General features: G+C 57.9%; 33 protein-coding genes (1 of these 33 only partly in view). 18 read left to right on the plus strand and 15 right to left on the minus strand.

Annotated elements, in window-relative coordinates; all coding sequences use genetic code 11:
* Positions 1–145: 145 nt before the first annotated feature.
* Together M5R41_18805 and M5R41_18810 are read left to right on the plus strand one after the other, a co-directional pair.
* On the plus strand, positions 146–958 hold the full coding sequence (locus M5R41_18805; GenBank protein ID MCZ7558442.1) for a hypothetical protein: 813 nt from the start codon (positions 146–148) through the stop codon (positions 956–958).
* A 517-nt stretch (positions 959–1475) separates the two neighbouring features.
* Complete coding sequence (locus M5R41_18810; protein ID MCZ7558443.1) at positions 1476–1979, plus strand: zinc ribbon domain-containing protein; 504 nt, start codon at positions 1476–1478, stop codon at positions 1977–1979.
* A gap of 118 nt (positions 1980–2097) precedes the next feature.
* On the opposite strand, the gene M5R41_18815 is transcribed toward M5R41_18810, so the two are convergent.
* A complete protein-coding gene (locus M5R41_18815) occupies positions 2098–2724 on the minus strand; it encodes a hypothetical protein (protein ID MCZ7558444.1) in 627 nt (208 codons plus the stop codon).
* A gap of 588 nt (positions 2725–3312) precedes the next feature.
* On the opposite strand from M5R41_18815, the gene M5R41_18820 reads away from it, so the two are divergent.
* From M5R41_18820 to M5R41_18830, 3 genes are all read left to right on the plus strand, one after another.
* Positions 3313–6294: a VWA domain-containing protein gene (locus M5R41_18820; protein MCZ7558445.1), complete on the plus strand. Its 2982-nt coding sequence runs from the start codon at positions 3313–3315 to the stop codon at positions 6292–6294.
* Between the two features lie 150 nt (positions 6295–6444).
* Entirely contained in the window at positions 6445–7398 is a 954-nt protein-coding gene (locus M5R41_18825) for a hypothetical protein (GenBank protein MCZ7558446.1), read from the plus strand.
* A gap of 111 nt (positions 7399–7509) precedes the next feature.
* The gene (locus M5R41_18830) at positions 7510–9609 is read left to right on the plus strand and encodes a S8 family serine peptidase (protein MCZ7558447.1); all 2100 of its coding nucleotides are present in this window, start codon (positions 7510–7512) and stop codon (positions 9607–9609) included.
* Positions 9610–9831: 222 nt separating this feature from the next.
* Here M5R41_18830 and M5R41_18835 read toward each other — a convergent pair whose 3' ends face one another.
* Positions 9832–10989: an aminopeptidase gene (locus M5R41_18835; GenBank protein ID MCZ7558448.1), complete on the minus strand. Its 1158-nt coding sequence runs from the start codon at positions 10987–10989 to the stop codon at positions 9832–9834.
* 296 nt (positions 10990–11285) lie between these two features.
* Positions 11286–12686: an anti-phage deoxyguanosine triphosphatase gene (locus tag M5R41_18840; GenBank protein ID MCZ7558449.1), complete on the minus strand. Its 1401-nt coding sequence runs from the start codon at positions 12684–12686 to the stop codon at positions 11286–11288.
* A gap of 346 nt (positions 12687–13032) precedes the next feature.
* On the opposite strand from M5R41_18840, the gene M5R41_18845 reads away from it, so the two are divergent.
* The 6 genes from M5R41_18845 (at position 13033) to M5R41_18870 (ending at position 22859) form a co-directional block, all read left to right on the plus strand.
* Positions 13033–15576: a putative LPS assembly protein LptD gene (locus M5R41_18845; protein ID MCZ7558450.1), complete on the plus strand. Its 2544-nt coding sequence runs from the start codon at positions 13033–13035 to the stop codon at positions 15574–15576.
* A 231-nt stretch (positions 15577–15807) separates the two neighbouring features.
* Entirely contained in the window at positions 15808–17880 is a 2073-nt protein-coding gene (locus tag M5R41_18850; protein ID MCZ7558451.1) for a DUF3857 domain-containing protein, read from the plus strand.
* A gap of 11 nt (positions 17881–17891) precedes the next feature.
* On the plus strand, positions 17892–19733 hold the full coding sequence (locus M5R41_18855; GenBank protein MCZ7558452.1) for a DUF3857 domain-containing protein: 1842 nt from the start codon (positions 17892–17894) through the stop codon (positions 19731–19733).
* A gap of 813 nt (positions 19734–20546) precedes the next feature.
* On the plus strand, positions 20547–20981 hold the full coding sequence (locus M5R41_18860; GenBank protein ID MCZ7558453.1) for a thioesterase family protein: 435 nt from the start codon (positions 20547–20549) through the stop codon (positions 20979–20981).
* A gap of 1 nt (position 20982) precedes the next feature.
* The gene (locus tag M5R41_18865; GenBank protein ID MCZ7558454.1) at positions 20983–21825 is read left to right on the plus strand and encodes a hypothetical protein; all 843 of its coding nucleotides are present in this window, start codon (positions 20983–20985) and stop codon (positions 21823–21825) included.
* Positions 21826–21836: 11 nt separating this feature from the next.
* Complete coding sequence (locus M5R41_18870) at positions 21837–22859, plus strand: glycosyltransferase (protein MCZ7558455.1); 1023 nt, start codon at positions 21837–21839, stop codon at positions 22857–22859.
* Positions 22860–24242: 1383 nt separating this feature from the next.
* On the opposite strand, the gene M5R41_18875 is transcribed toward M5R41_18870, so the two are convergent.
* From M5R41_18875 to M5R41_18885, 3 genes are all read right to left on the minus strand, one after another.
* Positions 24243–25124, minus strand: coding sequence for an IS3 family transposase (locus M5R41_18875; protein MCZ7558456.1), 882 nt, complete (start codon positions 25122–25124; stop codon positions 24243–24245).
* A complete protein-coding gene (locus tag M5R41_18880) occupies positions 25099–25434 on the minus strand; it encodes a transposase (GenBank protein ID MCZ7558457.1) in 336 nt (111 codons plus the stop codon). Before M5R41_18880 ends, M5R41_18875 begins: the two co-directional genes overlap by 26 nt.
* Positions 25435–25682: 248 nt before the next feature.
* The gene (locus M5R41_18885) at positions 25683–28115 is read right to left on the minus strand and encodes a TonB-dependent receptor family protein (protein MCZ7558458.1); all 2433 of its coding nucleotides are present in this window, start codon (positions 28113–28115) and stop codon (positions 25683–25685) included.
* 347 nt (positions 28116–28462) lie between these two features.
* Here M5R41_18885 and M5R41_18890 point away from each other — a divergent pair, with 347 nt between their 5' ends.
* The 5 genes from M5R41_18890 (at position 28463) to M5R41_18910 (ending at position 40964) form a co-directional block, all read left to right on the plus strand.
* Positions 28463–33301 carry a T9SS type A sorting domain-containing protein gene (locus M5R41_18890; protein ID MCZ7558459.1) on the plus strand — a complete coding sequence of 1613 codons (4839 nt, stop codon included), beginning with the start codon at positions 28463–28465 and terminating at the stop codon, positions 33299–33301.
* Between the two features lie 85 nt (positions 33302–33386).
* On the plus strand, positions 33387–38249 hold the full coding sequence (locus M5R41_18895) for a T9SS type A sorting domain-containing protein (GenBank protein ID MCZ7558460.1): 4863 nt from the start codon (positions 33387–33389) through the stop codon (positions 38247–38249).
* 124 nt (positions 38250–38373) lie between these two features.
* Positions 38374–39102 (plus strand): hypothetical protein, encoded by a 729-nt coding sequence (locus tag M5R41_18900; protein ID MCZ7558461.1) that lies wholly within the window; start codon positions 38374–38376, stop codon positions 39100–39102.
* Positions 39099–39809, plus strand: coding sequence for a hypothetical protein (locus tag M5R41_18905; protein ID MCZ7558462.1), 711 nt, complete (start codon positions 39099–39101; stop codon positions 39807–39809). Before M5R41_18900 ends, M5R41_18905 begins: the two co-directional genes overlap by 4 nt.
* A 231-nt stretch (positions 39810–40040) precedes the next feature.
* On the plus strand, positions 40041–40964 hold the full coding sequence (locus M5R41_18910; GenBank protein MCZ7558463.1) for an alpha/beta hydrolase: 924 nt from the start codon (positions 40041–40043) through the stop codon (positions 40962–40964).
* A 235-nt stretch (positions 40965–41199) separates the two neighbouring features.
* On the opposite strand, the gene M5R41_18915 is transcribed toward M5R41_18910, so the two are convergent.
* The 4 genes from M5R41_18915 to M5R41_18930 form a co-directional block, all read right to left on the minus strand.
* On the minus strand, positions 41200–42594 hold the full coding sequence (locus M5R41_18915) for a DUF5723 family protein (protein MCZ7558464.1): 1395 nt from the start codon (positions 42592–42594) through the stop codon (positions 41200–41202).
* Positions 42595–42615: 21 nt separating this feature from the next.
* Entirely contained in the window at positions 42616–44673 is a 2058-nt protein-coding gene (locus tag M5R41_18920; protein ID MCZ7558465.1) for a hypothetical protein, read from the minus strand.
* Positions 44674–44715: 42 nt separating this feature from the next.
* Positions 44716–47343, minus strand: a complete 2628-nt coding sequence (locus M5R41_18925; GenBank protein ID MCZ7558466.1) for a heparinase II/III family protein — start codon at positions 47341–47343, stop codon at positions 44716–44718.
* 308 nt (positions 47344–47651) lie between these two features.
* Entirely contained in the window at positions 47652–48617 is a 966-nt protein-coding gene (locus M5R41_18930; protein ID MCZ7558467.1) for a T9SS type A sorting domain-containing protein, read from the minus strand.
* 426 nt (positions 48618–49043) lie between these two features.
* Here M5R41_18930 and M5R41_18935 point away from each other — a divergent pair, with 426 nt between their 5' ends.
* Positions 49044–49544, plus strand: a complete 501-nt coding sequence (locus M5R41_18935; protein MCZ7558468.1) for a TlpA family protein disulfide reductase — start codon at positions 49044–49046, stop codon at positions 49542–49544.
* 79 nt (positions 49545–49623) lie between these two features.
* The gene (locus M5R41_18940; GenBank protein ID MCZ7558469.1) at positions 49624–50217 is read left to right on the plus strand and encodes an NAD(P)H-dependent oxidoreductase; all 594 of its coding nucleotides are present in this window, start codon (positions 49624–49626) and stop codon (positions 50215–50217) included.
* A gap of 41 nt (positions 50218–50258) precedes the next feature.
* Here the strand turns inward: M5R41_18940 and M5R41_18945 are convergent, their stop codons facing one another.
* The 5 genes from M5R41_18945 to M5R41_18965 form a co-directional block, all read right to left on the minus strand.
* Positions 50259–53747: a hypothetical protein gene (locus tag M5R41_18945; GenBank protein ID MCZ7558470.1), complete on the minus strand. Its 3489-nt coding sequence runs from the start codon at positions 53745–53747 to the stop codon at positions 50259–50261.
* A gap of 80 nt (positions 53748–53827) precedes the next feature.
* On the minus strand, positions 53828–54619 hold the full coding sequence (locus M5R41_18950) for a 1-acyl-sn-glycerol-3-phosphate acyltransferase (GenBank protein ID MCZ7558471.1): 792 nt from the start codon (positions 54617–54619) through the stop codon (positions 53828–53830).
* A gap of 228 nt (positions 54620–54847) precedes the next feature.
* Positions 54848–55996, minus strand: coding sequence for an acyl-CoA dehydrogenase family protein (locus tag M5R41_18955; protein ID MCZ7558472.1), 1149 nt, complete (start codon positions 55994–55996; stop codon positions 54848–54850).
* A gap of 82 nt (positions 55997–56078) precedes the next feature.
* Complete coding sequence (locus M5R41_18960; protein MCZ7558473.1) at positions 56079–56963, minus strand: SDR family oxidoreductase; 885 nt, start codon at positions 56961–56963, stop codon at positions 56079–56081.
* 528 nt (positions 56964–57491) lie between these two features.
* Positions 57492–57671 carry the 3' portion of a hypothetical protein gene (locus M5R41_18965; protein ID MCZ7558474.1) on the minus strand. Its footprint extends 159 nt past the window's final position, so the window shows 180 of its 339 coding nt (coding positions 160–339); its start codon lies beyond the right edge, outside the window; its stop codon occupies positions 57492–57494.

Here is a 57671-nt window from a genome sequence, read left to right on the forward strand (position 1 = left end):
ATTCAGCAGGAGGTCGGCGGGCAGCAGGGAGGACAGTGTCTGTTCCTACGCGGTGAAGGATTGAGTGACGAATTTCCGCCTTGAATCCGGACCGGGGGGCTGCATATCTTATCATTCGTGTTTTTCACCGCTTAGGGAGCATCAAGTGAAACGACTCAAAGAACTCAGTACCCGCCGCGTGCGGGAATACGACTATTCGAAGCTGTCGAAGCATCTCGTTGTGTTCAAGACCAGGAAGAATGCCGAGATTCTCGGAACGACGAAAGACGGAATCACCACGCTCAGCGACGCCGGACGCGCCTTTCTGGATGTGCTCGGTCAAGCGCTGCAGAATTTTCCGTGCATCCGTATTCACGGCATGACCGTTCGTCCCTCCGAAGTGGAACTATCGCTGGAGATCACCGAAATCCGGATGCTCCGGGAAGCGCCTCCGGAAGGTAGTGATGAGTGGGTGTATTTTCGTCGCGTGATGACGCTTCCGATGTTCATGGGGTATTTGAAGATGAACAGCGGTCATCGCATAAACACACTGTTCGGCAAGAAAGGTGGCGAGGTATGGGCTCGGCGCTACGCATCGTGCGTTCTGGAGGACGAGGACGAATTGGCACGCGTGCACGCGGAGTTGCAGGAGGAGTGGAGCCGCGTGGTGGTGGACCCTCCGCAGCTGAAAACCAAGGAGAAACGGTTCTGCACCTTCACCGAGGTTCTGGCATCGGAATTTGGCGGTGCGGGCGCGCTGTCCGTACATGGCCGCAAAGGGCGCGCGGTATCGGGTCAGCTCGCCGGGGCAATGCTTCTCGGGCGCGTGCTGTTGCTGACGGGCGCGCGGAAGGATGAGGCGGTACGCACTGCGTCGAAGAAGGGCGTCGCGCGAGGAGGAGGCGCCGGCGGGATGGCGGCCGGACAGGGATCGGTAGTCCGGAGTCTGGGTCCTGCCCGGATATTTCTTTCCGAATAGTCCGGATCGAAGGAGCGGGTTTCCATTACGAAATTGGGCGGAGGACACTTCGGAGCGATAAACGTCACGCGAAGAGGGTAAGATATTCGTTTTTATCCGGAAATGGGGCTTCCTGGAGGAGCGTGGAGGGACGGATGGGTGTGGGGTTAACCGGTTTATGGTAAGCTAAATGGATTGGAGCGGTTCTGTAGGGGTGCTCCCCTGGTTTTGGCGGGTGAGTGGGCGATACATGAATCGCCCAAATCCGCTTTCGGCCGCACCCTCGTGGCGATACATGAATCGCCCAATTATGGTCCCCGTCGCGCTACTGCGGCGATACATGAATCGCCCAGTTCGATCCCGGCCGAGCCAGTGTGGGTGATGCACGTATCCCCCAATTCAGCCACAACCCCTCCCCCTGTGACACATACACGCTCTTGTCCTTTCCTAAAAACCCTGCCTGTGATTTGCGCACTTCCGGCTCTTGCACGATGGCAGCCGGACGTATATTTTTTCTCAGAACCATGTGGACAGCATCATGCCGATATATGAATTTTTCTGCGCCGATTGCAATACCATTTTTAACTTTTTCTCGCGCCGCGTGAATACCTCAAGCACACCCACGTGCCCGCGATGTGATCGCGATACGCTGTCGCGGCGCGTGTCGCGTTTCGCCGTGGTCTCGGGCGGCACACAGGGGGGGGAAGAGGGCGCCGGGCTCGACGATCTTCCGCTCGACGAGAATCAACTGATGCGGGCCATGTCCGCTCTGGAGGGCGATATGGGGCGCATCGATGAGTCCGATCCCCGGGCGCTCGCACAGCTCATGCGCAAATTCAGCTCGGCTGCAGGCATGGAATATGGCGAGAAAATGGAAGACATGCTGCGCCGCCTGGAACAGGGCGAGGATCCGGATGCTCTCGAAGCTGAAATGGGTGAAATGGGCGAGGACGGTGACATCATGGACTTTATTCGCGCAAAAAAGTCCGTCTCCGGGAATAAACCTCCTCCGAAAGTGGACGATACGCTGTATGAAATGTGAGTGCTCTCTTCGGAGAGTAGAAAGTCATTTCAGAGACTGCACATTCCGCTCATCCTCGGGGGGCCAGTGGCTGCGAAATGACGTAGGTGCACCGGGGCATGCGAGAGTGACAACTCGTTCAGCGGAAATCACCGAGAATCACTGTCAGATTCCCTGAAAGCGCGCCGCGATCCTTCGTTCTGGTGCCATGTAGCGAAACGCCAAGGCAACACCAGTGCCGCATGCGCATGGTAACGCCGAGATCGAGGGCTGCGCCAAAGCTTTTGTAGGATGCGACCTCATAGTAGTCCTCGCGGATCGATTTGCTTGAGGAATATCTCCACCACAGGAATTGGTGTGAGCTCGATTCCGTGCGCATGCTGCTGCGGATGAATTTCCCCAGCCGCTTCTCCAGGATGATCGCGGCGCCGGCGGCTGCGTGAAAATGAGTGTTTTCATCACCCAACCGGATACGGTACAGCAGGGCGAATTCCGTGTACGTTTCCTTTTCAAGGCTGACCTGATACGGAATTCCGGGCGCTTTTGCGAGATGGCGGTATTCCGCCATCGCAGCATGCATGCCTGAGCCGAGTGACAGTCCGAACGTCGGACCGGCTCCACGCGTGCTCGCGGCGATCCCTGCTGTGAGTTCCGCTGTGCCGGCACTCGTGGATGTTTCGGGAGCGCTGTCCATCTGTGCGAAACAAGGTGAACAGTACATCAAGCCTGCGACAAGCAGCGCGATAGAGATGAGTTTCGTTTTCATGATAACCTATCCTTTTCCATTTCGCTCTGCTACATGGTACACCGAAGCGTGCCCGCAATTGTCAGGACTATGTCAAAGATTCGTCGGGATACGACGGCAGGAGCGAGTTGTAGCAGTTGTTGCTGACTGGCTGTAACTATCAGAACTGATCAGGCCATGGGCTGCATGACGCCCTCCAAACGGATAGAAAGGGACGCGTATTGTCGCTGGATACATCCCTGAAGGTTTGGTTTATAATGGGTGAGCACGTCTGCTTCCTGTCGCTTCAGGACTTCGGCAACTGTCGGGTTCGGCAGATCACGGACTTATCCCCGGGGTGCCTTTTCAACCCTCCATTGTGGCGCGTAGTGATACGAGCCCTCGGGTTAGGATGATGCGGCGATTCGCATCGCAGCGGCCTCGTCGCTGAACTGTCGAATCTCTCTGCATCCAGGAGGAGCGTTGTCGAGCCGCCGGATGTATGTCATGAAACAGTGTATTGTCACGAAAAGATTTATCCGCATATATTGTCTGTTGCTGTAACTTTTCCCCCGCTGATGTGTTCTTCTGAGTGGTACTTCGACTCACGCACCTTTCATCTCACCACCGATGTCCATGCAAAATTGTCACAGGTCCCTCATCCTGATATTCTGTTGTATCGGGCTGTTTCTGCAGTGCCACGTCTGTGAGGCGCAGATTTCCCTCGATTTCAAACGCATCAATCTCCTCTGGCCGACGGTGGAATTGTATTTCTCGCTTCGGTCCTCCGACGGGAAGGTTGTGCATCCTCTGCGGGAGCAGTTGCGTGTCACCGAAAACGACTTCGAGGTACCGGAGCTCACGTTGCATCCTCCGCATCCCACACCCTGTCCCATGTCCGTGGCTCTTGTGCTGGATGCGAGTGGTTCGATGCAGGGCGCCGGAAACGAAGGCGCGAAGGCCGGCGCCAAGGCCTTTGTCCGTCGCATGGATGGTACTCGTGACGAGGCGGCCCTCGTAGAATTCTCGACCAATCCACGCTTGAAACTCGGAATGACAAGCGATACTGCGCAGCTCGTAGACTCGATCAACACCCTCCCGGCTTGGGGAGGCACAACTATTTGGGATGGTATCTGGATGGGCATTGAGCAGGTCGTACAATCCGGAGTCAATGATTGTCGGGCGGTGGTGGCGTTGACCGACGGCGGGGATGGTTCGTCGTCGCATTATCCAGGCGATATCATTCCATTTGCCAATCGGGAACATATCAGAGTCTTTACGATCGGACTTGGAAGCAGCATCAATACCACCGAGCTTGAATTAATTGCAATGCTTACTGGTGGAAGGTTTTTTCATACTTCGCATCCATCGGCTCTTCCTGCGATATACGATAGCATTGCGACCATCATCAAAGACAAGGGTTTCGGTGAGAGGATGATCACCTACAACGCGAGCTGCATGGACGGGACGCTGCGGAGGGTGGATCTCACGATGATTGCTGAACGCGGCGACAGCCTGCGTAAAACGAAATCCTATCGCGCACCGCTGGATCCCTCCACTGCTCGTGTCATGCCGTTACACCTGCGCGCTGGTGACGTCCAAGGTGGACACAGCTTGCTGGTAAGCCTCAGGACTGATGGTCTGTTTGACCCGCTCATCCCGCTGCATCCAAGATTTGTACTCCCGACCGGTGAGCCGGGCCTGCGCTTCGATAGCGTGTGGGTGCCATCCGGTTCGCCCTTCGAGAGCGGCAGTCTCGTCAGTACTGTCTATCCCGATAGTGTGGTATTACACTTCGATGGGCCGTTGCGCGTTATGGGTACGGGGCCGTTACTCCACGTACTGTATGAGACGACGGAAGCATCGGATACGGTGTCGGGTCGCTTGTATCTTCACGCAACGTCCTCCGGCAGCGGTTGTGCGCGTTTTACCTGCGACTCTGCGGCCTACAACATTCTGCCCGAAGGACCCTCGGTAGTGCTCAATGCGCGGGATGTTCCGGAATGTGTTTGGGATCAGAGTGCGCAGCGCTATGAACCACCGACCGTGGAACTGCGATACCTGGCAGAGAACCATGGACTCGCCGCTGCGGAGCAACCAGAGTACACGCTCTATGGCTACGAGACCGCTTTGCTCCTGCTCAATCCGGTATCGAGCATGCAGCCGGGTTCCGAGACGCGTATTGAGGCAGGGAGAGCGCAATCCGTCAGCTGGTTGGTGGAACCAGCACGCCGTGCACGCACGGACACGATACGCCTTGGTATGGTCGCGGCGTTTGCGAACCATGCCGTGGCGGTAGCAGAGTCGAAAATCATCATCCATTCCTCACTTGCGAACCTTGAATGCTCGCTTGGAATTCCCGATGTGCTGATGGATTCCGTACGGAGGCGATTCGAAACGCTTCCGGTCACGCTCACAGTGCACAACCACGGCGGCGCGGCAAGCGACAGCATCTATGCCGAGATCGAATTGTCGGGAGGGCTGCAACTGGAACGGGAAGATCCCGCTCAGACGTCACGCAGATTGCTGACACCGGCCGTGCTTGCCCCGGGTGCCGAGGGACACGCCGCCTGGAGGTTACAATTGCCGGCTTCGAAGGAAGGGGAGGTTTCGTCTGTCGCCGTTCGTCTGCTCGACGCGGGGCAGGAGCCGGGTTATTGCAGTGCGAGTATCGCAGTTCCCCCGCTCGATACGAATCGGGTGATCGGCGTAGACATACAGGGCAGGACATTACTCTGCCCGGGAGACAGCGCGACGCTGGTGGCGGAACCCGGTTTTTCGGAGTATGTCTGGAGCAACAGTCGTACGGGGCCTATTTTAACCGTGTCGCAGGCGGGGCAGTACCACGTCGAGGCGGTGGATAATGCCGGCACGCGACGGAAAAGTGACGTCCTGTTCATCTCCGAGGCATATCTTCCAACGGTGAACGTCTATGCAACGAACTACACACCTTGTGTCGGAGACACCGTACGGCTGTACACTTCCTGGCCAATGACGTCCTATCTTTGGAGTACCGGCGACACGACGCAAAGCATATTTGTGACGGCTTCGGCCACGTATGATGTCATCATGCTCACCAGGGACGGATGCACTGCTACCGCTTCGCGCGCCATGACCTTCGCTCCCTATCCGGAACTTCCAATCATTTCCCGGAGCTTCGACACGCTGTACACAGAGGTGGTTGCGCTGAACCACGACTGGTACCGAAATGGTAACAAGATATCCTCGGGGAAGCCATTTCACGTAGCGCGTTCCGCGGGAAGATACTCCGTCGTTGCTTCGAATGGCGGAAAATGCACCGCTACTTCGAATGAATTCGATGTCTCCGTCCTCGCCACGGACAATGCGGCCTCTGCCCCAAGGCTTGAAATGAATCTGTACCCCGATCCCGTCGATGCGCAGCTGGAAGTGCACATCGTTGCAGAAATCGGCGATCATGTGTCGGTGTCCCTGGTTGATTTGCTCGGCCGCTCAACGGTACTTTCGGATGTCGTGATGTCGCAGGATCGCCACACCTTGTGTCTTCCCGTTGCACACGTGCCACCCGGGGTGTACATGCTGCTGCTGCGCGGTGAGGGTGGGCAGATTGTGCGCCGGTTCAGGAAGCTGTAATCCGCCACGCTCGGTCGTTCCTGCTGCGAAAGAGGCGACGACGGGTGGGTGATGCTGAATACGTTTCCGGGGAGGTTTGAAACCGTCATCCTTTGGGCGCCGTTCCCCGAACATGTATTTTATCCGAAGTACATTTTCCGGAGCAGCACCATGCCACGTTATTTCACACATTTCTGGTCCGATGAACTCTGCGGCGCGCATTATCGCGAAGGCCTCAGCGGCGTCCCCGTCGAATTCACTGCCGGAAGCGGTTTCCTGCGAAAGGAAGTGACTACCGGTGACGAGATATACCTGATCAGCGTGTATGACGGTCAGTTCCTCCTGCTCGGGAAAATGACCGTGGGGCGTGTCATCACTTCGCGGGAGGAGGCGATCCTGGATCTGGGGCCGGAGATCGAAGACGCGCGCGAGTATGTCATCGCCGCCGAAGCCTCGTCAACGCCGCTGCAGTTCACGAGACAGATTGCGTGGGAAACTGTCGGGGAATTGCGATTCATCGGCCTGGACGGACGCACGAAACCGCTCAAACTTGCCGACCATGAAGAAGCGGACGCTTCCGCACTCACCGGTGTACGTGAGCTGACGCCGGCCTCCGCAGCGCTGTTGGATGAAGCGTTGGCGGAACCGTTCGAGGATCTTCCCGGCAATATTGGTGAAATGGAAAGCGAGGAAATAGATGACGACGATTTGAAAATACTCGAAGCCGGGCTGCCGGACGCCGCAAAGCGGGAAGAGCTTCACGCAGCCGCCGTCCGTGTAGCGGTGAAGCAGTTCGAAGCTTCCGGCTGGCAGGTACGGGTGAATGATAGGCCGGGCCCACGTGTCTACGATTTGCACTGCTCCCAGGACGGGCATGATCTGTTTCTTGCGGTCATCGGTGTCGAGGGCAGCGAGATGGTGTTCACGTTCCGTGAATTGCAGTACATCGCAGCCGAGGAAGAGAGCCATTACGCCATATGCGTCGTGACAAAGGCGCTGTCCAAACGTCCGGAACTCGTCACCTACACAGGGGACGATTTGGAGGACTTGTTCGACGCCCGTCCGCTGCTGTGGATGTTCCGACCCCGGAAGAACGGAGATTTCGGCCAGGAGGATTTTGATTGAATGGGGACATCAGGTGGAATAAAATAATTTTCGGGTTATTTTTTTATTGCATTTCATTCGCAAAACTCTGACATTAGTACATTCATTTACCATCCAAGTCCCGGAGGAACCATGAATGTACGGCAATACATACTGCTGGCAGCCTTGCTTGTGTTGACTGCCTGTGGAGACGAGCCCTCGACACCCATTTCTGAAGCGGAAGCCCCATCTCAGAGGAGTGCTGTGCTCGACGACAACGAATCCACGATCGACGTGCGTGATCGCTACGTGGTTGTGTTCAAGGAATCCGTGCGCGACGTGGATCGCGCTGTGGACGAAATGACGCGCGGAAACGGCGCTACGGTGCATTTCCGTTATCGTCATGCTCTGAAGGGTTTCAATGCGACCATCCCTCCGCAAGCCGTGGAGGCATTGAAGAAAAATCCGAATGTGGATTATATCGAGCCCGACGGTATTGCACGAAAGACGCAGCAGAGCAACCCCCCGAGCTGGGGTCTCGACCGCATCGATCAGCGCAATCTCCCGCTCAATCAGACTTACAACTATCAGAACAACGGTAGCGGCGTCCGTGTGTACATCCTCGACACCGGTATCCGCTTCAATCACCAGGAATACAACGGACGCGCGTTTTCCGGCTGGGATTTCATTCAGAACGATCCCGACGCGTCGGATTGCGACGGCCATGGCACACACGTCGCCGGCACCGTAGGTGGTACGTCCGTCGGAGTCGCGAAGGGTGTTACGCTGATCGCGGTGCGCGTGCTCGATTGCAATGGCTCCGGTAGCTGGGGACAAGTGATCGCCGGTATCGATTGGGTCACGGCAAATCATATCAAGCCCGCGGTGGCAAATATGTCGCTTGGTGGCGGTTATTACGCTCCCATCAACACCGCTGTGGCGAATTCCATCGCCGCCGGCGTTGTGTACGCCGTCTCGGCAGGCAACAGCAATGCGAACGCCTGCAATTATTCACCCGCCAGCACCCCTGCGGCCCTCACGATAGGTTCCACGACAAGCGGCGATGTGCGATCATCATTTTCGAATTACGGAAGCTGCGTGGACATTTTCGCCCCCGGCTCCTCGATTTATTCCTCCACTATGACGAGCACGAGCAGTTATCAGTCCTCGAGCGGTACGTCCATGGCTTCGCCGCATGTGGCCGGAGTCGCCGCGCTGTATCTGAGTGCTCATCCGACCGCGACACCGGCCCAGGTGGAAACGGCGATTAAATCCAACGCCACTACGGGCGTGCTCAGCAGCATCGGGTCGGGCTCGCCCAATTCACTGCTCTACAGTTTGATCGCAGCTCCGGCCGGTCCCGTCCCCAACGCGCCGAGCAACCTGACAGTGGGTAGTCCAACGACCAGTTCACTCACACTCAACTGGTCGGACAACTCGTCCGACGAAACCGGCTTCCGCATCGAACGCGCTTCGAGCAGCAACGGGCCATGGAGCTTTGTCGCAAATGTTGGCCAGAATCAAACCAGCTATCAGAACACCGGCCTGGCATCCTCGACCACCTACTGGTATCGCGTGTTTGCGTTCAACGCCAATGGCAATTCGAGCGCCAGCAACACGGCGAGCGGCACCACCGCTTCCCCTCCGCCGCCACCCAACCCACCGTCAAACCTGGTGGTGGTCAGTCCGACGAGCAGTTCCCTGACACTTAATTGGTCTGACAATTCCGGCGATGAAAGCGGCTTCCGCATCGAACGCGCTTCGAGCAGCAACGGGCCATGGAGCTTCGTCGCCAATGTCGGTCAGAATGTGACGAATTATCAGAATACCGGTCTGGCATCCTCTACTACGTACTGGTATCGGGTATTCGCCTTCAACGCCAATGGCACGTCAGCCGCGAGCAATACCGCCAGCGGTACCACAGCTTCGGCGCCGACTGTCGCGGTGCATGTTGACGGGCTGAGTGGCTCAACATCAAGCAATAAAGGCGGATGGAACGCGTCTCTCACAGTGACGGTCAAGAATGCCAACGGCGTCCCCACGCAGGGCGTGACGGTGAGCGTGAGCTGGGGCAATGGCTCCGGCAGCGCGGTCACGAACAGCTCGGGTCAGGCGACCATCACCACCGGACGCAACAAAAATAATGTCTCATCAGTCACGATGTCGGTGACCAATCTCTCAGGGACGGGCTTTACGTATGACAGCGCGGCGAACAATCCCAATCCGCCGTCGCTGATCATCAATAAGCCGTAAGAGAGCTCGCGGAACACAAAACACGACTCTGCTTCAACCGCCCCGGGTATGCTTACATGCTCGGGGCGGTTGCCTGTATACGGGAAGACGCTGCGCCTATTATCCGAAAAACCTGTCACCGCGCTTTGGTGAATCCCGACGCCCGATCACATGAGACCAGCGAGGGACGAAGATCTGCTCTGCATCGCCTGCTCCGGAATAGTCCGCGCAGACCACCGTTGTCTATAGCTTCAGTTTCGCTCTGATATCGGCGGGAATAGCGTCTTTGTGCAGCATGATGGAGGTGGTTTTGTAACGCACATAGGCCTCGGATGCGTGGAAGTATCCACCATAGGGATTATTCTTTTCACCCCAGGAATTCTTCACATAGAAATACCGCCCGCCATTGACATCGCGGGACAAGCCGATGATGTGCATGCCGTGATCATCCTGCGTAGTGTAATTGTCGAAGCCCTCCTGACGGAACTGTTGCGTGATGACTTTTTCTTTCACCGGCGCGATAAAGACGCTGTCGGTTTCGCCTTTGCTCATGTCTTCCCACGCTTTATCCGGTACAATCGCCATGCCTTTTTTGTGATTGAATCCTTTTTCGCTGACATCGCTCGCCCAGGCGATGGTGAAGCCGTGCTCGATGGCATGGGTCATGGTGCGCAGCATGTCGTCCAGCGGGATGTTGTACACCAGCCCATACGACCAGTTGTCGGGGACCTCCAGCGCGAATTGCGTATAGAAGGGATGGTGAGTGAATGAGGAAAGCAGGATGTAATCCTCTGTTTTTATGCCCAACGCCTGATCGGCGTAGTTTCGCGGAGTCCAGCGCTTGCCCTGCCACTCGAATTCCTTCGGTTCGGGTCCCAGATAGCCGTCGAGTATGCCGGCGACAGATCGTTTCCATGCGGGTGTAAGTTTCCCGTTCGGGGCTTTGATCAAGGCATCCACGACGGCCCGCAGGACAGCATCCAATTCATTATGGACGTGCAGCGCTTCACCGTAGGAAAGTCCGGGGTAGACCTGGTCGGGGACTATGCCGATATCTCTGATGACATCCGCCACATCGTTGAACGCGCCGCCCGGTGCAAACGCCAGATTGCCGTGCATACGCACGAATTTTTCCGCTTTCCGCTGGTAGATATTGCGGACAATAAACATCTCCGACAGGTCGACCGGGCCTTTGCCCATGCGCAGCAGCTCCGATTCGAGCAGAGACAGTGCGGAAAAACTCCAGCACGTGGACGTGCGGTTCTGGTTTTTTACCGGGGTGGCGCCCAGTTCCTTCACCATGGTGAATTGATAGCCGGAAGTCGTGGAATCGTTGTTTCGCGCCCAGGTAACGGACGTGAGCAACAGTATCGCGAGAATGGATATGCGCAGAGGATTCATACGTCGGTTATACTTTTGGATGATGAAAAAATGGCCCGGTGTGTTGCGCGGGCAGTCCGCGTAAACAATCTACATTCGGACGTCTATATCAGACAAATACCGAACGCAGCCGCGGCGGGTGATGCAGCGGGAGCGGTATTCCATCGAGGTTGGAGTGACTTTTACACCGGCTGTCAATGCGTCATGAACACACGTTTCACATCACCTGAACGATCAATTCGCGGAGACGGGCCGTCGAATGCTTCAGCACGCGCTTCCCGCTCTGGATGATCAGAAGCTTCGGGGAAACAACAGCGTCACAGTCTGTCGAACACCGATCCGCTGCCGGGCTGGAAAAGACGGTTGTACATTCGCTCCGCATAATTGTCGGTCATCCCGGAAATGAAGTCCGCCAATACACGGACGCGCTGCGCTTCCGTGTCCGCTTCGCGTAAAAGATACCCATGCTTGCCGGAGAGCAACTCGGGTGAATCAATAAAGGCATCGAACATTTTCCGGATGATGATGCCGCCGCGATACTCAAGACTCTGGACCGCGGGTCCGTTGATGACAAGATCATAGACCGAGCGCTTGAGGGCTTCGAGAGCGAGGCGATGGTCGTGCGGCAGGGTCGCCCTCCACCGCAGGCGGGGATGTTCGAAGCGCGTATCGTGGGTCAACTCTGCCGCACCGATGAGCCGGCCGATCAGTGCCGATGCCGCCTGCTTTTTCTCATGCACTGCGTCTCGTCGGGATGCGCCGCCGCCACGTCCCATCGCAATGATGAGCGAGGCGTAGGATTTCTGCATCTCGGGATCCTGAAACTTCTCTTTCGGCAAGTAGGAAAGAATCGCTTCCGGTTCGATCAGGCGGGAAAAGAAAGCGTCCTCCACGTCGTGTGTGCCATAGGCGATATCATCGGCGAGTTCGACGACACTTGCTTCGAGCGTACTGTTGCGTGTGCGGGCGTGACGTGCTTCGCGATACTCTATTTCGGAAAGGCGCTCACGGTCACCTGATGAAAACGGAGACAGTATCCAATCCAGCAACTCCTGTTCCTCGTTATGAATACATTTTGGCGGTGCCCAGGGCTTGAATGGCGGACAGGCCGCATTGTCCGGATAGGCGAGGGGATTGACGAGATCGGCATAGATGCGCGGATACTTCAGAATGGCCTGAAGAACCGTTCGGGTGAGGTTCAAACCATGGTGTTCGCCATGGACTTCAAGGTCATCGCTGTTGAGTAAGCGAAGCGTTTGTCCGTTTCCTTCGAAGCCATTATCCCCGAGCCGTGTCCACACACAATAATTCAGAGCTTCTTCACCGCGGTGACCGAAGGGTGGGTGACCGAGATCGTGCGCGAGGCATGCGGCTTCTATGAGACTGGTGTCAATAACGCCGCCAAGTTCCTCAAACTCCGGCTTCACACTTGCCAGCGGGAAACCCGGCCATATCTGTCGATTGAGCACAGCGGTGAGCCCGCGCCCGATATTTGCGACCTCGAGCGAGTGCGTGAGACGCGTGCGGAGAAAAGCGGATTCATTGAGCGAAAAGATCTGCGTCTTCGATTGCAGGCGACGGAAGGAGAAACTGTGGATGATGCGGGCTCGGTCGCGTTCAAACGGATCGCGATGGTCGCCGGCTTTATGATGGTCGCCACCCGGACGTTCCGTGTCCGCTGCGGTGTACAATGGCGAGATATGGTAGAGTGGATGCATGATAGGTTTGGGTCGATGATATTCAACAAAGTACGAAAATTCATGTGCATGCGCGCGCGGCGGGCGGATTAGCGGTACGCAGAGGGAAGGCCGGCGTCAATCCGGGAAATCGAGAGAAATGATTGTACCTTCACGGTTGCACGTGTACGGCCCATCGGTACTGCTCGTGCGCTTCAAGGCACTTCCTGACCCATTTTCCCGCGCAGCGCATTTTCGTACTTTGCTTCATTGCCGTATACCGGACCGGCGGATACACCGCGCACCTCCGTACGATTCTCATGCTGCTGTGAAACAACGACTCCACCTTATCTTTGCGCTCCTCCTGCTCCTGTCCGCAGCCTCACGGATGAACGCGCAAACGGATGAACCCGCACCGCCGGCAGACTCCACTGTCGTACCCGCCGCAGCTCCAGTCGACTCGCTTTTCCGCACCGACGATTCGGTGTACGTTTTTCCCACAAAGGACGCGGCGGATACCATCGTCTCCTACAAGGCGCGCGATTCGGTGGTGTACATACTCGATGACAAACTCATGGATATGTACGCGGAGGCCGACATCAACTACGGCAGTACCGCAATCTCCGCCGCGCGTATCCGCATCAGTTGGGACAAGTCCACCATTCATGCTACCGGAATCAGCGACAGCGCAACGCAGGAAATCAAGGGTGCTCCGATACTGAAGGAAGGGGGAGAAACGTACAACGGCGAGGAAATGACCTACAATTTCCGCTCGAAACAGGGGTTGATTCTGAAGGGCGAAACCGCGATCGAGGACGGATTCTATCTCGGTGAGCGCATCAAACGCTCACCGGACAACGAGTACTTCGTAGGCATGGGGCGTTACACAACCTGTGATAATCCCTCCCATCGCCATTATTATTTCGGCTCGCAGCAGATGAAAGTCATCCCGGACGATGTCGTGGTCGCGCGTCCCATCACGCTGTTTATCGAAGATATTCCCCTGTTCTGGTTCCCCTTCGCTGTCATCCCCAACACCAAAGGCCGTACTTCCGGTATTCTCGTGCCCGCCTTCGGAGAGGACGGACGGCGTGGGCGCTATCTGACGAAAGGCGGCTATTATCTCTCCATCAGCGATTACTGGGATCTCGCGCTTACCGGAGACTGGTATTCCAAGGGCGGGTATTTGCTCAAGGCGGATGTGCGCTACGCTTTGCGCTATAATTTCACGGGGTCGGTGAGCGCGAGCTATGGTCGGCAGACCTTCAACATCGGCAATGTGTTCGTCCCCGACGACGAACCCGGTACGGACTGGAGTCTTCTGCTCAATCATAATCAGGACATTTCGCCGCTCTCGCGCCTTTCGATGAATCTCAATCTCCGAACCCAGGGATATTTCGATCGATACAGCAACGATCTCAACGAACTTCTGACGCAATCGGTGTATTCTTCCGCGCAGTATTCCACCTCCTGGGAGGGAACGAATCGCAGCCTGTCCATAGGCATGCAGCGCGACCAGAATACCACTACCGGAACGTCCACCATGACGCTTCCGGACATCACCTTTAATCAGTCCCAGGTATATCCGTTCCGTTCGGAGGAGGGAAGCGGCCAGGAGTGGTATGAACTCATAGGCTTTAATTACACAGGCCGGGCGGTGAATCGCATCGAGATCAAGGACTACACGGTGGATAGAGATACGATTCGCGGCAGGTTCGATCGCCGTGGCGTGGATCATAGCGTCTCTCTGATCGCGTCACCGAAGTTCGGGTATGTGACGCTCTCACCGAATTTTCGCTATCAGGAACGATGGTACGACCACCGCACCGAACGAAGTTACACACCCGGTGATTCATTGGTCCGCGGCCGCGATGTGGAGGGTTTCTTTGCGTTGCGCACGTTCTCGGCCAGTGTGTCGGCCAGTACCAAATTGTACGGGATGTTCGAGCCGAATATGTTCGGCATCCTCGGTATACGGCATACGTTGCAGCCCTCGGTGAGCTATCAGTACAATCCGGATTTCTCCAGCAGTTGGTGGGGATATCATCAGGTGTACAGGGACAGCACGGGACGTGAAGTGTTTTACGATCCCTACTCCGGCTATGATTACCGGCCCGGCGAGGTCTTCGGCGGAGTCGGCGGGGGAGAATCGCAGTCCGTCGGCATGAGTCTGAGCAATATTTTCGAGATGAAACTGCAACCGCGCGCCGACGATACCACGCAGACCCCCCGGAAATTCCAGCTCTTCACACTGAATGCCGATACGCGGTACAATTGGGTGGCGGACAGTCTCAAACTTTCGGACATCAACTTGTCGTTCAGAACCAGCATTCAGAATGTGCTCGATCTGTACGGAGGCGCGACACTTTCACCCTATGTCTTTGAGCGCAGACGGACGGAATTCGATGGCGAAGGAAGGGAGACCATCATTCCGGGCAGGAAAGTGAATCGCTTTCTCATCGATGAGGATGGAGGACTCGTACGGCTTACGAATTTTTCGCTGAATTTGTCCACGACGCTGTCCAACGAAATGTTCAAAGATGCCAATGCGGCCGCGGAGGATTCGACGAGAAAAAAGGATGATGATGTCTACAGCTTCAGCATACCCTGGAATCTCTCCCTTGGTGTGGATTATAACATCGACATGTTCGATCCCGACAATGTTTTTCGGAGAGCGGGACTTCGCGCGGGATTGTCCTTCAGCTTTACACCGAGCTGGCATGTGTCCATGAATACGTTCTACGATGTGGTGAACAAGGAACTCGGGACGCCGGAAATCAATGTGCGTAAGGATTTGCATTGCTGGGAAATGAGCTTCAATTGGCGTCCGGCCGGGTACTACAGAAGTTTCTATTTCGTCCTGCGCCTGAAAGCCCCTATGCTGCAGGATATCAAGCTCGAAAAACGCGGCAGCGATCGCGGCGTATTTTAGAACACAGAACGCAGAATACGCAGAAAAGACAGAACACGCAGAAAGAAGGCGCAAACCTTTCATATTCCATCTGCGTCTCTACCGCCTCCTGAGCATAGTCGAAGGGGCCTCTCCGCGTTACTTTCTTGCGTTCATTGCGTTAATTTCCCCTCCCCTGAATTTCCGGCAAAATTCGTATACTATAAGATGGGCCTATTAGACCACGCAATGACACAGCACGATGGTACCTGTATGACACATTGTTTCAGAATCGCACTCTTTATTTTGCTCGCGCTGCTGCTTCCCGGGATGCTTGCGGCACAGAATGATCCGAACAAAGACCGCCTCCGCGCCTCTGAAGGGGACTGGTACGGAAAGGCCGATATGCTTGTCGTGTACGACAGCATGTCGGTGGACGTACAGGAAAGCGGTTTGAGCTACGTTACCATGCACAAACTCGTGCGTGTGCTCACAGCCAAAGGAGCGCTCTCGCTGCGCAACGTGATCTATGATTATGATCCGCTCTCGGCCGATGTGGAGGTGCGTCTGGTGAGAATCTACCGTGCGGATGGCAGCGTCGAAACCGTCGGGAAAGATCGTGTGCACGACTACCCCGCGCCGGCACGCGCCATTTACTGGGGTGCCCGGCAGAAATTGGTGGATGTCGGACGGCTCGAACCCGGTGACGCGGTGGAGACCGTCGCGTTTCGCAAGGGATTCACCTACGCGCTTCTGGGTGATGGCTCCGACGATGACAGCCGTTTCATCCCGCCGATGAAAGGTCATTACTATGACATCGTGGAGTTTTGGTCATCAGTGCCAGTGACGGAAAAAGTGTATCGCATTTTCACTCCTGCGGACAAACCGTTGCAGTATGAAGTGTATAACGGCGAACTCACTTCGTATGTGCATTTTCATCCGCAGCATACGCATCGCGTCAAAGTGGCGGTGAATCCCGCCGGGAAGCAAGCGGCGACGACGGAAGATGCGTTGCATCCGACTGCCGGAATGGTCACGAAACCGGGGAAAATCACCTATGGCTGGTACAAGCGGCATATCCTGCCGCTGAAAACCGAGCCCGACATGGTTGCGGCGTCGGATGTCGCTCCCAAACTGTTGCTCTCCACGTCGCCGGACTGGTACGCCAAAGCCGTCTGGTTCCACGGGGTGAACGAGGATTTCGGCAGTTTTGCTGTCACCCCCGAGGTGCAGAAAATGACGGATAATTTGCTAAAGGGCGTGACCAACGAGCATGAAAAGATCTCCATTCTGAATCATTGGGTTGCAGAGGAAATCCGTTACTCCGGCATCTCCATGGGCGAAGGGGAGGGCTACACGCTGCACACCGGCGAAATGACCTTTTCCGACCGCTGCGGCGTGTGCAAGGACAAGGCCGGAATGCTCGTGACCATGTTGCGTGCAGCCGGCTTCGAATCCTATCCGGCAATGACCATGGCGGGCTCGCGCATCGACCGCATACCCGCCGATCAGTTCAATCACAGCGTCACGACGGTGAAACTCAGTACCGGCGAATGGATGCTGCTCGATCCGACCTGGATCCCGGGCGCGCGCGAGATGTGGTCCAGCGCCGAACAACAGCAGGAATATCTGCTCGGCATACCCGGCGGTGCGGACGTCATGTCCACACCGGTCTCACCGGCGGACAATCACTACTGGAACGCTACCAATACGGCCACCTTGCTCGCCGATGGCACGCTCGAAGGCACCATCGTCATCGAAGCGGAAGGGCAGAGCGACGCCATGCTGCGTCGGGCGTTCAGCCGCAGCTATCGCTCATCCTGGGAAGATAATTTCGTCTCGCAGTTCCTGAAAAAATTTCCGACCGCCGAGGCGAAGGTCACCGAAATGACCACTGTGGAGGATTTGTCCAAACCCTTCGCTATCCGCATGAACTACCGCATTCCCGGCTACGCAATTGTTGATGGCAAACGCCTTCTGCTCACGCCGCTCCTCGCCGACAGCCCTTTCGACGACGGCTTCAACGCCGGCGAGCTGTCCATCAACACCTCCCTGGAGACGCGTAAGTACGGTTTCCGCGCGCGTTGTTCGAAGCTCGTGCAGCTGCACGAAGTGATAACGCTGCCATCGGGGTACAGTACAGAAACGCTGCCCCAGACGGTGGAGAAGGGTGGAGCACCGGCGTCGTTCTCCTCGGTGTTTTCCAAGGAAGGCAATTCCATTCGAATGAAGGCGACGCATCGTCTTGAAAAACGCGTCTACGAAGCCGCCGACTGGCCCGATTTCCGCGCCGCGCTGCTCGCGCGCAAGGATCTCGCGAATACATCCATCACCCTTACGCGATAGGAGGAGCGACCATGAAACAGACAAGCATCACCATCGCCGCTCTGACCGCATTCGCACTCATCGTGTATGTGCGTCCTGTGCTCGCGCAGGACAATGCCGACGCCGAGTATCTCTCCATGGAGCACAGCTATGAATTGCTCGAGGACGGAAGCACGGTATACAGCTACAGCCATTCCCAGAAGTATCATACCAATTACGCCTTTACCCGCGCGTACGGTGAGTCCTTCATCATCTATGATCCCGCATGGCAGAAACTTACGGTCACCAAATCCGAGACCACCATGCGCGACGGCAAGAAGGTGTCCTCACCCTTCAACGCCTACAACGAAGTTCTTCCTGCGTACGCCGCCAACGCCGCGCCGTATCTGCATTTGCGGGAGATGGTGGTGACTCATGCCGGACTCGAGGCGGGCTGTACGGTGGATTTCAGCTATACCCTTGCCACGAAGAAGGGTTTCATACCCGGACTGTCCGGCAAGGTGCTTTTCGGAGCCCGTAGTCCGATACGTTCCCTCACCGTCAATGTGATTGTTCCCTCCGGCACGCAGCTCAGGCACGCGATGCTCCGTACCGATATCGCGCCGGAAAAGAAAAGCGAGGCGGGGAAGGACGTGTACACATGGAAAACATCAAATCTCCCGCTCTTCGATGTAGAAGCGTCTCAGCCTCCCATGGATGAGGTGCTGCCCCTTCTTCATTTCTCGTCGGCATCGTTCAACGACCTGACCAACCACATCGTATCGGATGGCAAGATGCTGCACGCATCCGTCGCAATGAACGCTCTCGTGGTGAAGCAGACGGAAAAGTCCTCTACACCGAGCGAAAAAGCACTGGCGCTGCGCAGTTGGGTTGCGGACCATGTCGCCCGCATGGCCGCTCCGCTGGCCGACATCGGCGCGCGTCCGCTGAGCGCCGCGACGACCTTCGACAAGCGCGTCGGTTCCGATCTCGATCGCGCCGTACTCCTCGCCGCGCTGTGCCGCGCGGCGAAACTCGATGCGGATGTTGTTCTGGGTTCGACCGATGCGTTCGTCGCCGTGCCTTCGGCGTACGCATTACCGCGCGCCCTGGTCATCATCCGGGATGCGTCGCTGGTTCAGGGTATCATGTTACTCGATCCGTCCAGAGCTCCGTCGGGACCAGCCGCGACCATGGCGGGTTTGGCCGCGTATCTGCCGGTATCCGCAAAGGGTGGTGAGCCGGTGCTGATGTCCCGCGCCGCCATAGCAACGCGGGTCAGCGTTACATCGGACTGGACGCTGGACAAGGACATGAAGGTACAAGGCAGAAGTCTGGTGGAAGCGGCTGGGCTGCGAAGCCATGTCTTCGACCCCACAGGAATGCAGAATGCGGTGAAAAAGGCACTGGCCTCCGCCGCGCAAGGCCTTACCGTAACCCCCTCCGAAGCGAAATCCGGCTCCGATTTCACGACATCCTGTGATGCGGAGGTCAGCGGAGAAACCGCCCTGAGCGCCGTGAACGGCATCGTTCGCTTCGCTGTACCGGTGGCACCGGGCGGCATCACGGATTTCGCATACATTCCTGCGGATCCGAAGCGGTCTACCCCTGTGCAGCTTCCCGCCGCGATGACGGAGGAATGTCGCATGACCCTGCATCTGCCAAAGGGCGTGACCTTGCTCGGCGGCGGCGGCAAGATCGAACTTCAGAACACCGTCGGCACTGTCTCGAGCGTCATCAAAGGCGATAGCCACGACATCGAAATCGCCCGTCGCATCACCTTCAACACCGATCGCGTCGCTCCCGCACAATTCGAAGATCTCAAAGCGTTGCTCAGCGCCTGGCGCGATCCGAAGCACACGACGCTGCTGCTGCGGGTGGGGGGGGAGAAGTGAGGAGTGAAGAGTGAAGAGTGAAGGGGTCGTGAAAAGGTGAAAAGGAGAAAAGGTGAAAAGGTGAAGAGTGCAATGCGGAGAATAGAGATGCCAACAGACACCGTCACCCTGAGCGCAGCACCCGCAGCAGAGTGTGGGGTGTGAGGTATGCACTTCCACGGGTGCGCAGTCGAAGGGCGGTGTTCGTCCCACTCCGTGGTCGTTGGTCGGGAACACACCATGTCATGAGCGGCGCAACGGCGCAGGAAAGGCTCGGATCAAAGGGCAAATGCGCTACTCGGCATTCCGCTGTCTCGGAATAGGGCTATGCCGTTCCCTAAGCGAAATCGAAGGCGCACCGATCCATTGCATGGATGGTATGATTCAGGTTTCATGCAACTTGACGTGCCTGAATCATCATGTTTGAAAAAGATACTGAATAAAACCTCCTCCTCCCCCCTCTCTTCCAAAAGAGGGGGCGAGGGGTCGCAGATCGTAGGTCGTAGACTCGCCGCGGCGAGGTGCGTTGATCGAGACCGCGCTATGGCTACGGCAAACTGGTGGGTTTATGAAACACGTCGGACTCAAGCCGATACTAAAAGATGTCGTGATCGTCGCGCGGCGATACTCATGAAATGTGATGCTCCGAAGCTATGAACACCGAGAAATCCGAACGCCGCCCTTCGACTCCGTGCCCGTCCAGGTACGTGCATGAAGCGCACATTCTGCGGCGGGCACTCCGCTCAGGGTGACGGCGTTGATAATCATCAAGCCACAAGCCACAATCGTACTTCCCTAAATCGTAATTCGCAAATTAAAAATCGTAAACCCATAATGCCCCGTATCAACATCGACATCCCCGCGCATCTTCCGTTTTTCACCACGATGGCGGTGCGCATCGGAGACGTCAACTATGGTGGCCACCTTGGCAATGACGCGGTGCTGTCCATCGCACACGAAGCGAGGGTGCGTTTTCTTGCCTCGATGGGATACACGGAGCATGACATCGAAGGCGTTTCCATCATCATGAGCGATGCGGCGGTCGTGTATCGCGGCGAGGCGCATTATGGCGACGAGCTGGAAATCGGCGTGGGAGCCGGAAACTTTTCGGGCAGCGGCTTCGACCTGCTGTACCGCGTCACAAGGGAGGCCGACGGCAAGGAAATAGCGCTGGTAAAAACCGGCATCGTGTTTTTCGATTACGTGAAAAAGAAGCCGCAACGAGTGCCCGCGCGTTTTCGCGAGCGCTTCGAGGCGGGAAAGGAATGACATGGAGTATCTCGCTCTTGCCGTACTGTGTTCCGTAGGCATCGCGACCATCATCAAGTATGCGGGTATCAAGGGCTATCCGTCCTTCGTGCTTTTTGCGACGAATTACCTCGTCGCGACCATCGGTGCGCTGATCGGATCGGGAGGGAAGGTGGCGCCGTTCAGCGATCCGCCGCTGCTGCTGCTGACGGTATTTCTCGGCGGACTGTTCATCTGGTGTTTCTGGATATTGATGATGGCAGTGAAAAAGCTCGGCATGGTTCTGCCCGTCACGCTGATGCGCATTTCGGCCGTCATTCCCACGCTGGCTTCCATCGTGCTGTTCGGCGAGGCGCCGATGCTCATGCAAATCATCGGCATTGCATTGGCCTTTATCGCGCTGCCTCTCGCGGCGAGAGGCCCGGTGACGAAGGACGATATACAGACCCTGTTCGGCAGTGGTTTTGGTTGGGGACTGGTGCTGTTCTTTTCCTACGGGTTGACGGATTTCATGTTCAAGTTGCAAAAGGAGCATTTCCCGGTCGGCAATCTCTACGAAGTTCTTGTCGTCATTTTCGGTACGGCCTTCGTCATCGGAACCGTCACGATGCTCGTCCGGAAAGAGAAAATCTCCGCGCCGGTGCTGCTCAGCGGCGTGCTCCTGGGAATTCTGAACATGTTCGCGGCGTATTTCTTCATGAGCGCCATCGCGGTACTCCCGGGTGTTGTGGTGTTTCCTGCAAACGGTATAGGCGTTATCTTATTGTCAACGGTGGTCGGCGTGCTTTTGTGGAAAGAGAAACTCGCCGTACGAAACTACATTGCACTCGCCCTCGCCGTCACCGCGTTGCTGTTCCTCTCATAATTCCGTGTGTCGTGCATGATACGATAGACATAACTGTCGTTCTCCCGGTATTCAATGCCGAAGCCACAGTGCTTTCGGCCGTTGACAGTCTGGACGTACGCCCGGGCGACAGCACCGAGGTGCTCGTCGTTGACGATGGGTCCACGGATGGGACTGCGGAGCTGCTGGATGAAGCGGCTGCCGCGCGGCCGTGGATGCGGGTAGAGCACACATCGCATCAGGGACTGGTGCATGCGCTGCATGTCGGGCTCGGGGCCGCGCGTGGTTCTTACATCGCGCGCATGGATGCCGACGACGTAAGTCTGCCCGGCCGACTGTTGTGGCAGAAGGATTACCTCGATGCGCATCCCGAGATCGGCGTTGTCAGCGGGCAGGTCCGTTTCGGTGGCGATACCGAGGCCTCGCGTGGATATGCACTGCATGTGGATTGGCTCAACGCCTTACACACACCGGAAGATATTTCACTCTCACGTTTCATCGAGGCACCGGTGGCGCATCCCTCTGTCATGTTTCGTCGCAGGTTGGTGGAAACGCATGGTGGTTACACGAAGGGCGAATACCCGGAAGACTACGAACTGTGGTTGAGCTGGATGGATGCCGGAGTGCGCTTCGGCAAGGTGGATGCACCGGTCTTATTGTGGAATGACTCCCCGACTCGGTTATCCCGCACGGACAGCCGCTACTCCTCGGAGGCGTTTTACGCCATCAAAGCGCGCTATCTCGCCCGCTGGCTGGAGCGGCATGCGCGCACCTGGCCCGAGGTGATTGTATGGGGCGCCGGTCGTGCCACACGCAAGCGCGCGGCCCTGCTCGAGCAATACGGCGCGCGCATCACCGCGTGGGTGGACATCGACACGCATAAAACAGGGCAGACCATACAAGGCGTACCGGTGATCCTGCCCACGCAGCTTCCGTCGCCGGACAGATGCTTCGTGCTCCCCTACGTGGGCAGCCGCGACGCGAGGGAGTTGATTACGGCATGGCTTGAGGAGAACGGGTACATGCTGGGGGGCTCGTATATACCTGCGGCGTAGCGAGAAGGGGATTGGACTTGCCGACGTGTCGTGAAATGCTCAACATCGCAACGCCGTTGAGGTCGATTTTGTGCCTGTGTAGCAGAACCTGGTATTGAGAAATTGGGGTGATCTCTCCCTTACATCGGGGAATTCTTTCTTGTTGCGATGAATCGCGGTTTGCGATGATGTTTGGAGTCTTTCACTACAGGCAGCGTTATCGCCTTTCCGGTGGTGCTCCGCAATGCATTATATAGTAAAGGGTTAGGGCTGTCCGACTGCGTATTCGCAAAGCGGCAGGATGTGCGTTCCCACACTCATGTCGGGGATGGAGGAGGAGTCGCCCTGTAGAAGCCCCCCACTTACGTATGGGTCGGAGGCCGCAGGCCGGAGACTCGCCGCGGCGAGGTTTGAAGAAGTGTCGTCCTGCGGACTGAGGAGTTTGTGCGGGCGTGCGTGTCCCCACACTTACGTATGGGGATGGAGGAAGTGTCGCCCTTCGGGCTGGCGTCTCTCTGGCGAGCGCGTTCGACCTCTGGCTGAAGCCCGGGGATAGAGGAAGTGGCGCCCTTCGGGCTGGCGTCTCTCTGGCGAGCGCGTTCGACCTCTGGCTGAAGCCCGGGGATAGAGGAGGTGTCGCCCTTCGGGCTGGCGTCTCTCTGGCGAGCGCGTTCGACCCCGGGCTGAAGCCCGGGGATAGAGTAGGTGGCGCCCTGCGGGCTGGCGTCTCTCTGGCGAGCGCGTTCGACCTCTGGCTGAAGCCCGGGGATAGAGGAGGTGGCGCCCTTCGGGCTGGCGTCTCTCTGGCGAGCGCGTTCGACCTCTGGCTGAAGCCCGGGGATAGAGGAGGTGGCGCCCTTCGGGCTGGCGTCTCTCTGGCGAGCGCGTTCGGCCCCGGGCTGAAGCCCGGGGACAGAGGAGGTGTCGCCCTTCGGGCTGGCGTCTCTCTGGCGAGCGCGTTCGGCCCCGGGCTGAAGCCCGGGGATAGAGGAAGTGGCGCCCTTCGGGCTGGCGTCTCTCTGGCGAGCGCGTTCGGCCCCGGGCTGAAGCCCCGGGGATAGAGCAAGTGGCGCCCTTCGGGCTGGCGTCTCTCTGGCGAGCGCGTTCGACCCCGGGCTGAAGCCCGGGGATAGCGGAAGTGGCGCCCTTCGGGCTGGCGTCTCTCTGGCGAGCGCGTTCGGCCCCGGGCTGAAGCCCGGGGATAGAGGAGGTGGAGTGTACCGCAAAAAATGGACAGTGAGTTCCCCCCGGATTGAAATGACAGTGTGCTTGTAGTGGTCGCGTTCGCAGTCGCGCAGAGGAACCGCGGGGTGGCGCCGGGGCGGCCCTGAGCTCTCTTGGGGGCTCCAGTCGCCCCGACTGCCAGCGCGGTTCGCTGCGCGCCTTGCTCTCGCTCATATCGTTTCATGCCGCCTGCTCCATGTCATTGCCGAGACGTTTCTTCGACCAATACAGATTCTCGTGTTCCTGCGGCGTATGATAGCCCAGCGTGCTGTGCAGACGCTGATTATTGTATTCAAGTTCAATGTACTCGAAGAGGTATCGCCGGGCATCCGTCACCGACGCGAAGAGAAGTCCTTCCGGCATTTCCTTCTTCAACGTGGCAAAAAATGACTCGGCGACGGCGTTATCCCAGCAATCACCCTTCCTGCTCATGCTCTGAATGCTGCCGTAAGGGCGCAGGGCACTGCGGAATCCCTCGCAGCAGTATTGCACACCGCGATCAGAATGCACGATAAGCCCCGCACGTATGCTTCGCGTCCAAGCCGCGCGTTTGAACGCGGTCACAACCATTGTATGGCGCAACGATGTGCTGACCTCCCAGCCGACGATCTTCCGGGAAAACAGGTCGATAAACACGCACAAGTACAACCATCCGGAGGTGCTGCGCAAATACGTGATATCACTCACCCACACCGTATCAGGTGCATCGACCGAAAACTGGCGTTCGAGCATATTTGGCGAGACAGTATACGAATGCTTCGAATCTGTCGTGGTAATGAAACGGCGACGATGCTTGACCTTCAATCCCTGCCGACGCATGCTGGCCGCCACGCGGCTCCGCCCGCACGCGAAACCGCGCTTGCGTAATGCTTTGACGAGACGACGTACGCCGTAGCTGGATTTCCTGCGCAGGAATTCCTCCCGGACCGCCATATCGAAGGCTGCGGTGCGCTCGGCGCGTGCATGCTCGCCACGACGACGCCATGCATAATAGCCTGAGCACGATACGTTGAGCACGCTGGCCATCCTTTCGATGCTAAACTCGTTCCGATATGCGTTCATAAACCGGAACCGGGCTTCGTGGGTAGCGAGAAGATGGCCACTGCTTTTTTAATATTTCGCGCTCCTGACGGAGAATCTCGTTCTCTCGACGAAGACGATGCAGTTCAGAATCACTGGCGGGAAGATTTCCGTTGCCGGGAAAGGCCTCTGACTTCTGTGTCAGAAGCTGACGGCGCCAGGTGCGTATCGCACCATCATAGAGGTCGAACTCCTCCTCAAGCGCGGAGTCGGGTCGATCGGTGCTGTCAGCCAACTCGATCACGGATCGTTTGAATGCAGCATCATATTTCTTGTGGGTTCGTTTTACCATGACAGAGTCTCCGGTGATTTTTGAAAAGGTAACCGGGGGGAACTCTCTGTGCAATTTCTTCGGGACACTCCACGGTGGCGCCCTTCGGGCTGGCATAGTAAGTCGTCAACAGGCCCGCCTTCGCCCTCATCCAACAATATCCGTGCTGCAGAGTTACAATGCTTCGGCGGGCAGGCCCGCCTTCGCCCTCATCCAACAATATCCGTGCTGCAGAGTTAGAATGCTTCGGCGGGCAGGCAACTCGTAAATTAAAACTCTTCCATTCCGTTGTCGTCGCGTTGGCGGTTTTCGCGTTTGCGTTCTTTGCCGTTGGAGCCGATGACGTAGCGGAGTGTGAGCATAGCGACGGGCGCTTCTTCGAGTTCATAGGAGTAGGCGGTGAAATCGGGTCCCGACGCGCTGCTCTCGCGTTCGGCGGTGCGGAGCACGTCGCTCACGTCCAGAGTCGCGAACAGGCGCCCTCCTAAAAATTCCTGCCGCAGAGCGATGTTGGTCACGACATATCCCTCGGTGCGACCCTGCGCGGACACGGAAGGACTGTTGTAGCTGACGTTGGCCTGGAGGAGTGTACCCGGCGCGAGCGTGAAGGTGTTGTTGAGCCGCGTGTTCCAGGTGAAGCGTTCACGCGAGAAGTCTTCGCCGTTTAACGCACCCTCGATACGGTTGTTGTACAGGTTCCCGAGCAGATACACGTCCCAGAATGTGAATACATCCACGTTGAGCATGAGTTCGAGGCCGGTGGCAATCTCCTGTCCGATGTTTTGCACCGTGCGCAGGGTGATGTTGTCGCGGTACACGCTGCGCACAAATTCTATTTTGTCATGGGTGACACGGTGGTACAGCTCTGCGGAAAGGAGGCTCGTTCCGATATGCGTCTGCACACCCAACTCGTAGGAGTCGATGTATTCCGGGGTGATTTCCGGGTTGCCGCGCCGGACATTGAACGCATCCGTCCAACTTTCGAAGGGCTCGAGATACCAGCCGCGCGGACGCTCGATGCGCCTGGTGTAGCTGGCCATCAATTGCTGTAATGGTGTTATGCTATACGACGCGTGCAGGGTGGGGAAAAGGTCGAACAGTTGGTACTCGTATTGGGCACCACCGGTGAGCCCGACGCTCTGATCCGTGTGCTCTCCCCGCAAACCCGCCTGGAAGCCAAGCGGACCGAGAGAACCGGCATACATCGCGTACAGCGCGTGTACACCGCGCTTATACTCGGTTGTACGGCTGTATTCCGGAAGAAGGACGTATCGTCCGAGGGCGGTGTCGTAGTCCGACAACGACGTTTCGTCTTCCATGTCGAAGAGGTAATATTGATAGCCGCTTTCCAGCTTCGACAGGGAATTCAGAGGCAGCGTATAGTCCAGCTTTGCCTGCATGCGCTGCATAGGCCCGTCCTCGGTGGTGATGCGTCCGCTGGTGATGGCCCGCGCCTGATCGAACAACTCGTCACGCGAGCTTTCTTCGCCACGACGTTGCATGAAAGAAAGTTGGGCTGTCAGTTCATGCCCCTTGCCCTCGAAGCTGTGGCGATAGTCGAGATCGGAGGAAAAGAATCGTCCACTCCTGCCCGAGCTCGTCCTGATGAATTGCCGTAGCGGCTCAGGCGCATTGTCCGACCATTCCAGAAAATCGGCGTCGGAACCGGCGTCGCCACTGCGCCGCCCGAGGCGCAGGTTCAGGCCCAGATTATCTTTGTCGCTGAAGGCGAGCGAACCCCCTCCGCGAAGGCCCCAGGAATCACGCTGCCGGTAGGTATCCCCAATCGTACTGTTGAACAGCGTATTTCCCGCTTCCAGGAAGCTGCGCCGCTCGCGTTCTTCTCCGGTCGAATGTCGTTTGCCGTAATCGCCCCCAAGGTAGAAGGACCATCCCGGTTCGGTGACAGTAAACAACGCGTCGGTGCCGTACTTGTCTCCGAGGCCGGCGTTCAGATTCATGATGCCGCTGTAACCGGAGCGTCCTTCCTTTTTCATAATCACGTTGATGATGCCGGACATCCCTTCCGGATCGTAGCGCGCGGAGGGGTTGGTGATGATTTCGATATTCTCAATGGAACTTGCCGGAATCTGCGCCAGGGCGTCCGACGGATCCAGCGGTGTGGGCTTGCCGTCGATGAGCACGGTGAAGCTGCCGCTGCCGCGCAGTTTTACCGTACCGTCGAGCTCGACGGTGACCGAGGGCACATTCTGCAGCGCGTCCACGGCGGTCCCGGAAGCCGCCGTCAGTTGGCGGTCCACATTGATCACCTTTTTGTCGATCGCGTATTCCACGGGAGCGCGTTCAGCGGCGACTTCCACTTCGTCCAGTTCAATGGCCACGGGACGCAGGCGCAGCTCACCGATGTCCAGACGTTCGTTGAACTCCCATGTGCGGATGTCGTCCACGGTGAGCTCTTCATAGCCCATGAAATGCACTTTCATGTAATACCGACCGGCATCGAGTCCGCCAAGCTGCAGGCGTCCGTCGCGATTGGTGATGGTACCCTGTGCCATCGAACTGTCCAGCGAGCGATACAGGACGACACTGGCGTACTCCACAGGCACGCCGGTTTCCGCGTCGAGTATACGGGCGGTAAGACCTCCTCCGGACCGGGCTGCGGGGCCTTGTGCCAATGCCGAAAACGATGAAAAGAACAACAGGGTGACGAAAGACAGCGAAACAGCGGGGATATATTTCATGGAAACGAAGAAGCGTGAAACAAAAGGGACTATCAGGGAAACACGAATCGGGTCAGGGTGGTTTCATGCACCCGGTACTGTACTAATGTAACACATTTCGGGAAGATGCATGTTGAGATGCGGCATGTCGCGTCACCACAAGCATGCTGGGGCCAAATTCATAGAATTTCATCCGCGATCTTGGATATTGTTGTCGTGCTGTGTAAATTGCATCTATGAAATAGGACTGAATGGTCTGTTAACACCGGATTCCCCCGGTTGTTGCCTTTTCCCGCTCCGGTGGGATTCCCGGGCGGCAGACGAAGTCCGTGAACCTATTCCTTCGCCTGATCATCGAGGAGGATGATATGAAGGTCTTGTTCCTGCCGTTGCTTGTCGTGTTCTGTGCATTCACCGCCAATGGACAGACGCCTTCCCGGTCTGCATCAACCATATCCACCATTGATGTTCCACGCCTTTTCGTGATGAACGAAGGGCAGTGGGATGAGCGTGTTCTGGCCTCCACAATGGGACCCGGCCCCACAGTTTCTTTCGGCAGCGATGGGTATAGCGTTGGCATAGAAACCGTCGGTCCCATGCGCGCGACCGAAGGGGCTGTCCGCAACTGGCCGGGGATGCTGCTCGCGCATCCTTCGCCGGACTGTCGAGTGGAGCCCGCGCATGCCGATGGCAGCGAGGCGACGGTGTACGCGGCGGCCGACAGCGGCTTTCATCCGTACACGGTGCCGCAGTACAAGGCGATAGTGTATCGTCAGGCGTGGCCGGGAGTGGATATTACCGTGCGACGTGTCGCAGCTGGGCTGGAACACGATATTGATGTGAAGGCCGGGGCGGATCTGTCGCGATTGCGTCTGCATTTCGGGAATATTGCCGCCGGACAGCTCGTCTTGCACGCTGCTGACGGACAAGACGCGGCGACACCTCGTCTGAGCGAAACAGCGCAGGGAACGGATTTCTCCGTCGGCGCTTCCCGGGCGCTGCGGGATTTCCGCGTCACGTTGCGATACAACTTTTACTGGGGCGGCTCTCATCTGGAATGGGGCGCGACGTGCGCGGTGGACAGAAAGGGCGACGTAACGCTGCTCGGGCACTCCTTAAGCGGGGATTTCCCTATACACCCCGCCGGAAGTCCGGGAGGCGGGTCGGGTCCCTTTGCCATGTACCTTGTGAAAATCCCCGAATCGGGTATACCGGTCCGGTACAGCGTATCGTACAATGTCGGCCAATGGGCTTCTTACGGCATTCAGGCCGAAATCGGAAAGCACGACCGTCTTATCGTGACGTTTTATACCAGCACGCTGGATAAAATTGTCACACCGGACGCCGAGTTCCCGACCACCCGAACACAAGGGGAATGCCTCGCGGTGTTCGACAGCAGCGGCGGCATCGTGTATGCGACCGCGATACCGGACAGCGCCGGGGGCTTCACCACCTTCACGACCGACGCGGATGGGGTCATTTACCTGGCTACCCACACCAATGGTACCCCGCGCTACATTACCCCTGACGCCTTCATGCCGGTGAATCAGGGAGGGTGGGACGGCGTCATCATGAAATTCCATCCCGATACATATAAACTGACGTACGCGACCTGCATCGGTGGCAGCGCCGATGAATTTATAAGCGCGATTGCCGTGGACGGCTGCGGGTCCGTTGCCATTTCGGGATGGACCTGGAGCGCGGACTACCCATTGCGGAACGCTGTGCAGAACAGTATGAACGGCAGGGCGGATTACGTGTTTACACGATTCACCGCCGATGGCAAAAGACTGGTCTTCTCCACATATCTCGGCGGCAGTGCAGAGGAGGCGTGGACCTGGTCCGGAATGTACGGGAACCGCAGTTTACGCTACGCACCGAACAGCGATTTGTACTTCTATCTCGGAGCGTACGGGTCTGATTTTCCCCTCCGCAACCCGCTTCCTCTGCCACCGCAGACCCACGGGTATAATGCCGTGATAGGGAAATTTTCACCGATGGGCGAGTTGCGGTTTTCGTCCTGGATCTATGGCTGGCATGCGTATTGGCATGCATCCATCGATGTGGATTCTTGCGGCAACCTGATCGTTTCGGGGAGCAGTTTCCAGGACATTCCTCTTGTCAAGCCTGTATACACCATCGGGAACGCCTTTTGCGCCGTTGTTGATACACATATTCCCGAAATTCTGTTCTGTACGAAATTGGGTTGGAGTGTCGGTCATGGGAGTTCTGTCACCTGGTATTCTACCACCGGCGTGTTGAATGGTACATCCGTCTATCTCACGAAATCGGGTATCCATGACCCGGAGGTGCCCGCCACTCCCGGCTATCCTGCGGCCCATACGACGGATTCCACGGATATTCAGATCACACGGATAGATTTGCCCGATTTGTGCAGTCGTCCGGTGTTTCACGACAAGGCGACCGACAATGCGTACGTCTCGCTCGAGTTCTTCCACGATGACTCATTGCGGATTGACGAGCGCCGCGGGACTCATGCGCCGACGACATTGCGGGTGCACGCCCGCCTGCGGAATAGCTCTTCCTGGTACAGTTCCGACTCTCTCGTGCTCTTGCTGCGTCTGCCCGGTCGTACGACGCTTGCACCGGGCTCTCCGCCGCTGCGTCTGGTGTTGCCGCCGCTGTTGCCCGGGGACAGCACGGAGGTCACCTGGCTGCTGCTTCCGGAGGTGGACAGCATTCGCGCGTCCGTCACGCTGATGGGTGAGCTGCTGTATTCCTCCGGTGGCGAATGCCCCTCTCTCGATGCGCGCGAAATCCCTCTGCACGTCGAGTTTACCGAGTTGATAGAGGTTCCTGTTCGCTGTGCTGTATTCGTCCATCCACCCTTTGCGCTGAAACTCGACCGGACGCGTCTGACACAGGACACGGCGTACATACACGTACGGATAGACAATCCGTCGAATATTCCGGCACAGCTCAGCCGCGTGCGGCTGGAGTTTCCCCCGGACGCGGGCGTCGTGTTGCTCGAGCCGGGCAGCCCCGAGGCGCAGCCGCCGGAGATACCGCCGAACAGCTCCATACAGCTGACCTGGAAGGTCCTCGTCCTGTCCTGGCCTTTCGCACGTCCGCTGCCGCTTCGGGCGGTGTTGTTCGACAGGTTCCAGCTGGAGGTGGCGTCATGCGAGGTACGGGAATCCATTCCGGGATCCGCCGGATCCAATTGCGGAATGTTGGCGAATGATCCTGTCGTGGTAAATACCAACGACGCCAGCTATGAGCCGAAACCCATTCTTGCGGAACTCCGCATATACAACGAATCCGACACGAATCGCTATTATCACGACCTCCACCTGGACCTTGGCGCCGCACCGTGGTTGAAAATCGAGGGGGATGAGCAGCTGCGCCGCCCGGATTTTATGATAGAGGAAGACTCCGTCGCATACTTCATGTGGCGGTTGCGACTCTGGCCGCTTCCGACGCAGGAAATGACGCAAACGGTGTTCGCCCGCTACCACGTGGAAGCGGACACGAGCGAGCGCGTGTGCAGTGTGCCGATTCGCATACGGGTTTCCGGTCCGCGTCCGAGCTGCGCGTTGCGGGGGCAGGATTCCCTGCATCTGCATCCATCAGGAGACCGCTTTGTAGAAGACAGCGTCGAGATCGTCGCGGAATTCCATAACAGCGGCACTCAGCAGCAGAAATTTTCATCCGCACGTCTCAGTTCAGGCGCGTGGCCGACGGAGATACGCAACGGAGAGGAGCAAGCGCTGAGCAATCTGGATGTGGGCGTGTCGTCCACGCTACGATGGAGCGTGCGCGTGCCGCGCTACACCTTCGATCGTACCATCACCTTGACAGTCACGGCCTATGATTCCGCCGGAAGGGCTGTCACGAATTGCAAGACGACCTTGTTTGTGCCGGCCATCAGATTGCAGTGCGGTATCTCGACCGTGGATTCGGTGCACTACGATGTGTCACGAGACCGCTACACCCCGGAGCGCTTCGAGGTTTCGGCAACGTTTCACAACGCGTCCGACACTACTCTTGCGAATCTTCGGGCAATTCTCGACAGCACGCAGCTTCGCCGCGTGCGTTTGACGGACGGTCAACACGCGGTGCAGAGCATCGCGGAACTTCTCCCCGGCGAAACCTGGACACCACGTTGGGAGCTCGAACCCGTGTGGGTTGATCGCGATGCGGTGCAGCTCTTCCGCGTCCGCTTCGAATACACACCGTCCAACGCCTCCACCTTCTGTGAAGCAAGCAGCATCATCGGTGGTGCGCCGCGGGTCGCCGCCATGGCCTGCGCGACGGCGGGGCATGATACGGTGTGGACCGACAGCTTCTACGAATCGCTTATTCCCGATCCCGTGCAGGTACAGTACACGCTGCGCAACACGGGGAATATTCCGACACCGGCCTGCGAACTGGCGATACTGCCGCCGCCCGCGTTGCTGCTCGAAGCGGGGGAGGACAGCATCCGCAGCGTGCCGGTATTGCAGCCCGGCGACGCCTTTTCCGCGGAATGGCTGCTGCGCATCGCCATGGACAAGATCACCCCCGGTTCCTGGCCCATTCGCTGGGTAACGCGATGCGCGGATGGCGTACAGCCGCCGCAGTGCGAGCACAGTGTTTTCCTGCAGGAACGCGCACCCGAGGGCGTCGTGCTTACACCCTGGCTGCTGCGTTTCGAGGCCGAGCGGAATGGTCCGTTGCCTGCCTCACGGCAGGTACAGGTCTGGACGGGAGGTGGACTTGCTCCGTCGTGGAGCGTGACTTCGGTCCCCGCGTGGCTGGACGTATCGCCGCTGTTCGGCGCGGGTCACAGCGTTCTGACGGTGGGTCCCAACACCACGGCGTTGCCCCTTGGCGAGCACGCCGACCGCATCGTGCTGTCCGAAACACCGGTCAGTACCGGTGATGTGCAGGTGGTGTACAGCATCCGCACGCCGCTAAGCGTCGACGAAACAGCGCGGCCGTTGTCTCTTCACATCGGATCAGTGTATCCGAATCCCGTGAGCTCCGGAGCGACGCTGGTCGTGGAGTACCGCAACGCAGCCCCCAGCGAAATCGCGTTGTCTCTCCATGACATGCTGGGCCGCGAGCGCCTCGCCGTCACGCAACGCGGTTTTGCGGACGGACTCCTGAGTGTGCCGACGCAGGGATTGCCGGCCGGCGCGTATGTGTTGCGGCTGCGGGTGGGGGCGAAAGTTGCGGAGAAACTGGTGATGGTGCTGCCGTGATACGGCGCGTTACGAATTGACGGCGAAAGCTTGCGCAATGCCGTGCGTAATGCGAGTGAATGAAGGTTGAAAAGGAGATCGGGTCATGAAAGCTGTAATCCTGTGCATGTGTCTCGCGCTGTATTTCAACGGCGCGGCGGGACAGACGCTTCCCGCCAGCACCGCGAAAATCTCCACCATCGACATACCGCGTCTGTTCGTGATGAACGAAGGGCAATGGGATGAACGCATCACCGCGTCAAGCATGGGGTTGGGACCGACGGTGTCGTTCGGGAGGGAAGGGTACAGCGTGGGAATCGAGCGGGGTGCTTCGCTGCACAGCGGCGACGTGGCTGCGTCCTCCTGGCCGGGAATGCGCTTGATCGCTCCTTCGCCGCGTTGCGCGGTTGTGCCAAAGGACGAATCCGGGCCGAAAGCGAAATATCACAAGGAGGTTGAAGAGCGTTTCGTGCCATACGAACTGACGCAATACCGCAGCATCGCTTTCGAGCATGCGTGGTCCGGGATCGATGTGCATGTCAGCCGCGACGCGTCGGGCATGCGGCACGACTTCGACGTGAAGGCCGGCGCGGATTTGTCGGCTGTCCGTTTGCGCTTCGACAATGCCGAAGCGGCGCATTTGTCACTTTCCGGCGCTGACGGAGTTCTCGGTCTGAAGCCGAAGCTGGAAGAGGTGGATGATGGAGTGGAGGTAACGCTGGGTGATGTGAAGGTGCTCAGGGATTTCCGGGTGACGCTGGTGTATAATTATTATTGGGGGGGAAGCCATGAAGATTTACTCCACGATTATCTGGTTGATCGTGCCGGGAATCTGATCGCGTATGGCAGCACGTACAGTTGGGATTTCCCCCTTCTCCCAAAACTGGATCCCAAGGAGCCGGTGAAATTGAGAAGTTTCCTTCAGAAATTCGATCCAACCGACGGATCGCTCATTTACTCACTGGTATACGACCAGTTGACGAATTCTTCCTCATGGTCTGACCTTGCAGTGATCGGGAAGAATGACAATCTCATACTCGGAATCAGTCGATCAACAATCAGTGCGTTCCTGACACCCGACGCGGAGTTTCAGCCAAGCGGGAGGCATACGCTCGTCAACGGCACTCTGGTGTTCGACAGTTCCGGTGTGCTGCGGTATGGCACAGCGACACCGGACAGCGGACGAATATCTCTGATTGATATGACATGCGACGCCACGGGCACACTGTACGCACTGACTCATACGACACGGACGCCGGATTTCATTACCCCGGACGCGGTGATGCGAACACATCAAGGCGGGCTGGACGCTCTCATCATGAAATTTGACGCTGATACGTACCATTTATCGTATGCCAGCTGCCTGGGCGGATCGAGCAATGACTGGATATCCGCTATCACCGTGGATGGCTGTGGCGCGGTGGCTGTGGCCGGCTACTCCTATTCGGATGATTATCCGGCTGTATCCGCAGTTCAGCCACAGAAGGTATGGGGTAGCGACCTGGTTTTTACCGTGATCTCGCCGGACGGAAGGACATTGATATACTCGACCTATCTCGGCGGTTCCGGTTACGATGGCTGGCTTTCATCTGTTGACGACGATGCGATATCTATCCGTTTCGATCCCGACGGGAATCTCTACTTTCAAGCAGCGACTACGTCCCCGGATTTCCCGCTCGTGAATGCGCTCATGAGTCGCGCATGGGTCAGTGCCATCGGGAAATTCAATCAAGCGGGACAGCTGGTATTCTCGTCGTATCTCTCGATATTCAACCATCATAACGGGGGGAATTTCTATGGATCGGATCGCGAGCTCGAAGTCGATGCCTGCGGTAATATGATACTGACAGGTATCGACAGCGTCGAACCGATTCCGCTGCTTCATCCCGTGCATGATAAAGGGCGGTCGACGCTTGTGGTGATTGATCCACAAATACCAGAAGTCCTGTTCTGTACAAAACTCGGTAATAGCGACTGGGGAGGGATTCACGGGGATGACGACGATCAACACGTACGTCTGCACGGGACGACGCTGTACTACGGTTCGTCGAGTGTTCTCACTGATGAATCTCTGCCGGCGACAGCGGGTTTCCCCGCCGGAGATGTGTCGCGTTGGTCGGAAATTCAATTCACAAAAATCGAATTGCCGGATCTCTGCAGCAGGCCGGTGTATTACGATCTGATCCCGCGGTATGGGAGTGTTACAGCAGAAATGTTCCCTCTCGATACCGTGCGTGTTGATCCGCGTCGTCGCATCTGTACGCCGGATTCCCTGATCGCGCGTTGCCGGATTAAGAATACCTCGAGTGTGTATCCAACGGATTCCGTTGCTGTGGAGCTCCGGTTGCCGCCGGGTATGCGACTCTCCGCCTTTTCTCCACCGCTGCGACAGGTCCATGCGCCCTTGGCGCCGCTCGACAGTATTGATATCCTGTGGTTCCTGTTGCCGCTTTCCGACACGCTTGTGAATCTCTCCTCTATCGAGGCCGTGCTGCACTATTCAAGCAATGGCGATTGCCCGGAACCTCGAAGCATGCAGTCCGTTGCGAACGTGCTCGTTCAGGATATAAGCGATGTAGAAGTCTCATGCGGAATTACGCTGAATCCCCGTCCAACGCTCACACCGGATCGTACACGTCTTCAGGATGACACACTCACGATCCGTGTCACGATCAGCAACAACTCTACGAAGCCACTCCAGTTGAAGAAGGTGGTACTGCATATCCCCTCTGACGCCGGCGTCAGTCTGCTCGAGCCGCACGACCCAGTCGCGTATCCACCGGTCATACCACCCGGAGCGTCCTTCGAACTCCAGTGGAAGATCTACGTGCAGTCCTGGCCGTTCTCGCGATCACTGCCGATACGTGCGGTATTATTCGATGTGTTCGACATTGTCGTGGCGCAGTGTGCCATAGGAGAAACCATTCCCGGCACTGCGGGTTCGATCTGCGGGATGTCCGCGACAGAACCAGTCTGGTACGACGCGAATGAAGCGACACATACTCCCAGCCCCATTCTGATAGATCTGTCCATCCGCAACGTATCCGATTCATCACGCTGGTATCGCGATCTGCGTCTCGATCTGTCGCGGGCGCACTATCTCAAACCCGAGGTCGGTGAAACGCTCACGCGACCGGACTTCATTCTCGGACCGGATTCGATCGGGACCTTTCGCTGGAGATTGCTGGTGTCGCCTGCTCCCGTGCGCGATGAGATTCTGACGGTGCGTGCGTTGTACCGTGCGAATGGTGCGGAGCTTGAAACCGCATGTGAGGTGAAGGTGCGCATCTTTGTTGCACGTCCCGAGCTAGATTGCGTCCTCGCAATGCAGGATTCCCTGCATCTGAATCACTCCGGAGACGGCTTTGCCGAAGACAGTGTTGAGATTACGGCACTTTTCTCCAACACGGGCAGCTTGTCGCAACAGTTGGATCGCGCTCAGATCTTCATTGAGCCCGGCGGAGAGATCGAGTATCTCAACGGTGTCTCGCAACCGCTTGGCAATATCCCGGGCGGTGGATCCGCAATAGTGCGCTGGTACATCCGAATCCCGGCACACCGTTTGAGCCGGAACTTTCGTTGTACAGCCGTTGCATACAACGCAGCGGGCACTCCGATCACGGATTGTACGAGTCTTCTGTTCGCGCCTGCGCTGGAACTCCGGTGTAGTCTGTTGATCCCGGACAGTGTGCACTACGACGCTGAGAAGGATGTTTTCACACCGGAACAGTTCAAACTTCAGGCGGTTTTCCATAATGCAACAGACACAACACTCACAAATCTGACTGCTGTACTCGACAGCACGCAACTGTACCGCGTGAGGTTGTCTGACCCGGCCTCCGCCATAAAGCATCTCCCATCGTTGTCGCCTGGATTTACCTGGCGGCCGGACTGGGAATTCGAAGCACTATGGGGACCACGGGCCGAACGTCAGCTCTTCCGCGTCCGCTTCGAATACACACCGTCCAACGCCTCCACCTTCTGTGAAGCAAGCAGCATCATCGGTGGTGCGCCGCGGGTCGCCGCCATGGCCTGCGCGACGGCGGGGCATGATACGGTGTGGACCGACAGCTTCTACGAATCGCTTATTCCCGATCCCGTGCAGGTACAGTACACGCTGCGCAACACGGGGAATATTCCGACACCGGCCTGCGAACTGGCGATACTGCCGCCGCCCGCGTTGCTGCTCGAAGCGAGGGAGGACAGCATTCGCAGCGTGCCGGTATTGCAGCCCGGCGACGCCTTTTCCGCGGAATGGCTGCTGCGCATCGCCATGGACAAGATCACCCCCGGTTCCTGGCCCATTCGCTGGGTAACGCAATGCGCGGATGGCGTACAGCCGCCGCAGTGTGAGCACAGCGTATTCCTGCGGGAACGCGCACCCGAGGGCGTCGTACTCACGCCCTGGCTGCTGCGCTTTGAAGCCGAGCGGGACGGACCGCTGCCCGCTTTGCGTCACGTGCAGGTGTGGACGGGCGGTGGACTCACTCCGTCGTGGACCGCGACCTCCGTGCCGCTGTGGCTGGACGTATCGCCGCTGTTCGGCGCGGGTCATACCGTGATGACGGCGGTGCCCAACACCACGGCGCTGCCTCTCGGCGAGCACGCCGACCGCATCGTGCTGTCCGAGACCCCAATCAGCACCGGCGATGTGCAAGTGATCTACAGCATACGCACACCGCTGGGTGTCGATGCCGGAGCGCTCCCCACATCGCTTCTCATAGGAGCGGTGTATCCGAATCCCGCGACCGTCGGCGCGATGCTCGCAGTGGAGTACCGCAACACATCGGCCGTGGAGGTCACCTTGTCGCTGCACGATCTTCTCGGCCGCGAGCGCTATGCGGCGAATCATCGCGCTACGGACGGCGGACTGCTGCATGTCTCCACGCGGGATCTCCCGCCGGGTGCGTATGTGCTGCGGGTGAGGAGTGGCTTCATGTCCGCTGAGAGGCTGGTGGTTGTGCGGTAGGGTTGAGAGCAGTCGAAGAACGAATGACAACGAAGCCGGAGTCCACGTAACAACACTCATAGTACCCGGATAACACGTTGAGCAAGAGATTCATATCATCATGTTTTCACAGTTGAGAGATTTCATGAATGTCATGGCTGTCGTATCCAGCTTACGGAAATTCGCACACATCGCGCTGCTTTCTCTTCTCCTCCCGCTCACCCATGCAGGAGCGCTGTACGCACAACGGGGAATGTCGGCCGGTCTCTTTGTCGGCCGCGCCGAGCCGGAGCGGCATGTGATCTGGCATGGTCTCAAGGATTCGACGGTACGCGGAACGGGGATCTGCCTCGGCGCGGTCTTTACCATGGATCTCTTGCCGCATCTCACTCTCGCCGTCACACCGCAATACAGCGAAATCTACAGTGGTTACGCACATGTTATGTCGGGCTTACCCAAACCGCGACAAGGGTACATCGAGGCTTCCACTCCGCCGCTGCATGCGATGGAGCTGCCGGTGAGCATCCGTGCCGGCACGGAGTATCTGGGTTTCCGGCCCTATGTCGCCGTCGGAGTCACCCTAGGCTATGCGTTCAGGGACGACGCCCACTTCATCCAACAAGACTATTCCTCAGGCCCGGACCGCCAACTGGACGTTGTGTACACCGAGCCGGTGCGGCAATTCCATACCGCCGTGCAGGCAGGATTGGGTATCAGTGCGGATGTGTGGCGGGGGTACTCGCTGTGGTTTGACTGGTCGCTGACGAAGCATCTCAATGATCCGATACAGAGCGAGCTCGTCACCTGGGAGGCGCCGCTGCGTGGAATATGGCGGTTCGGCTTCACCATGCCTCTGGCCGGAGATATGCGATGAAACGGTTCGCACTCAGTATTCTCACAATCCTGACGATGCTGTCGTACAATCATACCCTCGCGCAGAGCCTTCGATTGGGCGTCGGCGCCATGCCTGTGCCCTACGTACTCCGGGTTCAGGGACTCGGATCCGGAATGGCAGTCTCGACTGCTGATGATTTTACGATAACGCTGCTGGCGGAAGCGGACATCACTCCCGTTCTCACCCTGGGCATGGGCATACAGCCGCGTGCGGGACGCTCGTTCACGTTGCAGTTCGATACGGACGGCAGGCATATCGGCTGGTGGAATACGCAACATGCACAAGCACCGCACTATCAGACAGCGTTTGCGATTTCGGAGGGCGTGGAGATACCGTTGTCCCTTCGTTACCGTCTGTCGGGTAATGCGCTCACTCCGTTCATTCGCGCGGAATACTGCCTCGCGATGCTGGATGGCGATGGCTACGCTGTCAGATACCTCACAAAAGGCGGGGATATATCCGTCATCTCGGACGTCGAGGCCGCGCGGACGAGCAGCACCGTACACGCAATGTCTGTGACCATCGGACTTGAAACACGAGCGAATCCCTGGTTTAGCTTCGTAGTGGACCTTGGCTGGAGACACACCTTTACCGACTACGTGAATGAGGATTTCATGCGCGTTCGCGAGCTCGACACCATCACCGGTCGCCTGACGCTCATGGCAACGGTGGTGGAAGGGTGGTGACTCAGCTGCGCTGCGTGCGCATGCGGACATGAGGTTCAGCAAAACGACCAGCGCCAGCGGCGAGGTCGACGGTCCTTCCTGGAGGGGCTTGCTCACGGAGCTGTCTCAGTTTTTCACTACTCGGAATCAATGCCGGCAGAACGGAATGGACGCGAGGGAAAGATGCTGGAGCACATGGAGCGGAGATAAACCAGGCCACAATATCCATCGAATATCGTACATGCGATTGTCATGAGCATCAGGAGCACACTGTTCAATTTCGTAATACGAAACGGACACTTTTTTCGGGGGAAACTTCGGAAGGAGATCTTTGATTTCAACACATCCATCCCTGCCTTTCGGGATCGGTGCGAGAAAGGGGCAAAACGATTCGGTGGCCCCGCAAAGGGCGTGATAATACAGGCGCGAACCATTCAGGAGATACGTGCCGAATGGCTTATTCCACAACATTCCCCGGCTGAAAAGGTTATTCTCTATTTTCACGGGGGAGGGTACGTTTCCGGTTCATGTGCTGACCACAGAGGAATAGTATCGAAATTTGCGAAGTACTGCGGAGTACCGGTGCTGCTGTTTGATTACAGACTGGCCCCCGAGAATCCCTATCCGGCGGCGATGGAAGACGCACTATCGCTGTATGCATGGCTTCTGTCGAATGGATACCCGGCAGGCAACATACTGTTCGCAGGCGAATCCGCGGGCGGCGGACTGTGCCTGGCAACCTTGCTGGCGCTGAAGCAGAACAATCAGCCTTTACCCGTTGCGGCTGTAGCAATCTCGCCATGGACGGACCTCACCTGCTCCAGTGATTCCTATAAAACGAAGGGAAGGGTCTCTCCGGCACCGACGGAGTCCTGGACGGTATTCAGCAGCCACTACATCGGTGAAAATGATGCCCGCAATCCCTTCATATCACCCTTGTTCGGTGATTTACACGGTTTGCCACCCATCCTGATTAATGCAGCCGTTGATGACGAGTTGTTCGAGGACGCCGAGAAATTTTCCAGAAAGGCGAAGGATGCAGGGGTTGATGTACAGTTTACCGCGGGCGAAGGCATGATCCATTGCTATCCACTCCTGGCGCCGATGTTTCCTGAAGCTACTGAGGCGATGTCCGAAATCGTTGCATACATACGAACACAATTGCAATTGAAATGAAGTAGCGCACGTCAGGGAGGTCCTTCGCGCTATCGCGACGCTGTCACCGGAACACGAGTTGTTGTGCGCTGCAGTTACGAAGCATACCGTTGAACACCCGTGTCCATCCGCATAGGCATGCCAAAACGCAACATGCAAACCGTGAGGTTTGCATGTGCGTCCCGAAACATGTAGCGGTCATGCTCCGGAAGTCGAGGAAGGGAAGGAGGTTGATATTCCGCGGGACGCGGAATTCCTATATGTCCCAGTGGGAACTGATGCCCACTGCGGCCGCCGAAAACCGTTCCGTCAAATGCGGAGTAATGTCCAACGTTCCGATATCCAGTTTGAAATTGTCGGCGATGAAACCGACACCGGCACCGAAGGTGAAGGGACGGATGCCGCCCGCGTTGACACCGAAACGGAATGCGACGTTGTAGAGAAGTTCGATCTCCGTACCGAGACCGAATTGCGGGCTGGTGGAGTTGCCCGCGACATCATTGAAGCCCTGCCTGTACGCGAAGGTGAAGTGCCAATCGCTGTTCTTCTTCGGTACATTGGGGATGGTGACAACACCGGCGAGAATCATGGCCGCCGGGAGAGGGGATGAAAAAGCTGAAATCTCTTTTTCCGTTCCATTGAGACGTTGCTTGATTTCCTCGATTTGCTCATTCGTGCTCAGATCGGAGATCGCGAAATCTTCGCTGGCCACGATTTCTTTCGCTCCGCTGTTCCAGCTCACGGACCCAAGATCCGTCAGACTCAGCGATGCGCGGAAGAGGCGGTTGAGCTTCAGATGCGCGCCGATGTCTATACCGAAGCCGCTACCGACAGGGGTCGGCATGAGCTCGTAATGGAAACCGTTGTTCTGGGTGAACCAGTCCTTGCTGCCGGTGTATCGCGCCACCATGTCCGCATGACCGCGCACTTCGTAATTGTCCGGATCGGTGGTGAAATGCGAATTGAAGCGCTCCACTTCGAAGTACGCGAGGCCTTGCACCATTTTCACGCTCACTCCGCCCAGAAGCTGCATTCCGCGAATGTTCAGCAGTTCCCGACCGACGGTCAGACTGTAATCGCGCGTCCACGCCGACGATACCCGGGTTTCGCCGAAATCGAAGGTCTTACCGGGAGGATTGCCGAAGAACATGAATTCCGCGTAATCCTTCGGGAGTGCGACATTGCTGCCTGTGCGCTCGGTCACACCGAACGCGACGGTGAACAGCGGCGTCGAGACCATGGCGTTGAAGATGGTATAACGGATGTCATGGGTGAAATTCCCCACGTCCCCCTGAAAGGAGGAAAGGATGGTGTTTTTATCCTCTGTGGTGAGATACGTCGGCGTTCGCTTCCGGTAACCGATTTCCGTGCCGGTGAAGTACTTGTTGTACAGTTCATACGACATGAAATCCATGCTCGCTTGTGCCGCGAAGGGCAGCACACCGAAGGAGACGGTGACGCCATCGCTCGGGACGATCTGCGCGGGATTGACGTTCAGGGCATCGAGGCCACGAACCAAGGCCGCGCTGCTGTTGCCCATACCCGTGATGCGCGCACTTGTGCCGATGGTCTGCCCCACGCTGGTCCAGGCCAGCATCAGCAGCAGCGCAGTGCCGAGAATGCAGAAAAAGATGTGTCGTGTTGCTGTCATGCGTTCCATCCGTGTCTGATTCTACTTGCCGGTGATTGCGGTGCTGATATTCAGACGCGCATATCCCCGCACACGTACATAGTCGCTGCTGCGGAATGCGGAGGCGCCGCTCTGATCGGCGTTGAAGGATATTTTGAAACGGATGAATGCCGCCTTCGCGATGGTCGTGAAATCCTCTCCCGTAAAACGCATTTGTACCTTCTCGACCACGGCTTTCGAGGCGAAACCGTCCGCGCCGATAACTGCGGCTTTCGCCATGAGCGCGGAGCCGTCGGTGCTCACCGGAGCGAGCAACAGTTTGTAGCGGCTGTCCAGAAATTCGGGCTCGATGGTGACGCTGGTCGGGAGGTGATTCTCGACGTCGAACATCAAGAGCCCCTCGTTCACCTCTGCGAGTTTTTTCCGACTGTCCTCGTCGATGAACATTTCCACTGTGTCGGTGACGCTTCCGCTCACCTGCGTGAAACGCAGTGGAAACTCAACGAACAAATCACCGGTGACGGAGTCCGCAGCGGAGGCGCTACCGTACTGTCCGTCGGGATTGAGGGTGAACGTTCCCTCCAAGCCGAGGCTGTCGGGGAGTTCAGGTGAGAAGGAATTCAGGAACGTAACCACCTGACCATCGTCGAATCGTACGAGTGTCTGCGAGTGCGGCGCAATGCCGACGGCGTTCACCTCGAGGAGCGAGCTCTTGCCGCCGATGCGTTTCCCGAGCACATTGGCCCTGTCGATACCAACAGGGAGTTGCGCCTGGTTCTGCAGCGTCGCCCACATGCGTGCTTCGGACAGGGTTATCGCCCCGGCGATGCTCTTGTCCACACCGAAATCGGAGCGCTGCATTTTCCGTATATGCAGCGTTTTCGGTGAGAGGCGGCCGGTCATTTCGGCGAAGGTCACATTTTTCACCGCTGCGGTGACGGATACGCTGTCGTTCCGTTTCACCAGCACCGCTTTTGCGCTGGCATCCTCGGTGAGCACACGCGCGTCATAGGTCAATGTGGTTTCGTTGAGCGGTGTCAACAGAGCGTCGGTGAGATCAATTGTGATCGTCGCGCTGCCCTTGGCGGCGACGGAGGACGTTGCGCTGAGCGGCCGACCGTCTTTGCTCGCACCCTGCAGCGTCACCGCGATGTCCGCGGCAAGATTGAAGTGATTACTGATGGTAAAACTTACGGCTCCACCACGCACCGTCCCGCTTTTGACACGCATGCCGGTACTACCCGCGATATCGATCTGCTCCGAGAGCAGCACTTCCTGCGAGGGCACATAGCCCTTGACGGAAAGGATGTCGGAGTCGGTGATCGCACCTTTGATTCCGAGATATTGGGAACTGTTCACATCCACTTGAGCGCCGCCGCTGCCGGGTGTGGACACATCGAAACCGAGCCGCATGCGGCTCGTGAGCGTCAGTCCGGCCAGGGAAATGGCGGGGAGACTGACCGTGGCGCCAGGCTGAACAAGTCCGCTGTAGGAACTGCTTGCGATACTGCCGCCCTGTGCGTTAAGCAAGCGGATTTGTTCGAGACGCAGAGGAACCGGGGACTTGTTTGCGAAAACAAGCGCCAGATTACCTTTCGAGAACGTCATCTCCTCAAAGTAACTTCGCGCGTCTATGTCCACGCCGAGGCCGAGTTCGTTACGCATGGAAGGAACGCTCTGCATACCCCGCGGCAGATTCGGGAACAATGTGAATATGTCCAGCGCCTGATCCATATAGTCCGGAATGTCGAAGCGAAGCACATCGAGGTGCTCGGCCCTGCGGAACTGCCTGTCGTCGATGCGCAGATGATCTGCGAGACTGAACGCGCGCAGAGGATGCCGCTGCGTCACCACAAGCACGTTATCGCCGTTCTGGGTGATGCGCAGCATCTCGTCATCGCTGAGCAAATCGGACATGGTGTAGGTCTGATTGATCAGTGGCAGATTGGCGTCAACATCCCACTCGGGAAGCATGGGCGCAAGGGGTTCGGAGCATCCACCGATCAGGACAGCCGCAAGAACAAGCGCGGTAAACGCGAGCGCGAGCGCCACGGGCGGCCTCCCTCCGCGGCTGTGCTGATGTATCGCATGATGTATCATAGGGCCTCCATTCTGCGTAGCCTCGACATCGCAGATCTGATCTTATTGCACAAGTAATCGTTGATGAAATACACCGACGGACGTTTCCAGTCGGAGGAAATACAGACCGGCGCTCATGCCGGCAATCTCAATGCGCACATCCTGTAAAGCGGGGCCCGAATTGTCCACGGGGATACTTCGTACCGTCCGCCCGAGTCGGTCAACAAGTGTAAGGAGTGCTTGTCCGCTCGCGGCAAGGCCGAGCTGTACCGTGACGGCGCCGCCCTTCCGTGCATTCGCAGGATTCGGCCAGGGTGCAGACAAGCACGGAAGCACGGAAGACGATGCTGCCTCGACGGCGGTGGGGCTGCTGCTGAATGCAATGCGCACATCGCTGTCATCGTCGTTGAGATAGAGGTGGAGAAGCGGTCCGTTCACACTCCAGGACGCCACACCGCTGCCCTCGACACTCCGTGGCACGAAAGGGACGCGGACACGAAGTTCACGCGCGGTGACATTCCGCACCGAAAGTGCCATGTGATCGTCCGCTGTCGCAATACATGCGGAAAGCGGCATGGGCGAGGACAGCATGATCCGCCCGCTTGCGAGCTGGATCACACTGCCCTCGTCAAGCATCCAAAACGCCGGCCTGCCAGCGGGGTCGAGGATGCACTGCCATGCACGTCCGTTGCCATACACAGGTCCGAGCGTCGGATGCGCCACACGCGACATCTGCGCGGTCGAAGCGACGACACTCAGTAATTCCCATCCGTCCACCGATGCGGTAAGCACACTGGCATGGCGATCCGCCTTGATCTCGGTGGTGCGTACATCCTGGCTTACGGGATGGGGCAGGAGAATGGTGTGAAATACCGCCTGATCTGCGCCGACCGAACTGCGCAGCACCGAGTGTCGCGCAAAGGATTTATAGCCGGGCGCATGAAGCTCGGAAGCGTCCTGCTGTACCGGCAGCGCATTCACGGCTTCGACTCGTGCGCTGAGGCGCATGGCACCGCTTGTCCATTGTGCCGTGCGCGTCGTCGCGTCGTAGGTGTACCGTCCGTCCTCACGCAGACCGTTGCCATGCAGTTGATGCGTGTACGTGCGCTGCAATGGAGACGCTGCCGCATCACGCAGCACCACGAAACGTCCGTCAAGCATGTACGCACTGCGCTCGATCGAGGCATTCTGATACGCTGTCGAAATGCGAAGCATTCCGCCGCTCGGACAGCTCAGGGTGTCGGTGATGTACGCATCGCTGCCGAACAGGAAACTTCCGTAGGAAACGCTGTCCGCACCCCTGCCATCCACCAGTATCACGTTGTGGTTTTTCGCATAGACGAGACTGTCGCGCATGGCGCTGCTGTGATAGGCAGGCTCGATGGCAAGATGCTCGCCGTTGGCGCTGAGCAGAAAGGCGGTTTCATTTGCGTGCTTGTGTCCGCTGCCCATGGGCGAACGATGGGTGCGCGCGCGACCGTGTTTGCCGATCAGGCCAAAGTACACGTCGCGGGCTTCCCAGCCGCTGCGAAATGCGGCATATCCCGCATCAGGCAGGATCACCGAAGGCAGCCCGGTGGCGGACCGCGTTTTCGCCATGCTGATATTCAGCAGATATTCAGGCCTGAAATCAAATGTCCGGGTCAATTCCGCCGCAAGCGATGAAGGTTGCAAAGGCCTCCCCGTGCGATCGAACTCTGACCAGCCGGCAAGCGCGCTTCCCGCGCGCAAATCAGGCAGGATATGCAACTCCGGAAACCAGGTCCCCGCATAGGTGTCTTCGAACACGGGGAGCGTCCCGTCGGGCATACGTATGGCCGCTATCCACTCGAACAGACGCTGCCAACGCTCGAGCCGCAGCAGACTGGGGTATATCCTCTCTCCAAGGCGCAGGTCCTGTTCGCCGGCTGCTGCGTCGAGGGCGAGAAGAAAGGGCAGCGCGCTCATCATGGCATAGCGGAAGTAGTAGGGACCTTCGCTGTAGCCATACATGCCGGTGCTGTCGCTCTGATACCCCCACATCGTTTCTTCAATGCAATTGAACGCGAGACCAAAGTGAGTCTCGACAATCGGATCCGGTACTTCATCGGTACCGTGCAACACGAGCGCCGCGTATCCGAGTGCGGCAGCGAGTTTGATGGAGAGGTTATTTCTGACGATAATCGGTTGATCGAGGCGGGTATACGCATTGCCGGCAAAATCTGCGATCCGCGCCTCGATCAGGCGGTCGGGACCGTGAATGCTCCGGTAGTAGTCGTATGCCGCGCTGTATTGCATGAGCTCGACAGCACGCCATTGGAAATCCTCCACGACCGGCGTGACCTCCGTATTGATGGCAAGCAGGAGATCACGCAGGCGCGTGGATAACAAGGATTGTTGCGTCGCTGTCAGCGGAGAGAGAGTCGTGTCAAGTCCGGTCAGAAGCACGAAACCGCAGGCCTTGGCCACGCGGGATGCTTCAGTAGGGGAGGTGGGCTCAGATCCGGCAGTGGTAAACAGAGTACGATACAGGGTGCGCGCAAGTTCGTCGGTCGAAATGTAGTCGATCGCGGTTGTCACCTGCTGAGGTCTGCCGGACCTGAGCGATGCGGGTGTCTCGAACGAGGATGCGGAGCCGTCCTGCGAAAGGGCAGGCCTTGTGAGGCAGACGAGACTTGCGACGAGGCAGAATATGCCGTAGAAATTCTTCATTGTTCCTTAAAGCGTACCACACTCTGTTGATCAGCCTGGTGTCCGATTGGATTCCCAGGATGCACAATGCAAGTTATCCCACCATTCTTACAGCAGACTTAATCGCCGCTTACAATTTTGTCAGGGAAAACCGGTGCGGTGGGGACTCAAAGCGAGCCCCGGGGAGGGGTGGTGCAGGAAAATCGGAATACGGTGGGCAGAAAACCACCTCGGGCGAAAGGTGCTGCGTCGTGCTACGGCGCAGCTTCTTTTCGGAACAGCCGGGATCCCAGGTCACCGGATCGGTAACGGAATCCGGGACGTGGCGACTACCGCCCGGAAATTACCACAAAAGGCACTGTTTTCGCGCCCGCGGCTGTGCGCACCGTGCAGAAATACATCCCGCTGTTGAAAGAACGCAGGTTGAAGGTGACATCCGGCGCCATAATCTCGTGCATGCTGTCATGGAATGTTGCCAGCGCTCGTCCATGAATATCGTGCAGCAGCACGGTAAACGGACCTCCCTGGTCGGCCGCGATGCGAATCGTAAGATGCTCCCGGGCGGGATTCGGATGTACAGTGAGCGTTATCGAAGACGGGTGCTGAGGCGCATCCTCCACACGTGGCGTTACGGTGCGTCTCCATCGTTCTTCGCTGCTCCAGTCGAAAAAATTGAATTCGGAGCGGAGAATTTCCGCCAATCCATGAGTCTCGATGCGGAACTCCAGTTGTTGCGCGTAATCCAGACAATCTGTCCGTAGCGACCGCAGGCGCAGCACGCCATTCACAATATCGAGAGAATCACTCGGCCCCGGGGTGTAGCTGCGATAGTACCGTCCGTACGGATACAGCCGGAGCGTGTCGGGCAAATTGGGACAGGGTGGCGAATTCCAGGTGGTGTCCGGAAACAGCCAGCCGCGCAGAGGGCGCGACCCGCAACCTTCGCTTCCGTCCAGGAATTCGTACAGCGTGTCGGCTTCGATGACGGTCACGGATTGCTGCGAAACGATGCGCCTCGATGTTCGCACTGTTTCGAGGCCGCGCCTTGTGATCGTCAGAGCATGCACAATCGCCTTTCCGTCGGGCGCCTCCCGTGCGTCGCCGTTTATCGTGATAAGGCCGTCGAATTCCGTGAATTGTGAGCTGGTGTCGCCACCCATGAAGGTCGAGGGTATGCCCGTCCTGGTATAGAGGAACGTATTATCGCTGCTGAAACTGTCAAGCAGGTCGAAGGTCTGGGCGTGCGAAATCGTTCCGAGGAGGATGAAGGCGAGAAGTACTGCTGCTGAGCGCATGATTGGTCCTTCAGTGCTGCAAGTGCGAAGTGAAACGGACGCAGGCGATGGAATCACGGCGTACTATCGCGCTGATGAGCGGAGAGAGCATCCGGAGATCCGCGGCATCCGCGTTACACAGGGATGACACTTCAAACTGCAAAAAATTCCTTCATTCGAAAAAAAAATCATTTTCTCCTGGTGCGTGTTGATGGATCTCACTCGTCCGCTCCTTGCGTTTCTGAAATGTGCACCATCATCTTATCCCGATGTATCGCGTCTCACCGGATTGCGTCGAAATTCCGTGCGGGATACGGGGACGCGGAACTGCCGTGCGAAAGAGATTGGAAAGCGCCATATTATTATGATGAAACGGATTCCGCGTTTCCGGCATTGCGGCCGAGCCCTGTGCCTCCACCGAAGTGATTTCACCAGTTTGATCGAAGCATGCGCAATTTCCGAATACTGCTCCTCATGACGGTACTGATTCTGTGCACCCTCCCGCAGCAGTCTTTCAGTCAGAAAACGCTGCTTGCGGGTGACACCGTACGAATGATCGCTATAGGCTCCTGGGTGCAGGATTCTCTCGCGGGGGAAAAGCCGTTCGAGGGCAAAACGGTCATTCTCGAGTTCTGGTCCACCTGGTGCGGTCCCTGCATCAAAGCCATCCCGCATCTGAACGCGCTCGCCGAGGAATTCGCGAATGAGAAGGTGGTTTTCGCCGCGGTGTCCAACGAGAGAGCGATAACGGCAAAACGCTTCCTCGAGAAGACGCCGATGAAGGCATCGGTGTTTGTGGACACGGAGAATTCGCTCACTCACATCCACTTCGGGGTTCGCGTCATCCCACGAACCTTCATTATCGGTCCTGATGGCGTGATACGCTGGACAGGCCACCCCGACAGATTGACGCGGGAATTGCTCCGTCAGCATATCGCCGCTTCCTGACGAAACTCTCGTCGGCTGGTGAAACCCTGCGCTTCGCGTACTTGTTCTTTCTTGCAGCACAACAAGGAAGAATGACCGTATGAAAAGCATTGTCTGTATTTCCGGATCAAGCAGACCCGACAATTACACCGCACGCGCTTTGGCCGTAACCGCCGACGAACTCCGCGCGCTCGGTGCAGAGACCATCGACATCGACGCACGCAAGCTCACGCTGCCTTTCCCGGGACAGCCCGACACCGCCGATGCGCGCCATCTGCGTGAACGCGTCGCCGAAGCCGGCGCGGTTGTACTCGCGAGTCCCGAGTATCACGGCAGCTTCAGCGCCATGACCAAACTGATCATCGAGAACCTCGGCTACCCCTCGGTTATGGCGGGGAAGCCTGTCGCATTGCTCGGCGTGGCCGCCGGACGCATCGGCGCCATAAAAACCATCGAGCAACTCCGTGGCGTGTGCGCCCATACCGGTGCCATCGTGATACCCGGCGCCGTGTCCGTCGCCGGAGTCCGCGGCGCTTTCGATGTGGAAGGACGCATCACCGACGCGGCTACGGAGAAAGCGCTGCGGGGACTTGCGGCCGCACTGATTGGCTTCATGCAGGATTATGTGTGCCCGAAGTATGCGCTTGAGGCGCTGGTACGTCAGGAAGCCGCGCCATGGGCGGCGGAGTTGTGACAAAGCCGCGGCGTTAGAACAAGAGACTTGAAGGGAATGGTCTAGAAAAACGCCTTCACCTCTGCCCGCGCAGAGTGGATAGCGTCGCGCTCGGCCTCACTGCGACCGATGTAGGACATCGTCGCCTGCATGAAACTGGTGATGCGATAATCGAAATTCACGCGCAGAACCCAACTCTCACCCTCCGCCCGTCCGTCGGTCAGTTCGTACGGGAAGCGATCCACCTCCGTTGAAAACTCCACGCTGTTGCGTTCGAGCTCGACGCGCAGACGGCCTGGTCCCTCGAAGGCGACTATCCCGCGCAGCGTTTGCGAAAGAATGGATGCGTCAACCGGCACGACAGGGAGCTTGTCTGCCGCGTTGCGTGTACTGAGCACGAAGCCGATTTCCACATCCGCCCAGGGGCGATAACTGAAGTCCGCACTCAGTTCGGAAGAGGTGATATCCCTCGCGCGGCTGCCGCCTTCCGAAGCAAGCACCGCGTCGTTGAGCAAGGTCATGTCCGCTTGCAGGCCGATTTCCCGCAGCGGCTGCGTTTTCACGCGCAGGGCCCGTTCCCGCCGGTAACTCCGCTCGTTCGCGAGCGCGTACTTGCTGAAGCCGCGACGTTCGTCGAAGCGCAGCCGCAGCGAGAAATCCGCGGAGCGCTCGAAAAGAAAGAGATCCTGACGAATATTCTGAAAACCGCGGACCGTACTGCTGTCGTTGAGGAAGTGCGACAGGCGTAAGAGGTAGATATCGGAGGTGTTCTCTTCCTCGCTCTTTTCATCCAGACGCAGCAGCGTTTCGCCCGAAAGCGCGCGGAGTGTGGAGGTGAGTAATCCGCCGCCGGCTTCAATGAAGCGCTCGGGTTGTATACGCAGGCGCAGGCTGCTCTTGAGGTCTATGACGGGGAAGAGTTCATCGGTCGGGACGTTCACAAGAATGTATTCGCCGTCGTAGCGCGTCGGCTCGAATTCGTTTTCATCCTCGATGCCGTTTCCGTTCAAATCTCCCGCATATACGTAATTACCCTGACCGAGCGGAACCTTGAGATAGACACGTTCGAGTCGCGAGGTCCGCTCCGTGCCCACTTCATAGAGCACGTCGGTCGTGATACCGCCACCGAACGGCGCGTACCGCAACTGCGCCCGGGTGAGGACGGTCTGCACGTCCTGCTCACCCCTCTGTGCGAAGGCGTCGCTGAACATGCGGTCGCGAATAGTCAGTGCCACGTTTGCGGACAAATCGTTCCAGTTTTGTAAGGTCCAGCCGTATTGCTGGAGGATATCGGTTGAACGACGCTGCAGCGAGCCATCGAGCGGCACGTCCTCCACGCGCAGTCCGACATCCGCGCTGAGCGTCATACCTGCGATTCCGGTGTACAGCACGCCGGGCCGTACGTCCAAAAACGATTGACTCAGACCCAGGAGGGAATCCGAAGATCCGCTGCTCACCGTGCGTTGCTCACTCTCCACACGCAACCGCGGCGTGGCGAAACCTGCCGTGTACCGCGCTTCTCCGAGCTGTCGCAGCCAATTTCCCCGCGTCCCCGCCGTCCCGTCGTCGCTGCTGATGTGCTCGATGCGATAGTTGATCTCGGGTCGCGAGCTGTCTCTCCGCGCGTCGGTCACGAGCAGACCTCCTTCCAATCGGCGGCTGCGGAACAATCCTTGTTTCAGCATACCCCAGCCACCGCGGATGGTAACGCCCTCCAGCACGGCCAGTTCCGCGGCGGCTTCACCCAAATCCTCGCGCGCAGGTTCTTGTGCGCTGATATCCCATTTTCGATTGTACTCGATGTCGTTGATGCGGTCTATGGGAGCGAAAGTCGCTCCTGTGCCGCGGTAGCGTCCGCGCACATCCAGCAGTCCCAGCGGTGTTTTGGCTGCTTTCCACGATGCGGCGAGATTCATGGCGCTGCCGCCGTCGTCATCGCCGTCGAGACCCGACAAGCGGTTGAGGTCAAGCGATGAAGAAGCGAATTCTCCGGAAATGCTCATATCCCGCATCGGTGAAACACGAGACTGCACGCTGAGCAGGCTGTGCCGCCGCGGAAGCGGCAGGCGACGTCCGGGCGTGTAATCGCCCGCGCCTGGACCGGCGTAATCGAACACTCCGATAGCCCTGCGGCGATAGTCGCCGCTGCCTGCCCCGACGAACGAGAAAGTGACCGCCCAGGTGGCGCTGTCCGCGCCGGGTGCATAGCGGAACACGGTGCGAAGCTCGCTTTCGATCAACGTATCGCGCGCGATGTACTGCCCTCGTCCGATGCCGCGCGCGGAATCGTAGCCCACCCATACCGCGCCACCGCGTGTCGCGAGAGCTGCGTCATCACCCGCCGCGGCAATCATCGCGCGGTCGGCATCGTCCAGCGGTTGATCCACCGGATTCTCCGGATCGTCGCTCTCCTGAATGAAACGCGCACCAACGCTGAAGAGGGAGTTGAAGAAGCTGCTTCCGGCCGATGCGGTGACCATGGAGCGCGTGTATTCGCGCTCGGCATATTCGTAATCCACGGTAATGCGCGAGTAGCTTGTGATCAGACGCTTCGGCGTAAACGTGATCTCGCCGCTGGCGTACTCGATCACGTAATCATTGGTCTCGCCGCGCACCATGGCCACGCCGTCCACGTACACGCGTTCGGTTCCCGCGAGCACGAGCACCGGCTGCTTGCCGTTCGCCGCGGTCAGGCGGTATGGTCCCTGCACGCCATCGACGCCGTTGAATTGCAGGCTGTGGAAATTGCCTTTCAGCGATGCGTACGATGCGGAAGCGTTGCCGTCGCGCCAGGCCCCTTCCCCGAGCACGCCGGCGAGCTTGCGATTGTAGCGGCCGAATTCCGTATCGCTGTATCCGATGTTGAAATCGCCCAGCGTCGCGGCCAGATCGCGGCTGCTGATTTTGATGAAAACCTTGTCGAGTTCCTGTATCGTGCGCGTGTTGCCCTCGGGTTGGATCGGGGTGTTTTCGTCGGTCAGGGCGCCCACCACGGTGATGTCGTCGGACAGCTTCCCGGAAAGCTGAAGACGGAAGCCGCTGTTGATGTTCAGATCGCGGTCGCTGCCCACAGTGAATCCCCGTCCTATGTAGCCGCTTTTATTCAGCTCCGTTCCGAAAATGCTCTCGATGCTCAACGGCTGAGAGGGTGTCGCGATACGCACACTGTCACCGGCCACCGCTCCGCGCATTGACAGGGTGCGACGGCGGTACACCGGTTCGAAGCGGAAAGGCAGCGCACGGTACCGCACAGCGATTCTGTGATCACCCAGAGCAAGCTTTTCACGCAGCGCGGGCGTGAGCAAAAGAAATCCCTCCGTCGCATACAGGCGTATGTCCGCCGCGCTGTCGTATGCCAGTGCGGGAACAATCGTCAGTTCGAATCCTTCCTGTCGGATAAAACCCCGGCCGAGTCGCAGGGTGTCACCGGGACCGGGCGAAAGCGTATCGCTGTAGACACGCCAGAGCCGGGCTTCGTCCTGTGCCCGCGTCGATGGGGCGCAGATGAGCAGGTAAAGCGCACATGCCGTGATACTGAAGGAAACGCGCACTGTGGATTTCTTGGTTTGTCGGGCAAAACTTCAAGGTAGGCAGCATCGGCACCGATAGCAATGCACCCCCGTATCCGTCATCACGAAGTCTCCATTTGCCACTGTTCGAGCAGGTGCTGCACGAAGGCGACGACGCGCTCGTGCTGCTCGCGTCCGTTGCCCTCCACAGACAGCTGCTCGCCGAAATGTATATGCACGCGCCGATGCGGTCGAATGCGTCCGAAGTCCTTGAACAGTCTGCCGTTGTCCCACGCATCGGTTTTCAAGGCGATGGGTAATACCGGCACGCCCGCGGAGCGCGCGAGCTTGACACCCAGGGAATTGAAGGTCGTGTGATCGAAGTGTTGTGTGCGCGTGGTCTGTGGAAAGAGGATGACGGATGTCCCGTTTTTGATGCGCTCGGCGCCCTGCTCCATGACCATTACCAGATCCTGCCGCGGATTGTCGCGCGACACCACGATGGGATGCCTCGAACGCATCACATGGCCAAACACCGGATAGTCCATCAGACTCGGCTTGATGACGAAGGTGCAGGGGCAGACCGGATTGATGAGCGAGGGGAGTACGAAGGTCTCGAGTGTGCTCATGTGATTTGCGACGAACACCACCGGACCAGCCAGGCGCGACAACACGCCCATCCCGCGGATATCGAAGTTGCACCCCGCCGCCTCCAGTCCGTTGAAGATGTCAATGCTCGAATTGACCCACTCCGCGTCGCCGTACCGTCCGCGCTTGGCCCTGTGCGCGCTTTTAAACACCACGCCAAGCATACGGGTGTAGAATGCCATTGTCGGCGGAAGCATTGAGCGCTTGCGGTCAACGGGCGTGGTATAGCTGTCCTGCAGGGCGATAATCGTGTTTTGTGCTATCATGGTCGGGGGGCGCTCTGTGCTCTCTTGTGTGTATCGGAGCCGATGGAATTCTCAAATATACACACGCACGACGCCAGGATTGCACTTCCGCCGGGAAAAAATGGCGATCAGAAAGCAGAACCGAAATCGCTATATGCCATAGCGTTGCACCGGCGCCCGCCGTCTCCCTTCAGTACAAAAAAAGACCGGGCGCTCAGGCCCGGTCTGAAGATTCCAGCACCGAAGGTCTTACAGCGCCCACATGCCGTTGCGGCGCAGCACGTCGTGCGAGATGACGAGTTTCTGAATTTCGCTCGTTCCCTCGAAAATACGGTTGATGCGGCTGTCGCGGTAAAAACGCTCCACGGGCAATTCGCGCGAGTAGCCCATGCCGCCATGGATTTGCACGGCGAGATCCACAACCTTGTCGAGTCCTTCGCTGCAAAACAACTTGACGGCGGCGGACTGTGTGGAAATTTTCTTCCCGGCGTCGTAATCGGCTGCGGTGCGATAGACGACGCTTTCCATGGCATACACCAGCGTCCACATTTCGGCGAGCATGAACTGCACTCCTTCGAAATTGGCGATCGGTGCGTCGAACTGCTTGCGCTCCTTGGCGTACTTGGAGGAAAGCTCGATCATTTCCTTGGCCGCGCCCACGCAGCACGCGCCTAAACCAAGGCGCCCGGCATCCAGCGTTTTCATGGCGATGAGGAAACCGCGTCCGTCCTGGCCGATGAGGTTTTCCTTGGGTACGCGCACATCTTTGAAACTGATGGGATTGGTCATACTGCCGCGGATGCCCATTTTCTTTTCTTTCGGCCCCGCGCTGAAGCCCTCCCAGGCCGTCTCGACGGCGAGCGCCGTCACGCCGCGCTCGGTGCGGGCGAAAACGGAGATGACGTCCGCGATGCCGCCGTTGGTGATCCACAGTTTTTCACCGTTCAGCAGATAATGGTCGCCCATGTCCACGGCGCGCGTGCGCACGTTAAAACTGTCCGAACCCGCCATGGCTTCAGTGAGGCCGAAGGCGCCGATCCACTCGCCGGAGCAGAGCTTCGGCAGATACTTCTGCTTCAGCTCGTCGGTGCCGCCAAGATAAATGGCGTTGGTGCCGATGGACATGTGCGCTCCGATGAGCGTGGCGGTGGAAAGGCAGCCGCGTCCGACTTCCTCCTGGGCGATGCAGTATCCGACCTCGCCGAAACCGCCGCCGCCGTATTCTTCCGGGAAGACGGTGCCGAGCAGACCGAGTTCGCCGATTTTGGTGATAAGGTCGCGCGGAATTTCCTCGTTCTCATCAATCGCGGCCGCGATGGGTTTGATTTCGGCGTTGACGAACTCGCGCACCATTTCGCGCAGCATGTTCTGCTCTTCGGTAAACTGGAAAAGGTTCATAAGTGTCCGATGTGTGAGTTGAACAATTCTATGTATTGAAAATCAGAGTGTGCTTCTCCAGCGAAACGGTGGTATGCGGCTGTTAAATCAGGTCCTTCGGATCTTCGGCGCTTGCATCGAGCAAGGAAAGATCGGCGTATTCATAGGGAGTGACCTGGCCGATATAGCTGATCTTGCTTTCGCCGCCGTCCACGCCGATGGTGTTGCCGTTGATGAACTTGGTACCGGGTTCGAGTAAGGCGATGACGGCCTTTGCCACATCCTCGGGCAGTGTCGCCCGACCGAAGGGATTCTTGGCCCTGGCCGCATAGAGCATGTTCTTTGCGCCGGGAATTTTCGCCAGCGCCGGCGTTTCCGTCACGCCGGCAAGCAGCGCGTTGCAGGTGATGCCGTAGGGACCCAGTTCGAGAGCGAGCTGACGAATGTACGATTCCAGTGCGGCCTTGGCTGCGGAAACCGCGCCGTAGTAAGGGAGGTTGAGATTCGCGCCGTCGCTGGTCATGGTGAAAATGCGCGATCCGCGGCCGAGGAGCTTGCGCCGCAGCGTGTCCTGCGTCCAGTAAATCAGGGAGTTGGCCATGACGTCAATGGTCATCTCGAGCTGCGCTTTCTTTATCATCTCGCTTTCGTCGCGGCCGACGAGCGGACGCAAGGTGCCGAAGGCAAGGGAGTGAAACAGCACCTTCATTTCCACGCGCGCGCTGCCGGCGTATTTGTCAATGAAGTCGTCGAGCACCTCGTGGCGCTTGTGCTCGTCAGCGGCGTTGACGTTGTAGAATTCCGCCAGCACGCCGAAATTGCGGAGATCGGTCAGCAGGCGGTTCACCGCCGGCATGGTGGCTTGTCTGTCGAGATGGACGCCGAGGATGTTGTACCCATGCCGCGCGAGCTCCCGTGCCGTCGCCGCGCCGAAGCCGGAGGAAACGCCGAGGATCAGGGCCCACTGATTTACAGGTTTTTTCGTCATATCTGTCTTACTGAAGTTTCGGATAACTCAAAGCTTTAATAATAGCATTTTTTGGGGAAAATGGGAAATCCCTTGGAAATGAATCGGGGCAAGGCATCGGTACACGGATCACACGGATTGGCACGGATTTTCGTAGAAGGAAGGTCGCCGGGAGTCACCGACAAGGTTGCGTTTTCCACCATTGAAACATCCACTGCGCAGAGCTGCTGTCAATCCGGCGTATCCACGCAGCAATCTTCGTGGACTGGTACACGGATCACACGGATTCGTACGGATTTTCGCGGAAGGAAGGTCGCCGGGAGTCACCGACAAGGTTGCGTTTTCCACCATCGAAACATCCACTGCGCAGAGCTGCTGTCAATCCGGCGTATCCACGCAGCAATCTTCGTGGACCGGTACACGGATCACACGGATTCGTACGGATTTTCGCGGAAGGAAGGTCGCCGGGCAGTTCACCGACAACGATTTGCTTTACCCCATCGAAACATTCTCCGTGCAGATTCGCTGTCGGTCCGGCGTATCCGCGCCTCAATTTTCGGCGGTTTTCTCCGACGCTTGCGGATTCGTGTTTTCGCGCAGGGTATCAAGAAGTCCCTGACGGAAATTTTCGATCAAAAACAGCATGTGCTCGGCGCGCTCCGTAGATCCGCTCAGCATATCACCGAGCAGGTGCAGGTCCCCGTCAATTGCAAGTTCTTTCTCCAGTAT

It is taken from the genome of Bacteroidia bacterium (assembly GCA_027493955.1).
Classification (GTDB): domain Bacteria; phylum Bacteroidota; class Ignavibacteria; order SZUA-365; family SZUA-365; genus JAOSJT01.

Excerpts from the sequence above, each read along its gene's own strand:
- M5R41_18825 (MCZ7558446.1), top strand. The coding sequence starts at position 6,445 with ATGCCACGTTATTTCACACATTTCTGGTCCGATGAACTCTGCGGCGCG.
- M5R41_18940 (MCZ7558469.1), top strand. The coding sequence starts at position 49,624 with ATGAAAAGCATTGTCTGTATTTCCGGATCAAGCAGACCCGACAATTAC.
- M5R41_18935 (MCZ7558468.1), top strand. The coding sequence starts at position 49,044 with ATGCGCAATTTCCGAATACTGCTCCTCATGACGGTACTGATTCTGTGC.
- M5R41_18865 (MCZ7558454.1), top strand. The coding sequence starts at position 20,983 with ATGGAGTATCTCGCTCTTGCCGTACTGTGTTCCGTAGGCATCGCGACC.
- M5R41_18925 (MCZ7558466.1), bottom strand. The coding sequence starts at position 47,343 with ATGAAGAATTTCTACGGCATATTCTGCCTCGTCGCAAGTCTCGTCTGC.
- M5R41_18880 (MCZ7558457.1), bottom strand. The coding sequence starts at position 25,434 with ATGGTAAAACGAACCCACAAGAAATATGATGCTGCATTCAAACGATCC.
- M5R41_18915 (MCZ7558464.1), bottom strand. The coding sequence starts at position 42,594 with ATGACAGCAACACGACACATCTTTTTCTGCATTCTCGGCACTGCGCTG.
- M5R41_18890 (MCZ7558459.1), top strand. The coding sequence starts at position 28,463 with ATGAAGGTCTTGTTCCTGCCGTTGCTTGTCGTGTTCTGTGCATTCACC.
- M5R41_18860 (MCZ7558453.1), top strand. The coding sequence starts at position 20,547 with ATGCCCCGTATCAACATCGACATCCCCGCGCATCTTCCGTTTTTCACC.
- M5R41_18950 (MCZ7558471.1), bottom strand. The coding sequence starts at position 54,619 with ATGATAGCACAAAACACGATTATCGCCCTGCAGGACAGCTATACCACG.
- M5R41_18920 (MCZ7558465.1), bottom strand. The coding sequence starts at position 44,673 with ATGATACATCATGCGATACATCAGCACAGCCGCGGAGGGAGGCCGCCC.
- M5R41_18905 (MCZ7558462.1), top strand. The coding sequence starts at position 39,099 with ATGAAACGGTTCGCACTCAGTATTCTCACAATCCTGACGATGCTGTCG.
- M5R41_18850 (MCZ7558451.1), top strand. The coding sequence starts at position 15,808 with ATGACACATTGTTTCAGAATCGCACTCTTTATTTTGCTCGCGCTGCTG.
- M5R41_18810 (MCZ7558443.1), top strand. The coding sequence starts at position 1,476 with ATGCCGATATATGAATTTTTCTGCGCCGATTGCAATACCATTTTTAAC.
- M5R41_18955 (MCZ7558472.1), bottom strand. The coding sequence starts at position 55,996 with ATGAACCTTTTCCAGTTTACCGAAGAGCAGAACATGCTGCGCGAAATG.
- M5R41_18960 (MCZ7558473.1), bottom strand. The coding sequence starts at position 56,963 with ATGACGAAAAAACCTGTAAATCAGTGGGCCCTGATCCTCGGCGTTTCC.
- M5R41_18845 (MCZ7558450.1), top strand. The coding sequence starts at position 13,033 with ATGAACGCGCAAACGGATGAACCCGCACCGCCGGCAGACTCCACTGTC.
- M5R41_18835 (MCZ7558448.1), bottom strand. The coding sequence starts at position 10,989 with ATGAATCCTCTGCGCATATCCATTCTCGCGATACTGTTGCTCACGTCC.
- M5R41_18820 (MCZ7558445.1), top strand. The coding sequence starts at position 3,313 with ATGTCCATGCAAAATTGTCACAGGTCCCTCATCCTGATATTCTGTTGT.
- M5R41_18830 (MCZ7558447.1), top strand. The coding sequence starts at position 7,510 with ATGAATGTACGGCAATACATACTGCTGGCAGCCTTGCTTGTGTTGACT.
- M5R41_18875 (MCZ7558456.1), bottom strand. The coding sequence starts at position 25,124 with ATGAACGCATATCGGAACGAGTTTAGCATCGAAAGGATGGCCAGCGTG.
- M5R41_18885 (MCZ7558458.1), bottom strand. The coding sequence starts at position 28,115 with ATGAAATATATCCCCGCTGTTTCGCTGTCTTTCGTCACCCTGTTGTTC.
- M5R41_18840 (MCZ7558449.1), bottom strand. The coding sequence starts at position 12,686 with ATGCATCCACTCTACCATATCTCGCCATTGTACACCGCAGCGGACACG.
- M5R41_18900 (MCZ7558461.1), top strand. The coding sequence starts at position 38,374 with ATGAATGTCATGGCTGTCGTATCCAGCTTACGGAAATTCGCACACATC.
- M5R41_18815 (MCZ7558444.1), bottom strand. The coding sequence starts at position 2,724 with ATGAAAACGAAACTCATCTCTATCGCGCTGCTTGTCGCAGGCTTGATG.
- M5R41_18895 (MCZ7558460.1), top strand. The coding sequence starts at position 33,387 with ATGAAAGCTGTAATCCTGTGCATGTGTCTCGCGCTGTATTTCAACGGC.
- M5R41_18930 (MCZ7558467.1), bottom strand. The coding sequence starts at position 48,617 with ATGCGCTCAGCAGCAGTACTTCTCGCCTTCATCCTCCTCGGAACGATT.
- M5R41_18855 (MCZ7558452.1), top strand. The coding sequence starts at position 17,892 with ATGAAACAGACAAGCATCACCATCGCCGCTCTGACCGCATTCGCACTC.
- M5R41_18910 (MCZ7558463.1), top strand. The coding sequence starts at position 40,041 with ATGAGCATCAGGAGCACACTGTTCAATTTCGTAATACGAAACGGACAC.